The following is a 46,229-nucleotide window of genomic DNA, read 5'->3' as shown; positions in this document are numbered from 1 at the left end:
TTCCAGAGCCGCTGCCGCAATCCGGGTCGAATGCATGGACAGGCGGTAATGCCCCTGATCGTCGATTTCGATCCAGCCTGCTTCCACCAGGGTCAGGAGCCTCTGGTATGCAGTCGCCCGCTGCAGGTTCAGCTCGCGGGCCACATCGACGAGGCGCATGCCCTTCGATTTTTCAGCAAGAAGATCAAGCACCGCCAAGGTCTTGATAACGGTCGACAAAGGTCGAACGCCGCCCTCTTCTTTTTGTATTCTATTTGTATACTTTGTATCCATAAAAAATATCATGCCGCCCAAGTTTGATCTATGTCAAACTCGAATTCTGCGATTTGACCGCTCTGCCAGGCAGATCGAATGGCAAGCCGTTTGTTTTCAACGACTTACGACTGAAAATTTTTTGGATATTTTTTTGAGCGATTTTTCAAAGGCCGCCTCGGCTCAACTTCAAGATCCATGCCATTGAAAACAACAACCGGGCAGAGCGCAGCCGCTCAAAAACCTCTGCACGACAGGCGGTAACGATAAATTTTTCTATATTTTTATTCTTTTTCAGACACTTAATAATTACAGAAAACCACTCCACCTAAGACAGCCTATCAAATCCGATGCGGACAGATCCCCTCCACCGGACATATGGAAGAGATATCCCCACCATCAAATTGCTCATTATTATTGACACGTGAAACCCATTGGAACAGGCTTGCGTCCGAGTTCATTTCGAGCCTCAAGCTCAATTGCATAATCTGAAGGCAGCCAAGAACATGATGAAAAATGGTGCAGACAGCCTGGCAGGCGCTCTTGCAGACGCCGGTGTGGATACCTGTTTCGCCAACCCGGGAACCACGGAGATGCATCTGCTTTCCGCCTTCGGTCGGGAGGAACGGATCAAATCCCACCTCTGCCTGTTCGAAGGCGTTGCGACCGGTGCGGCAGACGGCTATGCACGAATGCGCGGCAAACCCGCCGCCACGCTGCTTCACCTCGGCCCGGGCCTGGCCAACGGCCTGGCAAATCTGCACAACGCCAAGAAAGCCGCCACGCCGGTGATCAATATCGTCGGCGAACATGCGACCTACCACATGCAATTCAACGCACCGCTGACGGCAGACATCGAAGGTCTGGCCGCACCGGTGAGCGACTGGGTCGGAACGCCGCAGACCGCCGCCGATATCCCTCGGTTGACGTCCGAAATGCTTGCCGCAATTTCCGGGCCTTCGGCGCGGGTGGCGACGCTGGTCGTTCCCAATGACGTTGCCTGGGATCCTGCCGGTGACACCTCTGCGACCGTTCGTCCCGAACCGCTCGAAACCTACGATGCATCGCAACTCTCAGCCGCGGTCGACGCCCTGAAAAAGGGCCCGCAGACGACCCTCCTGATCGGCAATGCCTGCATTACGTCCCGGGCCGCCAAACTGGCCGACGCCATCAGCCGGGCGACCGGGTGCCGGGTGCTGGCGGAAGCCGCCGTTGCGCGCATGGAACGCGGCGGAGACACGCCGCCCCTGTCGCGCCTCCCCTTCCACGTGGACTTCGCCACCGAGGCCCTCAAGACAGTCGAGACAGCCGTCCTTGTCGGCGCTCGCGAGCCCGTCGCTTTCTTCGCCTATCCGGACCGACCGAGCCGCCTGCTGCCGCCCTCCGCGAAGGCGATCGCCTTCAGTGCTCCACTTTCGGACCTGGAGGAAAGCCTTGCCGCCCTTGCCACGGCGCTCGGCGTCACCCCTTCCGACAGTGTTCCCGTATCGCTGCCGGACTATGACGGTGATGCCGCACTCACCCCAGAAGGCCTCGGCGCGGTCGTGGCCCACACCCTGCCGGAACAGGCGATCGTGGTGGACGAATCCATTACCAACGGCGTGCACCTGTTCCCGTCCTGCGGCCAGAGCGTCGCCCATGACTGGCTCAACAACCGCGGCGGCTCCATCGGCTATTCCCTGCCGGTCGCTGTTGGTGCCGCCGTCGCCTGCCCGGACCGGCGCGTGCTATCCATCACCGGCGATGGCTCCGCCTTCTACACGCTGCAGAGCCTGTGGACGATGGCGCGCTCGAAACTGGACGTCACGGTCGTGATCCTGGCCAACAGGTCGTATAAAATCCTGAACAACGAGATGTCGAAGATCGGCGCCGGCACCCCATCGGAAAGCACGATCCCGCTGATGAGCCTGGCCGACCCAGAACCCGACTGGGTGAAACTCGCCGAAGGACACGGGGTTTCCGCAACAAGAGTTACCGACCTGAAGGGACTGGCCGCGGCTTTGGAAGCCTCCTACGCGCAGACCGGTCCCAAGCTGATCGAAGCCGTCCTGTAAGACCGGCGCATCCGGAAAATCAGACGAATGAGGCAAGGCATCGGGGCTTAGGCTCCGATGCCTTTTCCCTTTTGATCAGGCCGCCTTGCTCAGCTGGCCAATCGAGGCGGTTATCGCCTGCTCCAGAAGGTCCAGCCCTTCCTGCAAATCCGCATCCGGGATGGTGAGCGGCGTCAATAACCGCACGACATTGGCGCGGGTGCCGCAGGACAGAATAATCAGTCCAAGGTCTTCTGCCTTTGCGACAATGTCATTGGCCAGTCCGGGCGCCGCGGCCTTCGATTGCCGGTCTTCCACCAGCTCGAACGCCATCATGGCACCGAAACCGCGAATATCGCCGATGGCTTCGAAACCAGGCCTGTTCGCCAGCGCCGTCAGCCGGGTGCGGATCGCTTCGCCGATGGCGGCGGCGCGAGCGCACAGACCTTCCTCCTCGATGACATCGAGAACCGCGTTCGCCGCGGCGACCGCAAGCGGATTGCCGGCATAGGTTCCGCCGAGACCGCCGGCACCGGGCGCGTCGACGACGTCCGCCTTGCCGACGACAGCGGACAGCGGAAAGCCGCCGGCCAGCCCCTTGGCCAGCGTCACGAGATCCGCCTTCACCCCTGAATGCTCACAGGACAACATCCGGCCGGTTCGTGCAATGCCGCCCTGGATTTCATCGAAGATCAGCACGATCCCGTGCCGATCGGCAATCTCGCGAAGGGCGGCCAGGAAGTCGAACGGCGCGACATTGAAACCGCCCTCCCCCTGGACCGGCTCGACCACAAAGGCCGCCACACGATCGGCGCAGATATCGCTGGCCAGGATCCGCTCCAGACCGGCAAGAGCGTCCTCAGTCGACACGCCCAGGAACGGATTCGGAAAGGGCGCGTGATAGATTTCCGCAGGCATGGCCCCGAAACCGGTCTTATAGGGATGCGCCTTACCGGTCAGCGCCATGCCAAGCAATGTCCGGCCATGGAACGCACCGCTGAAGGCTATGACGCCGGACCGTCCGGTACGGGCGCGGGCCATCTTAATGGCATTCTCGACCGCTTCCACTCCGGTGGTCAAAAGGGCTGCCCGGTTTTCGCCGCCGGTATCGACCAGCCCGTTCAGCCGCTCGCACAGCCGGACATAGGCTTCGAACGGACCGACATGAAAGCAGGTGTGCGTGAACGCTTCCGCCTGCTCCGCGACCGCCGCCATCACCTTCGGATGCCGGTGGCCGGTGTTGTTCACCGCGATCCCCGCCGTGAAGTCGAGATAGCGACGCCCATCGGCATCCCATAGCTCAGAGTTTTGAGCGCGGGCGACGTAAATCCCCTTGCCGGCGACACCCCGGGCAACTGCTGCGGCGCGACGTTGCGCCAATTCTTTATTCTGCGACATGGAAGCCTCCTTGCTGAAAGCAGGAAGACTATCATCGCGCAAAATATCGAGCAATCAATCGCTCAATATTTTTACCAACTACAGATAGGGCGGTGTACAGGCGGAAATCACGACCGTGTTGCCGTCATGGACATTGCGGAAGCGGTGCGGGATACGGCTGTCGAACAGGTAAGACTCTCCCGGCCTCAACACCTTCACCTGATCTCCCACGGTCAACTCCAGGGCTCCCTCAATGACATAGCCTCCTTCATTGGAAAAATGCTCCAGGAAGGTTTCTCCCGTATCTGCGCCGGGTTCATAGACCTCATGCATGATCTGGAGGTTGTGCTTGTGCGCATCGCCGACCTGGCGAAAGGCCATGCGACCGCTGGCATCCGGGGCACCGGACACCGGCAGTTTGGAGGTGAGGTCGATCAGGTCTTCAGGCGCAAAGAACGGACCTTCGGGAGCAGCCCTTTCCTCATCGAAGAAGTCCGCCATACTCAGCCCCATTCCGCTCAATACCTTGCGCAATGTTGCGATTGATGGGCTGGATTTATTCTTTTCGATGATGGAAATCTGCGCATGCGGAACGCCCGCGCGTTCGGCGAGCTGGCGCTGTGACAACCCGGCAGCCTTGCGCATCGCCAGGAGGCGTACACCGATGTCAAATGATTGATCTGGCATTGATATCTATACGTTCCCTCATCCAGGCCGCCAAGTCATCGGCCAATCCGCAATCGCAACCTCATGTAGCGAGTATTTTGGTAAATATATTTTGCAAACACAATCATCGGGGCGATGGATAAATGCGTTGGCAATAGTTGCAGGGATAGCTTCTGCAATTGGCCAAACTTTTCTTCAGTCTTCTGGCTCCGGCTTCTGACTCCGGGGATTGGTCTCTCTTCCCCTGGTGGACCCATTGCGCATCCCCTTCGCACCCACGCGGTTTTTCTAGGACTTCCAATCCTGGCAACCTTGTCGTCGGGGTTCTGCGCTTTGGAGTGCCCTCCGACAGTTCAGTCCGCCCATCCCGCGCGGTCGCTCATCGACGTTCCTGAATGTGGGCAATGGCGAAAAACCAACCCCTGACGAACGTAAAGAATGGTTGGAAGTGTAAGCCTGATGAGCTGGAGCGCGCCACCTTGCACTCTTGTCTCAAGCACTGGGACCATCAGATTGGTCCACCGGGTTACCAGGCTAAAGCGTCACAAGTCGGGAAGCATGATCGAACCGATCGCCGAGCTGGTGGTCGATCATTACCAAGCGCTTTGCATAATGCGACCCAGCATATTCCCAGGTCATTCCAATGCCGCCATGAAGCTGAATGGCTTCCTCCGACACCTGTATTGCAGCGCGACCGATCAGGTTCTTAGCCATCGCTACATGACGTGCTTGGTCAGGCGTGCCATAGCTTGCCACCGCGCGAATGGTAATGGAACGAGCCTGCTCCAGCGCGCTGACCATATCGACCACACGATGCTGCAAGGCTTGGAATTGCGACAACTTGTGCCCGAACTGTTGACGCTGACCAAGATAATCGACCGTCATTGCGATCAATCGCTCCATCGCTCCAACGGCTTCTGCGCAAAGCGCGATACATCCCAGGTCCAAGACATCCGCGATCACTTCACCCATATCCGTTCCAAGGCATTCGGCCGACAGATTTTCCATCTGCAGCTCAGAAATTCCTTCGCCGTCGACCATTGATGACTCTACCATTTCGGGCTTCGAACACATGAACAAGCCGAGTCCCTCGTCCGTGTTCGCAGCGATAAGTACGCATTCGGCTGACGGACCGCCATAGATGGCTGTCTTGGTGCCCGTCAGCTGCCAGCTGCCATTGCGAAGCTCGGCGCGGGCAGAAAGCCGGTCGAGGTCTGTGCTCATTTCAGGCTCTACCAAGGCTAATGCAACGCGCGTCTCACCCGAGAGGGTACGTTCCACCAGGTCCACCCGACCGGAGGCAGCCAGAAGACGAAGCCCCATCAAATTACCCAAAAGCGGCTCCGGGCAGAGTGCCAGCCCCACCTCCTCGAAGACGGTCGAAATATCCTGGGCTGTACCGCCGAACCCGCCTTGCTTCTCGGTCAGAAACGCTCCAAGAATTCCAAGCTCTGACAGCTTGGTCCAGATATTGGGTGCATGATAGGGTAACTCATAAGCCGTTTCATTGCGGATCTCGATATCGAGGTGATCGGCAAAGAAACGCCGAAGTGTATCTGCAAGCATTTGGAGATCTGAAGACAGTTCGAAATTCATGTGTTACCTGCCAAATACGTCTTTGGCGACAATGTTGCGCTGGATTTCATTGGAGCCGCCGTAGATTGATAGCTTGCGATGATTGAAATAGACGGGCGCGGCGCGGGCCATCTCGGGCGGCAACGGCAGTTCGTTTTCACTCATGTCGTCGGCGTTAAAGGCCGCTCTCGGCCCAAGTGCCTGACGGTAGAGTGCTTGGAGTCGTTGGCGGATCTCAGTGCCCTTAATTTTGAGTAGCGAGCTTTCGATACCGCCTGCGGCTCCGTCCTTTGCGCGCGACAACATACGCAGGTTGGAGACGCGCAGGGCCTCCAGATCAGCATCAATTTCGGCGGCCTGAAGTGCGAAGAACGGATGCTGCGCCAACAAGATACCGTCCCTGACCGTTTCCTGCGCAAGCGCCTTGTAGCGTTGCATGTCACGCGTCGAAAAGCCGATCCCGGCAATATTAGTGCGTTCGTGAGTCAGCAGGTACTTTGCTATAGTCCAACCTCTGTTTTCCTCACCCACAAGATTTGCAACCGGCACCTTAACGTCAGTAAAGAAAACCTCGTTAACCTCGTGACCGCCTTCGATAAGCTTGATCGGCCGCATTTCCACGCCCGGCGTATCGAGATCAACTAGCAGAAAGCTGATACCTTCCTGCGGTTTATCTGTTTGCGCCGATCGGACCAGGCAGAAAATCTTGTTGGCATATTGGCCGAGAGTGGTCCAGGTCTTCTGACCGTTGATGACATATTGATCGCCGTCTCGAACCGCCCGGGTTTTGATGCTGGCAAGATCCGAACCCGCACCGGGTTCCGAAAACCCCTGGCACCACCAGTCTCTCCCGTCGAGTATACGGGGTAGCAACTCGGCTTTCTGCTCCACAGAGCCGAATTTGATTAACACTGGCCCCATCATAGCCAAGCCAAAAGGAACCAAGCGCGGCGCGGAAGCCAAGGCGCATTCTTCGGCAAAAATATGGCGCTCTACAACGGTCCAGCCGGGTCCGCCAAACTCTTTCGGCCATGTCGCTGCCAACCATCCACGTTCATTCAGGATCGCATTCCAGCCTAAATAATCTTGTCGCGATAAAGCTTCTCCGTAGTCCACTTTGCGCGCAAGATCCTTCGGCAATTGCTTTGACAAAAACGCGCGAACCTCGTTGCGAAAGCCCTCTTCCTCGGGCGTGAAATTCAGATCCATCGAATAAGCTTCCATTCAAATCGTCAAAGCTTCTACCGCTACCACAGAGCTCCCTACCAAGCGGTGAGAACTTCAGGGAGCGAAGGTCTGCAACTGCCAGTGTTAGACCTGCGTGACATGCGAGCTTGTCACCATCGTCCAATACTGCCTTTTCATTCATGTCATGCGTTCAATCACCTCGGTAACACTCAGCTCGCCACCGATGCACATCAACCGGCACGCATAAATCCCGACGTTCCGGTCATTTTGACGTATCGCTGTCAGGATTTATCTGAGAGGTCTTCGAACAGATCCTTGTTCAGGCAGTAATCCGGGATCTCACCTTTCTGGGTATCTCCTTGAAGGAGCACGCGACAAGCGCAAGTTTCGGTGCAGTCCGCGCATTTCAGGATTGCTGCGCGCAGGGTTTCCGGGTGAAGGTCTCCAGAAGCTACCCTGGCTCCGACATCAGCTCCGGCACGCTTTGCCATACGCGATGAAAGATCAGCATGATCGTCGAGTTTCTTGAACATCGGAATGCTCCTTTGCTGTGTCACGTGTTCGCTTCGAGGAACCGTAATCTCCCACTCGCCTTGGCAAGCCCGACCACGAGGCAAAGTACTGCGCAGGTGAACAGCGCGGCCGCCACTGGCATGTGGTAAAGGGTCGGCGACCAGCCATGCACGCCCATGGTTCGGCCGCGGGAGGCCAAGTGCAGCCCCTCCTGGAACACCAGTTTTGCCAGCAGGCCAAGAACAGGCGCGGCAAGCAACAGCCAGACGGCCTCAAGGCGCGCCTTGTTGCGATCAGCAAGCTTGTAGGTGCCGATCTCGACCACGAGGTGTTTGCCCGTGACGAAGGCAGCCGGGATGGCGCAGCAGGTCAGAACGATCTGTGCGAACGTCATGTAGTCGGAAACGCCTGGAACATAGAACAACCCTGCATTTCGAAAAACAACATCGACCGCTACGATCATGCCCAGGAAGAACAGCGCAGCACTGGCAAGGGCAATCAACAATTCGGCGAGGACCTTGAAAAATCGGATCATTGCAGTCTCCTCAGTTGAACAGCAGGCCTGGAAGCCAGAGCGTCAGAACCGGTAGCGATATCAAAAGCGCTACGCGTACAACATCGGCGGCAATAAAGGGCATCACGCCTGTGAAGGCCTGGCCAAGTCGGATTTCCGGATTCATCGCGTTTATGACGAAGACGTTGATACCGAAAGGCGGCGTCATCAGGCCGATCTCGACCACCATGACCATGACGATGCCAAACCAGATCAGGTCATATCCAAGATCCTGGACGATCGGATACAGAAACGGCGTCATGATGAGGACGATCGCGATGGAATCCATGAAACAGCCCAGGATCACGAGCAGGCCGATAAGCATCAGCAACACCACAAAGGGCGGCGCATCAAGGCCTGTAAAAAAAACAACAATGGCCTCGGGCAGACGGGAAGCCTCCATAAAGTACTGGAAGAACTCGATCCCGATCAGCATGAGGAAAATCATCGCACTGACGTACGCGGAATCGCGCAACGCCACGAACAACTCCTTCCACCCGAGTGTTCTACTGAAGGCGGCGATCGCTCCCACAGCTACTGCGCCCACGCCCGCACCTTCAGTCGGTGAAAAGAACCCTCCGAATATTCCGCCCATGATGATGACGAAGGCCAGGCCGATCCCGGAGACAGCCCGGAGCGCGGCCCATTTTTCGACCCGGCCCGACCGGGCCTGTGCGGGACCGTCTCCCGGGCGGAGGCGGACCCAGATGAAAATCGCCGCGCAGTAGAGCGAGATCGCGATCAGGCCGGGAACGATTCCGGCTGCGAACAGGCGCCCGACTGATGTTTCGGTCAGGTAGGCATAGATGATCATCAAAAGTGAAGGCGGGATCAGGATCCCCAGCGTTCCGCCAGCACCGACAGAACCGGCGGCCAGTTGCGGCGAGTAACCGTAGCGCAACATTTCAGGTACCGATATGCGCGTTACCGTGGTGACGGTGGCAAGCGAAGAACCGCAGATCGCGCCAAAACCGCCACTGGCAAGGATGGTGCCTGCCGCCAGACCACCCGGATAATGCCCTATGAAGGCGTTGGCCGCGCGGTAAAGCGCCTTCGCCATACCTGTCTGCACCGCGAGATTGCCCATAAGCAGAAACAGCGGCAACACCGACAGCGTACTGCTTGTCAGAACGTGGACAGGCGAACTAGCGCCAATAAATTCCACCGTACGCCATCCATGCATCGCCCAGGTCCCACCCAGGCCAACAAAGATGAGCGCGAGACCAATGGGGGCGCGCAGCATGATAAGCAACAACAAAGCGCCAATGCCCAGGAGGCCAATGACTTCGGTGGACACAATCGGATCTCCTCGCCTGTCCGCATATTTCAGGTAGCATCGACAGCCGAATGGCTGCCGATGTCCGGTAGCTTAGCCGCCGACCTTGCCCAACTCTTCGACAATCCGATCACGGACTTTGAAAGCCGGCAGACCGTCATCAGCGAGCCTTTGCAGATAGGTGTCGATCACAGGCTTGACCTTTTCAGCCATGGCCGCCCGGGTCTCGGCGTCAACCGTGATCGCCTTGTTGCCTGCGTCTGTCCACTTCGCCTTCGCCTTTTTATCGGTGGCCGTGAAACAGCCGGCGACCTTCATCGAGGCGGGGGTGCCGGAATGCCGGTCGATGATCGCCTTCACATCGTCAGGCAGCCCGTCATAAGTATCCCGGTTCATCACCGTGAAGCCGACGGCGCCGCCAAAATTGACTTCGTAGTGCACCTTGGCGACTTCACCTACCTTGAACGCGGTCGCCGTGGTCCAGGTCGCCAGCGTGCCGTCGATCACTCCCTTTTGCAGGTTTTCGTAGGTCTGAGGCGCGGGAAAGGATGCCACCTGGGCCCCGAGTGCCGAGAGCGCGGCAAGCTGTACTTCACCAGCGGTCCGGACGCGCAAGCCATCGAGATTTGTCAGATCCGGCACTTCGGAACGCATATGGAACTGGTAGGGCGAGGTGAGCCAGAGGTTGATGACTTTCACATCGCCGAGTTCATCCTGCAGAAATTCCGGCAGAACCACATCGTTGAGCACCTGGGTCGCCTTTTCATGGTTATTCATCATGAAGGGAATGGCGATAATTTCCGAAAGCGGGTGCACTCCTTCGTTATAGGTCAGCATGCCGAAGGAAATGTCGGTGATGCCGCGCGACGCCATATCGTATTGGGCGTCCGCAGATCCAAAGCCGGAACCGCCGAAATATCGCTCCACCTTCACCTTGGTGCCTTCATTGGCCTCCAGTTCCTCCACGAGCGGCATCATCGAGCAGGCGAAAATCGGATTCCGCTCGCTCACGAACGCGCTAAACTTGATCGTGACATCCTCGGCCAGGGCCGGAGTCGTCAGTAGTGCCGCCAGGCTGGCAGCCAGTAGTTTCGTCTTGATGGTCATGTGTCTTGTCCTCCCTGTCACATGAGTCATGGCGCTGGGTTTGCGCGGAAATTTCATGAAAATCGGTGTTCCGACAGCCAGGTAGCGATCGCCTGGCCGGCGAGAATTTGTCCGTTGGGCCTGTCGGGATTGATTGGGCGGCCGTGATGATTGCCGTGGATGCGATGACGCGCCTTGTTTTGCGAAGCGATGGCGTTGAAGATCCGGTTTGCCTCGGATGGAAAAACGCTGTTGTCGCCCGTGTACTCGATCATCAGCACCGGCTGAGTGATTGCAGGCGCACAGCGTTCCATTCCCGCGTTGGAGTGGAATGCGGACCAGTTCGAAAGCCAGCTCTCCGGCGTGCACACGCGAGCAAAGCCGACACTGCCATAGTTGGAAGCTGTCTGATTGGCACCCCAAAGCGTTCCGTAGGCGCGGTCTGAAGGCTCCAGTGACAGGTCAAAACAACGCGGATCCGCGTCCGTGCGCCAGACCTCGAAGATTGGCGTCCAGGCGGCAAGGATCGACGCGTCACGGTCACCCGTGGCCCTGGCGCGTTTTCGTGCTTCCGCTTTGCGCGCGAGGCTTTCCAGCGCGAAGGCGTCGATCCGCCTGATCCGGTCAGCTTGTGCTGCCCGATACTTTTCCAGAAACACCGCAGTGTAGCTGGCACTTTCTGGCGGCAATGCATAACCGTTTTCCGGAGCGAAGGCCGAAAGACTTTCATCGGATTGCAGGGGATCCTTCTCGTCGACAACCGAAGGATCTATACAATTCAGCAGCAATTGCCCCTGCCCCAGGTGAGCAGAGACCAAAATCACCCCATCCGGTGGCGGCATGTCCGCTGTATCCAGCCCGATCGGACGTCCACCCGGCGATTTTCGAAGTCGCGCCTCGGGCGCAAGGGCCGATTGTTCGCAGTAGAAGGCCGCCAGCGGACCGCCACCGGAGGTGCCTTGAAGAACTGTCTTTTCGAAGCCCTTCTTGCGCAAAAACACCTGCCCGGCGGCCATATCCAGTAGGGCTTTTTCATGTTCCAGGCGGATATCATTGCCGGGCGAACGCGCACCCTGGATCCATACCGCGACGCCAGCCTCAAGAAGGTCCGGAACGAGATACTGGGTCACATTCATCTCGCGCGGATGCATCAGGCAGACGACTGTCCGCTCTCCGCCTCGTTCGAAAAGATAGCCGGTCACCGGTGCCTTGTCGGCGGTCGTCAAGGCATGCGCCGTCATCCGAACGTCAGCGGGTAACCGGTCGGAATTCCACTTGGTCCCGCGCAGTCCTGCGGTTGTTGTTGCCGTTCTCGGTTTCACTGCGGTGTCTGTCATCGCATCACCTGTTTCAGGAGATCGGGGATCGAGCCGGCGGCGTCCTGATAATTTTCCAGAACTGCTCTCACACTCCCGGGGATCGGTATCGAAGCCTTGCGGTCATCCGCCCTGACATAGATCGCGGAAAGCCTGCCCATGAAGACCGGAGTACCGTCATCGCAACGGCGCGCATCGATCAGAAGATCCGTGGTGCGTTTTCCGATCCGGCCGACGTGCAGTTCCATCACGAAAGCGTCCTCGGGCCAGAGCGGCCCCATGAAGACCAGTTCCATTGCCTTGCCGGGTGTGCCGTAGTCCTGGTCCACGGTCGGCCGGCCGATCGGAGCGTTCATGACATGGGTGCGGAAGAGATGCGCAGCGGACAGCATGTACAGCGGGAACTGTCCGGCAAAGACCACACCCGCCGGGTCGCATTCCGACCACCGGGTGCGCCGTTCCACCCTGAAGGGTACGAGCGACACAATGGCTTCCGTCGGGATTGGCAGGGCGTCGGTCATCCGGCCTCCACATACCGCCGGGCCGGGCGCTGCGCGACGTACCGCTCATAAAAGTCCGGCGCATAGGACTTCAAACGATCGTCATCAACCCGTCCGGTTCTCGTCAGGAAGCCGTGTACAAAGTCGTCCAGACCGGACTGCATATGCGCACGCATGTCCTCGTACCACTCGAAGCTCTTGACGGTTGCCGACGTGAACAGGTCCCGCGTCTTCCTGCGGGTGTCGACATAGGCAGCCAGAGTGGCCGGTATATCCTGTTTTTGATCCACGAAGGCCTCAAACAACGCGAGGGCGTCATCCATGGCCAGACGCGTTCCGGAGCCGATGGAGTAATGCGCAACCCGCAAGGCGTCGCCGATCAGCACCGCCCGGTCATGGGACCAGTCATCGACTGTGGTTGCGTTAAACTGCCGCCAGACCGACTTGTTTTCCCGCAGTTCCTCACCTTCGAGTTCGGTTTCGAAGATGCGCTCCATCAAGGCTTTGCGCTCGGCGTCGGACATCTGGTCCAGACCGGCGTCTTCCCAGGTACGGGCATCGCACTCGGCGACGAACGTGCTCTTGTTTTCGGTGTAGGCATAATAATGAGCGACGAACACGCCGCCCTCGGCATGACGGAACGCAAGCGCATTCGGCGTCAGGGCCTTGTCAACGCCATACCAGGCAAAACGATTGCCCAGTACACGGGATTTCGTGCCGAAGTACGGATCCCAGAACTCACGGACGATGGAGTTGGCCCCGTCGGATCCGACAACCAGATCGTAGGCAGCCAGGTCTGCTTCGCTTCCGATGCGGTTTTCATGGCTGACGTGCAGACCGACATCCCGGCAAAGGGTTTCCAGAACTTCCAGCAATTGCAGGCGCTCGATGGCCCCTCCCGAATGGGCATAACGGACGAGAATACGCTCATCGTCGATGCTGATGCCCTGAACATGATTGAACACCATGCGCTCGGCGAGCCGGTCATGCACCTCGGCATCGGCCTGCCGAAGCCGGTCACGCGCAGGGCCTGCCAGTGTAACCCCGAAGCCGTAGGTGGCATTTTCCGGGTTCTGCTCGAAGATATCGATTTCGATGGAAGGATCATGGCGGCGCACCAGGCGGGCAAAGAAAAGACCAGCAGGTCCGCCTCCGACGATAGCAATCTTCATGCCGGTTCTCCCTGCAGCTCGCGGGTTGAATGTCCAGCATCGGGATCGAGATTCAGCGTACGCAGCATCGCCCGTGCGGTGCATTCAGCGGTGGAGGTAACCGGCATGCCGAGCTTCTTTCGTGCCTCTTCTAGCGTCTCCAGGGACGGCATCTGCACGCAAGCCGAGAGCACAACCGCATCGGCACCATCTGTCTTCAGTTCGTCCAGTCCGGAGAGCAGCCGTTCGCCGGGTATCCGGCCGACTTCCTGGTTGTCGGTCACACTGAAATTGCGATAATCGCGGACCTCAATGCCTTCGTGCTCCATGTATTCGACCACGATCCGGGCAAGCCCGTCGGCATAGGGCATCAGGAGAGAGACGGACTTGTGCCCTGCCCGCTTCAGTTCCGCGCACAGTGCCCCTGCTGAAGTCACCACCGGGAACGCCTTGCCTTCCCGGGCCGCGATCGTTGCAAGTGTCTCCTCGGACTTGCGGTGATAGCCCTTGCCCATCGCCATGATCGCAACGAGACAGGCATAACCGGCCACGTCGATCGGCGCGTCGGACAGTTCTGCTGCGCAGCGTTGACTGTCACAATCCATCGCCGCCAATTCCTCTTGCGTAACGTGCTTCATGCGCATTCGCGAGGAATGAAACGTGAAACGGACATCCTCCCGTCCAGCCGCATAAGCGTTCAGGAATGCAGGCACTTCCGTTTCCATCGTGGTGTTCGAACTCGGGACGATCTGCCCGATCCTGTATAGGCGTCTGGTCATGGAGATTCCTTCCCGTCAGAGCGGTTTATTCGTCCCGATGATGGTGACTGTCTCGCGTCCCCATTCGGTGATCTCGCCGTCCAGACCGCCGGTGAACATCCCGTACCAGAGTGCGGGCTTCATCTGCATTTCCGTGCGATTGAAGGTCATCGGCCCGGAACACTGGATCATCCAGTATCCCTTGCGCGCTTCGGTCACGCTGTATTCAGGGCGCTTCCGTGCGGCCTCGACCACAGGCCGGAATTCGGGCACGTCGACGACATAAAGACGGGGCATCACTCTGCCTCCAGATAGGCGTCGACAAGCGCGGCCTTGCGGCGCCAAACCGTGTCGATGTCAGTCATCTTTTCGCCTGCCGCACGGGCGGCATCTTCCAGTTCGATAGCGGCGCGCAGGGTCAGTTCGGCGTCCCGGGCGTCGATCTCTTCGACATCACGAAGGCGTAGGGTTATCTCCAGCGGATACCCGTTCGGATCGCGAAAATAGATCGACTCAAGGCCTTCGTGACGGGTGTAGGGCGAAACGGTCATGCCGCGCCCTTCCAGGGTTTCCTTCCACTGCTCAAGCTCTTCGCGGCTTTCGACACCCCAGGCCGTATGGGTGGCCGAGTAGAAGTGGCTGTCTTCGGGCAGGTATCTCTCGGGGCGGTCCGCGCCGATGTAATAGAAGAAGGCAATAGTCGCGCCGTCTCCCGCATCGAAGAAGAAATGCAGGAAGTCCGGGTGACCCGGGTGCCCCCAGCCGCGGGCACTGATCGTATGGATTAGAGGCAAACCCAGAACGTCGCGATAGAAAGTCACCGTTTCCCGCAGCTTCCAGGTTGGTCGGGCGCTGTGATCCACGCCGTGAAGCTTCAGTTGAATGCCGTCATCGGCTTGCGTTTTCAGACTGGTGACGTCCACATCGCGGGTGCGATACGCGCGCTTGGTCGTATAGGCCGTATCCTGGCGCGCTTCCGAATGGAGGGTTTCCACGGTCATAATCGGTCTCCTTGGGTGGAAAATCGAATGAGAATTCAGGCGGTTGCTTTTTCCGGAAGCGGCGCTGGCGCAAGGCCCGCCGCCAATTCCCGCAACAAAGGTTTGGACAATTTCCCGGATGAGGTTTGAGGGAATGCGTCAACGGCTTCGATCCGCTCGGGCCACTTGAATTTGGCCACTCCCGCCGCCTCCAGGAAGGTCCCGGCCTCCTTGACGGATGGCGCGTCCTGGCCCTCGACCGGAATGACAAAGGCACAGGCCTTCTCGCCATAATCCGGGTCCGGCATCGGCACGATTGCGATGGCGCCAATGGAGGGATGGCGGATCAGGTACTGCTCGATCTCCAGGCAGTTGATCTTCTCGCCGCCTCGACTGACCACATCCTTGACCCGCCCCTCGAACTTGAGGAAAACCGTGCCATCGATTTCATGCAGACTCATTAGGTCGCCTGACCTAACGTACCCATCGCTGGTAAAGGCTTCCGCGTTGCGCTCCGGCGCGTCGAAATACCCCCTGGTCGAACACGGCCCCTTGAAGCAGAACTCACCCTGCTGACCGAACGGCAGAATTTCTTCCGTCACAGGATCGATCACCCGGAAGTCGTCGAGGGCGCTCACTGGGCGGCCGACCATCTTGCGCCAGACGACGTCCGGATCACCGGGTTTGCCGTAGCAGATGATACCTTCTGTCATACCGTAGAGCGGCAAGGTCACGGCGCCGGTCAATTCGGCAATACGTGGTGCGTTCCCTGCGGTGGACAAGCGGGCGCCCTTGAAGTGTTCGCCTACCAGAACGCCCTCGTTGTGCATCTTTACGAGCAGCGGCAGCGGGATCGCCATCCAGTTCGGCCGGCAGGCTTCGATCGTGCGGGCGAAGGCCCCAGGATCCATCTCCGCACTGCAGACGACGCATCCGCCCGACCACAGGACCGAGCCCCAGTAGCAGACGATCGGTGCGTTGTGCATCATCGGCGCCGGTGAGAAAGCAACCGTCGTTTCGTCGATCCCGTGAAAGGCCGCCGTCGCGCGGATCTGGTAGAGATATTCGTTATGAAAGCGCGGGATGATCTTGGGCGTGCCGCTCGTGCCTCCAGACAACTGGAACACCGCAACCTGGGCAGGGTCGCGTGGCACACGGCTAAGGATATCCAGCGCTTCGTCTCGTGAAAGACAATCTGTCAGATCCGCCAGCGTTTTTACATGACCATCCCCGTCGCCTTCACCGGTGGCGAATATGGTCAGCGCCATATCCGGCAATTCTTCCCGGACTTCCCGCGACAGGGCGACGAAATCGAACTTCTTGGCATCGCCGTGGACAATATGGGCGCGAGCGCTCGAATGTGCGGCCAGGAAGCCGATGTCCGCTTTGCGGTGGGCGGCCAGGGTGCAGACCGGGATCAATCCCGCCTTCAGGCAGGCCAGGAAGAGGATCACAAGCTCCGGACCGTTCAGAAGCTGAAAAATCACTCGATCGTTCGGCTTCAGACCAGAGCGAAGAAGGCCAGCACCGATCAGATCGGTGCGCAGATCGAGTTCGGCGAAGGTCAGGCTCGAAGAGCGGTCGCGTAAAGCCGGGCAATCCGGAAACCGTCGGCCAATGCACGAAAGGCCTCAGCCATGGTTTCATCCGTAAAGATTCCCAGCCGGTCATATTCGTTCACATCTTCTCTGGACGGGTAAACCACGCCGGCAATCGGCTCTTTCACGAGACTCACGCCTTCCTCCCTTGACTCGGTTCGCACTGTTGAGCATCATTTATCTGCACATTCGTCAAAAAATCAACACCTTCATCAAATTTTTTGCAAAGCCGTCAAATTCGTCATAGCCGAGACGGAGATTTTCCGTTAATTTAAAGATAGATAGGGAGGAGCTGTCGAGATGCCCGTTACTGACACATCCGTCAAATCACTCGAAAATATTGAACAGAATGACTCGTCGAAGGACGGTCGCAAGGCCCTCGTCGAAAAGCAGCTGATGGAACAGGCATGCATCATTTTCGCGAAAAAAGGCTACTCGGGAACCACACTCTCTGACATAGCGGAAGCGGTCGGTCTTACGCGCGCGGCGGTCTACTATTACTTCCGCAACAAGGAGGCGCTGCTCGAAGCAATCATGCTTGATCTCACCAGCGCTCCCATGCGCGAGATCGAAGCCTGGCGGAATGATGCCCCATCTGACTGTTCCGAACGCCTGCGAAGCTTCATCATCTTGCGCATACATGGCATTTTAAGCCGGCAGATTCAGATGCGGATGATCGAAGTAACGGAAGCTGTTCTGCCGCCCGAGCTGAAAGAACGTCACACCGAGGCCAAGCGTCGGATTCTGGATGAATACCGCACAATTCTGCGAGACGGCATGCAATCGGGCGTGTTCCGTGCCCAGGATGACAGGGTCGCAGCTTTCGGCATCATCGGCATCGTCAACTGGACAACGACCTGGTTCGCTCCAGCACGCAGCCCGTCAGTTGACCAGATCGCAGAGCAACTGGCCGACATGGCAGTGCGATCGGTGGCCGTGTCTGCAGATCGCCAACAGGACTTTACGAACCCGGAAGCCGCGCTCAAGTGCTTGCGCGAAGACCTCGATCAGCTGGAACATGCGTTGAAGTCGCAGCGCATGTAGAACCGGCATTTTCATTCACAACAAAAACGCATACAAAACAAACATACAAAATGAATTCTTATTAATTTCTATACTATTGATTATATTGAAATATTTGAACTTCGCAGAGAGTTCAAATCTCTCCGGCAGCACCATTTTCAAGCTAGACATATCAATAACTTGTTGGTTTCGAAGGACAATTTCTTCGCGCTGTTCCATTACGCCATCGCATTGGAAGGTTGGACTAGATGTCCGGACACCCTGTGTAATGCGCCCCTCCGGGCAGGCCTAGCAGAAGGCGAATGGAACCGTCTCCCTGAAAGCGTATTTCCCGGCGCAAATCCTTTGGTTTTTGACTGGCATCAAATACCCGGCGGCGTTTCTCCGCTATCGATGGAAACATCATAAATTGGGCTTCGGCCGATGACCCCGTTTCCAGGAAGTTCGACCATGTCAGAGACCGTCCAGACAGATTGCTGCTCCGCTGCAGCCGATACGAAAAAGCCGCTGGCGACCATCGAACAGACGATCGAGCGCGCGATCGGATTGTGCGCCCCGGTCGAGGGCACCGAGGTCGTATCGCTAGCGCAGGCGGTCGGGCGGACAGCCGCCTTTGACGTGATCTCCTATCTCGAACTGCCGCTTCGCGATCATTCCGCGGTCGACGGCTACGCGCTTGGCGGAACCGGTACCGGGCCTTTCCGGATTGTCGGCAGGACGACTGCGGGCGAGACCGCCGCGAAGCGGCTGTCGTCGGGACAGGCATTGCGGATCATGACCGGAGCACCGGTTCCGCCTGACACCGAAGCGGTCGTGATGCAGGAGCATGCGACGGTTTCCGGCGATCAGGTGACCGCCGACTTCGCCGTTCCCGCCGGCGATAACATACGCTGCCGGGGCGAGGACGTCTCCTCCATGGACACGCTGGTCAGGGCGGGCGCGCGGATCGACCCGCGGCATGTCGCGATCCTGGCGGCCAGCGGCTACCAGGGGCTGGAGGTTCGCCGGAAGCTCCGCGTCGCCCTGCTTTCGACCGGCAACGAATTGCGCGATCCCGGCGTCGGCATGGGACCGGGCAGCATCTTCGACACCAACCGTCCGATGCTGCAGGCACTCCTTGCCGAGGAACAGATCGACATCACCGACCTGGGTATCAAGCCGGACAAGCGCGACGTCATTTCCGCCTGCCTGGCCGAGGCAGCCGAGCATCACGACCTGATCATCACCTCCGGCGGCGTATCCGTCGGTGAAGAGGACCACATCAAGCCCGCAATCCTGGATGCCGGCGGCCGGATCGAGAGTTGGAGCATGTCGATCAAGCCGGGCAAGCCGATTACCCTGGGCCGGCTCGGCAATGCGGCTTATCTCGGGCTACCGGGTAATCCCCTGGCCTGTTTCGTCGACTTCCTGCTGGTGGGGCGGCCGATGATCGAGACCCTGGAAGGACGACTTGCGTTCATGCCCTCGCCGCAGAATGCAATCGCTGCCTTTTCCTGGGAGCGTCGCGCCGGACGGCGAGAATTCTTTCCCGCTACTGTGGTCGATATGTCCGACGAAGGTTTGCCGGTCATCGAAAAGATCGGCCGCGCCGGATCCGCCCGTCTGATGCCGCTGATCGAAGCCGACGGTCTTGGCGTCGTCGAAAGCGAGATCAATTCGGTTGAGCCGGGGACACGGCTGAAGTTCTTCCCGTTCCGAACCCAAATGATGCTCTAAATTCGGCGCCTCCGGCCGCACGAAACCTGCTTCGGCAGGTTTCTTCATCGTGATCAGACGCCGTTTTTCTTCAATCCCTACTTTTTCGGGCGGTAGGCTTTCAGAACGTCCGGATCCGTCTCGATATAGCCGGCGCCGATCAGGTCGAGGCCGTAGGGGATGGCTGGGAAGACGGCGTTGAGGCAGACCTCGATGCTGTTGGGCGAACCGGGCAGATTGACGATCAGGGTCCTGCCGCGCACGCCGGCCGTCTGCCGGGACAAAATGGCGGTCGGCACATAGTTCAGGCTGATCTGGCGCATCAACTCGCCAAAGCCCGGCAATTCCTTTTCCATCACAGCCTTCATCGCTTCCGGCGTCAGGTCGCGAGGCGAAGGTCCGGTGCCGCCGGTCGTCAGCACCAGGTCGACACACTCCCGGTCGCACAGGTCGATGAGGGCGTCGCGAACGGATTCCATGCCGTCTGGGATGACCTTGATCTCGATTCCGATCGGCGTGGTGACTGTCTTCTTCAGCCATGCCTCCACCGCCGGACCGCCGAGGTCGGTATATTCGCCTCGGCTGGCGCGGTCGGAAATGGTCAGGACAACAGCGCGAAACATTCATCAGCCTCCAAGCACGGACATGGTTCGGGCAATCCCCTTGCCGTCAGTCGCGCCGATATGAAAATCATGACAGGCCGGTTTGGTCCAGACCGCGGAGCGGATAAGACCGGCGACTTCGATATTGCTTTCCGAGCGGCGCAAAGCATCCCTTGAGGTCGACGCTGCCTTCGTGGCCCATGCAGGTGTAAAGCCGACCGGTACAGCTCAGCCGCAGCCGATTGCAGTCGGCGCAGAAGTTGCAGCTCATCGGCGCGATGAAGCCGAGGCGGCCAGCGGTCTCGGCAACCCGGACATAGGATGCCGGGCCGCCGGTGCTGTCCGCGACCGGAGTGAGCGTCCAGCGCCGCGCGAGATCGGCTTTAAGGTCATCGAGGGACAGGAAGCTGGCAGCACGGGTCTCCTTGGCGCCGCCGAGCGGCATCTCCTCGATGACGGTCAGGTCCATGCCGCCGGAATGGGCAAAGCGGATCAGCTCGTCGAGTTCGGTTTCAAAAACACCTTTCTGGGCTACGGCGTTGATCTTGACCTTCAGCCCGGCATCGCGGGCCGCATCTATGCCGGCCAGGACCCGATCAATCCGTCCCCAGCGGGTGATCTTGCGGTAGCGGTCGGGGTTCAGAGTGTCGAGCGAGACGTTGACCCGCCTCACGCCGAGATCTGCCAACTGCCTGGCATAGCGTTCCAGCAGCGTGCCGTTGGTCGTGAGCGCGATTTCATCCAGTTCACCGGCCTGAAGATGCCGCGACAGGCCTTCGATCAGGCTCAGGATATTCTTCCGGACCAGCGGCTCGCCGCCGGTGAGGCGGATCTTGCGGACACCGTGATCGATGAAGACGGTCGCGAGGCGATAAAGCTCCTCGAGCGACAGCACATCCCTGCGCGGTAGGAAGGTCATGTGCTCCGACATGCAGTAGGTACAGCGCAGGTCACAGCGGTCGGTCACCGACAGGCGCAGATAGGTTGCGTTCCGACCGTGGCGGTCGGGTATGCCAGTCGGGCTCTGTTTCAGCTCAGTCATTGCCGTTGCATGCCTCTGCCGCAAATCCCGCGCCGGCTTCCCCGCAGCTGCAGCCGCTCCTGCGACAGTCCAGGTCGCGCAGCAGACCGTCGTTCAATCCGTAGACCCAGCCATGGATGCTGAGTTTCTTGCCCCGTTTCCAGGCCGACTGGATGATCGGCGTCCGGGCCAGGCCGGCCACTTGCGCCTCGATGCTCAGTTCGCACAGACGATTGAGCCGGGTCTCGGTATCGTGGATGGTTTCCAATTCGCTGCTTCGATCATCGGCGACATCGCGGATCGGCTGCAGCCAGTGATCGATGATCCCGTGGCGATGGCCGTCCATGGCCGCGCGGACACCGCCGCAGCCGTAGTGGCCGCAAACGATGATGTGGCCTACGCCGAGCGATTCCACCGCGAATTCCAGCACCGACAGGAGATTGAGATCGCCCCGGTGAACGAGATTGGCAACGTTGCGATGGACGAAGACCTCGCCCGGTTCCAGCCCGGTAATGACGTTGGCCGGAACCCGGCTGTCGGAACAGCCGATCCAGAGGTATTCCGGCCTTTGCAGGGCCGACAGGCGCTTGAAGTAGTCCGGGTCCTCCAGGAGTTTCCCGGTTGCCCAGCGGCGATTGTGTTGAAGAAGATCAGTGAGCATTTTCCGGTTCCGGATAGGGTGCACCATGGCGGGCCGCCATGCGGAGCCCGAGGTTGCGCAGGTCCTCAGGCGAAAGCCGTACCCGTGCCAGAGGCAGGATGATGGCATTTTCGGCGGTCAGATGCCGCCGCTCGTTTTTTGAAAACCGCATCAGAAGATTACGGGTTTCGAGGTTGCAGGCCGGGAAGGGTCCGCGGCCGCCGAACGCTTGCAGAATGGTTTCGGCGTCGAAGGCGTCGAGGGCATGGTCATGACTGAGCTCGGACAGAACGTCCCCGATCCGGTCTTCCGGCCTGGCCCGACGGCGTAGAAGCGGAAACAGGTCCTCTTCCTCGTCGCGGACATGCAATCCGAAATCGCCCCGCAGGAAGGCCGTGATCGCCGTTACGGTTTCGGCGTCGGGCGGAGCGTGTTCGGCCAGATCATCGAGAAGGCTGCACAAGGTCCGCTGGCGGAAATGTTCCGCGAAGAAATAGTCGAGAGGTTCGGCAAACAAAGCGGGCGGTGGAGGATGGTTCAGAGCCTCCAATGCCAGCCGTCTTTTTTCCTGTGACCGCTCCATCTCCTCCCCTCCTATTGCACCAGGGGACCTTCCGTCTGTTCGAATGACACACCGGATATCGTCGCGTTCGAGGCGAGAATTCCGATGTACTGGGACACGGCTCTGGACCAGCTTGCCGCCTCCAGCCAGGCCGAGATGCGCTCATGAACATGGTCGAAGGGCAGGTCCTTGCCCGGGATTGCCCGATCGAGCGCGATGACGTGAAACCCGAAGCGGGTTGCGACCGGCGCTTTGGAGATTTCGCCTTCCGCCATCTCCTCCAGTGCTGCTTCGAATTCCGCGACGGTTTCGCCGCGGCTCACCTGACCGAGACGCCCGCCCTCCCCGCTCGACATGCAGGCGGAGTATTCCGCCGCCGCATTGGCAAAGCCGGACGGATCCGCGTTCAGGGCTTCACACAGTCCCTGCGCGGTCTTTCGCGCCGCATCGCGGGCGCCGCGGTCGTCTTCATGGGCGGCCAGCAGAATGTGGCGGACCTCGTAAAGCGGAGCACTGCGGAACTTCGCGCGATTGTGCTCGAAGAACCGTCGGCATTCTTCCTCCGACGCAGACGGCGCCGGGACTTCGCGCTCCATCAGCACGCGGATGCGCGCGTCGTCCGGGGTTTCCGTACGGCCGTCTTCCTCATCCAGATCGACATCACCGATCTGCAGGCGCCGCGCCTCCTGTATCAGGAGTTCGCGGATCACAAGCGCGCGGGCGGCGGCCTGAACGGCTTCGCCGGGATTTGCGGCCGGGTGGTTTTGCGCTTCGGCGAGAATGTCCGCCTCCGCAATGGTCACGCCGTTGACACTGGCCTCGTCGAAAACCGGGCGGGCCTTCGGCGGAATCCTGGTATCGGGCTCGATGTAGCCGTCGTAGCTGCGCTGCGGCCCACCCGGTGCTTCCGGGTGGGTTTTCAGCGTCGGGTTCTGATAGATCGTCGCCATCATCCTACTCCGCGGGCAGGCGAACGGTTGAAGGCCGGCGTTCCTTGGCCCGGACGATCTGGTAGCCCGGCCGCCAGATATAGCGGACCGGTACACTCAGCATGTGCACCAGACGGGTGAAGGGGAACAGGAGCAGGATCGTCAACCCCAGGACCAGATGCAGCTTGAAGATGATCGAGGCTTCGGCGACGAAGGCGGACGCATTGGCCTTGAAGGTGAAAATCCCCTGGGCCCAGCTCATGAACTTGACCATCTCATGGCCGTCCAGATGCTGCAGCGACACCGGGATCGTCAGCAGGCCGAGCGCAAGCTGGATCCAGAGCAGAATGATGATCAGCGTATCGGACGTGCTCGATGCCGCGCGCACCCTCGGATCGTAGAGCCTGCGGTGAACCAGAAGCGTGGCGCCGACGATCGCCATGATGCCGGCAACGCCGCCGGCAATGATGGCGAGGAGCTGTTTCGCCCCATGGCTGATGCCCAGCGCATCGAAGATGGCTATCGGCGTCAGCAGGCCGATCAGGTGACCGAAGAAGATCACCAGCACGCCCACGTGGAACAGCACTGAGCCCCAGATGAGCTGCTTGCGGCGAAGCAATTGGCTGGAACCGGACCGCCAGGTGTAAGGCTCGCGGTCGTAACGGACGATCGAGCCCAGGGCCAGGACCGCCAATGCGATATAGGGATAGATCCCGAACAGGAACGTGTTGAGGTAACCGGACATGGCCTTTCCTCCTAATGCGTTGCTTGGGCTGACGGGGCCGACGGATCGGCCGGCTTGCGGGCAGCCGCCCGGATCTGCCTCTGCAGACGGTCCGGACCGCAACTGTTTTCTCCGGCATTGCCGCCGAAGGTGACGACCTCTTCTTCCCAGATCTTGTCCAGGGCTTCGAGATCGGTCGGATCGTCTTCCGGAATGCCGAGCAAGCTCCTGACCAGGGACCGGTCAGGCTTTCCCAGAGCCAGGGACTCCAGCACCGCAAAGACGTTGCAATAGATTGACTTGCGCTTCTTCAACCGCTCCTTGAGCGCGGTCAGAATATGCGCGGTCTGGCCGATGAGTTCCGCGGCCTCTTCCTGTGGCAGCAGGGAAAGGTATTCAAGGAACATTGGCAGATAGTCCGGCAATTCCTTGGTATCGACCTCGAACCCGTTGGCTTCGTAGGTCGCCATCAGGTCGACCATGGCCTGGCCGCGGTCACGGCTCTCGCCGTGCACATGTTCGAAGAGATGCAGAGACAGGGTCCGTGTCCGGTCGAACAGGAGCACGTAGCGCTCCTGAACATCGTAGAGATCGTCTGCGGCAATGTCCTTGATGACTGCCGTAAGCAGGCCCCGGCGGCGGTCGCCGAGAGCCTTTTCGTCCTCCAGGGCTGCAATGAGGTCTCCGGACGCTGCCTGAAGTTCCTCCGTCGGATAGGTCAGAAGGAGGGAGATGACCTTGAGCGTCTTGTTCATCAGACCTGCTCCTTGAAGATGTCGGCCGGTGTCTGGACGGTCTTCGTCCTCTTGGCGCCGAACAGATCCTGAGAGGACGTGCCGCCGGAGCAGCCGTTGCCGAAGGAGAAGCCGCAGGACCCGCGGACGTCATAGGCATCCTCCGAGATCTCGCGATGCGAGGTCGGGATGACGAAGCGATCCTCGTAATTGGCGATCGCCATCACGTGGTACATGTCCTCGATCATCTGGCCGGTCATGCCGACCTTCTCGGCAACCACCTCGTCGATGACGCCGTCGACGGTCTTGGCCCGCATGTAGGCGCGCATGGCGAGCATGCGTTCCAGGGCGTGGACGACCGGCTCTTCTTTGCCCGCGGTCAGCAGGTTGGCGAGATAGCGCACCGGAATGCGCAGGGAGCGCACGTCCGGCATATTCCCCTCCATGCCGATCTTGCCGGCTTCGGCCGCCGACTGGAGCGGCGACAGCGGCGGGATGTACCAGACCATCGGCAGCGTCCGGTATTCCGGATGCAACGGGAAGGCGACCTTCCACTCCATGGCCATCTTGTAGACCGGGGAGTGTTTGGCGGATTCCAGCCATGCTTCGGGAACGCCGTCCTTGCGGGCCTGTTCGATCACCTTCGGATCGTTCGGATCCAGGAAGATCTTGAGCTGTTCCTCGTAGAGATCCTTCTCGTCATAGGCCGATGCGGCTTCCTCGATCCGGTCCGCGTCATAGAGAACGACGCCCAGATAGCGGATACGGCCGACGCAGGTTTCCGAACACACGGTCGGCTGACCGGCCTCGATGCGCGGATAGCAGAACACGCACTTCTCGGACTTTCCGCTGGACCAGTTGTAGTAGATCTTCTTGTACGGGCAGCCGGAGACGCACATGCGCCAGCCACGGCATTTTTCCTGGTCGATCAGGACGATGCCGTCGTCCTCACGCTTGTAGATCGCACCCGACGGGCAGGAGGCGACACAGGCCGGGTTGAGGCAGTGTTCGCACAACCGCGGCAGATACATCATGAAGGTATTTTCGAACTGGCCGTAAATTTCCTTCTCGACCCCTTCGAAGTTGACATCCTTCGACCGCTTGGAGAATTCGCCGCCCAGGATTTCTTCCCAGTTCGGACCCCATTCGATCTTTTCGATCCGCTCGCCGGAGATCACAGACCGCGGACGCGCGGTCGGCATGGTCTGGCTTTCCCTGGCGGTCTGCAGATGGCTGTAGTCGAAATCGAACGGTTCGTAATAGTCGTCGATTTCCGGCAGATCCGGGTTGGCGAAGATGTTGGCAAGGATGCGCCACTTGGCGCCGGCCTTGGGCTGGATCTTGCCGTTCTTCTTACGGACCCAGCCGCCGTTCCACTTGTTCTGGTTTTCCCATTCCTTGGGATAGCCGATGCCGGGCTTGGTCTCGACGTTGTTGAACCAGGCGTATTCAACGCCCTCGCGGTTCGTCCAGACGTTCTTGCAGGTTACGGAACAGGTGTGACACCCGATGCACTTATCGAGGTTCAGCACCATGCCGATTTGAGCACGGATTTTCATTCTGCCGCCTCCTTGTACGGGCCTTCCATCCAGTCGACCTTTTCGAGCTTGCGCACGACCACGAATTCATCGCGGTTGGAGCCGACTGTGCCGTAGTAGTTGAAGCCGTAGGACTGCTGGGCGTAGCCGCCGATCATGTGGGTCGGCTTGGTGATCGCCCGGGTGACGGAGTTATGGATCCCGCCACGCTGTCCGGTGATCTGCGAACCCGGCGTGTTCACGATCTTCTCCTGCGCGTGATACATGAAGATCGTGCCTTCCTTCATGCGCTGGGAGACGACCGCGCGTGCCGTGATCGCACCGTTGGCGTTGTAGACCTCGACCCAGTCGTTATCGACAAGACCGGCCTTGGCAGCGTCCACTTCGGAGATCCAGACCACCGGCCCGCCTCTGTTCAGCGTCAGCATCAGGAGGTTGTCGGTGTAGGTCGAATGGATGCCCCACTTCTGGTGCGGCGTGATGAAGTTCAGCACCACGTGCGGCTTGCCGTCGGACTTGGCTTCGATCGCCGGATTGACCGACTTGGTGTCGATCGGCGGCCGGTACACGCAGAAGGCCTCGCCGAAGGCCCGCATCCACAGGTGATCCTGATAGAGCTGCTGACGGCCGGTCAGCGTGCGCCACGGGATCAGTTCGTGGACGTTGGTGTAGCAGGCGTTGTAGCAGACCTTCTCAGATTCCAGACCCGACCAGGTTGGTGAGGAGATGATCTTGCGCGGCTGCGAGACAATGTCCCGGAAGCGGATCTTCTCGTCTTCCTTGGGGATGGCGAGATGAGTGTGATCGCGGCCGGTGTTCTTGGACAGAGCCTCCCAGGCCTTGACCGCCACTTCCCCATTTGTTTCCGGCGCGAGCGTCAGAATGACCTCGGTCGCGTCGATGTCGCTGTCGATCTTCGGACGGCCCTTGGTCGGACCTTCCTCCGTGACAACGCCATTGAGCTTGCCGAGAAGCTCGACCTCGTGCTCGGTGTTCCAGGAAATCCCCTTGCCGCCGTTGCCGAGCTTGTCCATGAGCGGACCAAGCGCGGTGAACCGCTTGTAGAGGTTCGGGTAGTCGCGCTCGACCACGGCAACCGTCGGCATGGTCTTGCCGGGAACCGGATCGGTTTCCCCCTTCTTCCAGTCCTGGACATCGAACGGCTGGGCCAGTTCGCCCGGCGTGTCGTGCAGGATCGGCACCATGACCACATCCTTCTCGACGCCCAGGACTTCCGGAGCCACTTCGGAGAACTTCTTCGCAATGCCCTTGAAGATATCCCAGTCGCTCCGCGCTTCCCATGCCGGATCCGCGGCAGTTGTCAGCGGATGAATGAAGGGATGCATGTCGGAGGTGTTGAGGTCGTTCTTCTCGTACCAGGTGGCCGTGGGCAGAACGATGTCGGAGTAGACGCAGGTGGTCGACATGCGGAAGTCCAGCGTGACCAGCAGGTCCAGCTTTCCTTCCGGTGCCTCGTCGTGCCACTTCACTTCCTTTGATTCCGCAAGGCCTTCGGCCCCGAGATCCTTGCCCATGACGCCGTGAGAGGTGCCAAGCAGGTGCTTGAGGAAATATTCGTGGCCCTTGCCCGATGAGCCGAGCAGGTTGGAGCGCCATACGAACAGGTTGCGCGGCCAGTTGTGCTCATCGTCCGGGTCCTCACAGGACATCTGCAGGGAACCGGATTTCAGGGCATCGGCAACATAGTCCTTGGGTTCGATGCCCGCCGCTGCGGCCGCCTTGGCGACGTCCAGCGGATTGGTCTTGAGCTGCGGCGCCGACGGCAACCAGCCCATGCGCTCGGCACGGATGTTGTAGTCGATCAGCGCACCGTCCCAGGCACCATCGGGTGCCGTCGGCGACAGGATTTCGTCCACCTTCAGGGTCTCGTAGCGCCACTGGTCCGTGTGCGCATAGAAGAAGGAGGTAGAGTTCATGTGCCGCGGCGGACGGCTCCAGTCGAGACCGAAGGCGAGCGGCAGCCAGCCCGTTTGCGGGCGTAGCTTCTCCTGGCCGACGTAATGGCTCCAGCCACCGCCTGACTGGCCGATACAACCGCACATGATCAGGAGATTCATGATCCCCCGGTAGTTCATGTCCATGTGGTACCAGTGGTTGATACCGGCCCCCAGGATGACCATGGAGCGCCCATTCGTCTTTTCCGCATTGGAAGCGAACTCGCGGGCGACCGTGATGATGTGATCCTTCGGCACGCCGGTGATCTTTTCCGCCCAAGCCGGGGTGTAAGGCAGGTTTTCGTCATAGGACGAAGCCGAGTTCGGATCCTTCAGGCCACGGTCGAGACCGTAATTCGCCGCGAACAGGTCGAAGACGGTTGCGACAAAGGCCTCGCCGTCCTTGAACTTGACCTTCTTCGCCGGGACGGAGCGTACCAGCACGCTTTCGTGATCCGTGCCTTCGAAATAGTCGTGCTCGCGGTTGCCGAAATAGGGGAAGGCGACCGGTGCGATCTCGTCGTGATCCTCTTCAAGAATGAGGCTCATCTTCAGATCGACGTCCTTGCCCTTGCCGTCCTTGGCTTCCAGGTTCCACTTGCCCTGCTCGCCCCAGCGGAAGCCGATGGAACCCGACGGCACCACGACTTCGCCTGTCGCGGAATCGACCGCAACCGTCTTCCATTCCGGATTGTTCTTCTCGCCGAGGGTGCGGGCGAACTCGGACGCACGGACGAGACGATCCGGCACCAGATGGCCGTTTTTGGCGACCAGCCGGACCAGCATCGGCATGTCGGTGTAGCGCTTGCAGTAGTCCTCGAAATACGCAGCCTGACGGTCGAGATGGAACTCGCGCAGGATGACATGGCCCATGGCCATGGCGAGCGCCGCATCGGTCCCCTGTTTCGGGTGCAACCAGAGGTCCGAGAACTTTGCCGCTTCCGAATAGTCGGGCGAGACCACGACCGACTTGGTGCCCTTGTAACGGACTTCCGTGTAGAAATGCGCGTCGGGTGTCCGGGTCTGCGGCACGTTGGAGCCCCACAGCATCAGGAAGCCGGAGTTGTACCAGTCGGCCGATTCCGGCACGTCCGTCTGCTCGCCCCAGGTCATGGGGGACGCCGGCGGCAGGTCGCAGTACCAGTCGTAGAAGGACATGCAGGTGCCGCCGAGCAACGACAGATAACGGGAACCGGCGGCGTAGGAGACCATGGACATGGCCGGGATCGGCGAGAAGCCGATCACCCGGTCCGGACCCCACTTCTTTGCCGTGTAGGCATTGGCCGCAGCAATGATCTCGTTGACTTCGTCCCAGTTTGCCCGGACGAAACCGCCGAGGCCGCGCACCTTGATATATTCGGCGCGTTTCTTGGGATCCTCCTGGATCGCGGTCCAGGCGCCAATCGGCGTCTTAACCGCCCGCTCCTTGCGCCACAGCTTCAGGAGCCGCGAGCGGATCAGCGGATATTTCACCCGGTTGGCCGAATACATGTACCAGGAGTAGCTGGCACCGCGCGAACAGCCGCGCGGCTCATGGTTCGGCAGATCGGGCCGTGTGCGCGGATAGTCGGTCTGCTGGGTTTCCCAGGTCACGATCCCGCCCTTGACGTAGATCTTCCAGGAACACGAGCCGGTGCAGTTTGCGCCGTGCGTCGAGCGGACGATCTTGTCGTGTTGCCAGCGCTTGCGATACGCGTCTTCCCAAGACCGGCTTTCGTTTGTCGTGACACCATGACCTTCAGAGAAGGTACCGGTGGTCTTCTTCGCCAGGAAATTCAGGCGATCCAGAAGATGTGACATGATGGAATTCTCCTCTCCTTTTTACGCGTCGGTTCAGCAGGGAACCGGCGCGCCTTTGCGGGAGTAGTAGGCCCAGGTGATCACCACGCAGACCGCGTAGAAGATACCGAAGCACCACAGGGCTGCTTCAGGGCCACCGGTCAGCCCGATCGAGGTGCCGTAGGCCTTCGGGATGAAGAAGGCGCCGTAGGCCGCGATTGCCGAGGTGAAGGCGATGATCGCAGCACTCTCACGCTCGGACTGCTTCAGCAGGACATCGCCCTGCAGCTGCGGCATCAGACGGGGCACTTCCTGACGCATGATCGACGGGATCATCTGGAAGGTGGAGGCATTGCCGACACCGGTCAGGAAGAACAGGGCCATGAAGCATGCAAAGAAGCCCCAGAATGCGCCCGGCTGTTCCTTGATACCGAGGAAGAAGAGCACACCGCCAACCGCAATGATCATGCCCAGGAAGGTCCAGAAGGTCACACGGCCGCCACCGAACTTGTCGGAGATCCACCCGGTTGCCGCCCGGCTCAGCGCGCCGACGAGCGGGCCAAGGAAGGCGTAGGACAGTGCATCGACGTCAGGGAACTGGGTTTTCATCAGCAACGGGAAGCCGGCGGAATAGCCAATGAAGCTACCGAAGGTGCCGGTATAGAGGATGCACATGATCCAGTTGTGCTTGCGGCTGAAGATGATCGACTGTTCCTTGAAGCTCGCCTGGGCCGAAGCGATGTCGTTCATGCCGAACCAGGCAGCAATCGCGCTGACGGCGATGAACGGCACCCAGATGAACCCGGCGTTCTGGATCCAGAGCTTGGAACCGTCGGCAAGGGACTGCGGCTCGCCACCGATCGCGCCGAAGACGCCCGCGGTGATGACCAGCGGCACGACGAACTGCATCACCGAAACGCCGAGGTTACCGAGGCCCGCGTTGAGCGCGAGGGCATTGCCCTTGGTCTTCTTCGGGTAGAAGTAGGCGATGTTGGCCATCGACGAGGCGAAGTTGCCGCCGCCGAAACCGCACATCAGCGCCAGGATCAGGAAGGTTGTGTAGGTCGTGTTCGGATCCTGGACCGCAAAGCCGATGCCGATCGCCGGCAACAGCAGGGACGCGGAGGACAAGGCGGTCCATTTTCGGCCGCCGAAGATCGGGATCATGAACGAGTAGAAGATACGCAAGGTTGCGCCGGACAGGCCTGGCAGCGCTGCCAGCCAGAAGCGCTCGCCGACCGAGAAGTCGAAGCCGATTGCCGGCATCTTGGCGACAACGACCGACCACACCATCCAGACCGAGAAGGCCAGGAGCAGGTTCGGGATGGAGATCCAGAGGTTGCGCGTCGCAATCGCGCTGCCCTGCGATTCCCAGAAAGCCGGATCTTCCGGACGCCAGTCGGTCAGCACCCGACCGGTATTTGCTTGAGCTGCGGTATTCGATGCCATGGGACTCTCCCTTCAGGCAGTTTTGAATTTGGTCAGGAGGCTGGCGGAACCGGGTGGTTCCGCCACGCCCGGATTACGCGGGGGTATTCGCCCTGCCGTTCTTTTTCTCGACCGCGACGGAGGCTTCCTCGAGAGCGGCGATTGCCTTGGCGGCGCGTGCCTTGAGGATGTCGATATTGGCGGCGGCGAAGTTTTCCCGTTCCTCGTCTTCCTGCTCCGGGCTGAACCGGACGAAGAAGGCGAAGACTGAAGCAATCGTCACGACGACACCGAGGATCAGGAAGGCCTGGGACCAGTCGACCGCGCCCTTGAACAGGAAGCCTGCTGCGACCGCGCCCGCATTTCCGCCTGCACCGACCACGCCGGCAACGGCGCCAAGGGCCTTCTTGTTGATGAAGGGTACGACTGAGTAGGTGGCGCCTTCCGCCATCTGCGTGAACAGCGAGAAGACGATCAGGGACGGTACCGCCAGGAACAGCACGTGCATCTGCGAGAAGATCATCAGCGCGATGCCTTCGCAGAAGATGCAGATGAACAGCCAGAAGGCACGCCCCTTGAGACCCCACAGCGCACCGTAGTTGTCGCCGAAGATACCGCCGAGTGTACGGGCGAAGATGTTCATCAGGCCGAAGGAGGCTGCAACGAGACCGGCGGTCACCAGGTTCAGGTCGAAGTAGTCGGCGAAGTAGAGTGCCGCCACGTTGTTGACCGTCAGTTCGATGCCGAAGCAGGCACCGTAGATGACGAACAGCATCCATACTCGGCTGTCACGCAACGCTTGAAAGTAAGCGCCGGTGACATGTTTCTTTTCCGGCATCATGCCCTTGGCGCGCAGGTCGGCGAAATTGCCGTCAGGCGCATCCTGGGTCCAGAAATAATAGGCGATACCGGTCACGAAGATCAGGGCGCCGACAACCACCATCGACAACCGCCAGCCGGCCGCTTCGCTGAAGCCGAAGCCGATCACGAAGAAGGAGAAGATCAGCGGCATGGCGAACTGGGTGACGCCGCCGCCGAGGTTGCCCCAGCCTGCGGAAGTCGCATTGGCCTGGCCGACCACGTTCGGGGCGAACATGACCGACGTGTGATACTGGGTGATCACGAAGGACGCACCGATCGCACCAATCATCAGACGGAAGAGGAGGAAAGTCTCGAAGCTGTGCGACAGGCCGATCCCCATCACCGGCAGAGCGCCGAGCGTGAGGAGCCCGGTATAGGTCAACCGCGGGCCGATCCGGTCGCAAAGCCAGCCGATCAGAAGCCGGGCAAATATGGTCACCGCCACCGACGCAATGATCGTCCAGCCGATCTGATCCTTGGTCAGGGCGAGTTCCTCACGCACGACCTTCATAAGCGGTGCAATGCCGAACCATGCAAAAAAGCACAGAAAGAAGGCAAACCACGTCATGTGGAATGTCCTGATCTGCACCATGGTCACTTTGAAGAAATTTCCCCAAAGACTTGTAGCCTTGTTCTGAAGCTCCATTGAACTGCCCCATAAAGTCACGGCTTTGCACTTTTGCCGCCGTCTAACTGTGAACGCTCCATTGCCGGATGCATCGGAGCGGGTCGTATCGCGCTGGGAGAGGGAGCGCGGGAACATGCGTTCGTATCCGCGAGGCGTCAGGTGTCATGACCTGAGACGTTCGTTGGCACCGGAAGCGAACGTTGCGTCCTGCACCCCCTCCTCCCATCTGAAGGCCGGTTTTTCAGGCCGGCAATCGATGAAACGAGGGTCAGTGTCAGGAAGCGAGGGATTTTGGAGTTGATCTTTATCAAACCGCAGGGGCGGGAGCGTTGAAACAAGACTTCTGGAAAAAACCGTCAAGTTCCCTTAGAAATATATTGGATTTTCATTTGCTAATGACAATTGCGGACGCGACGTTTATCGGTGTTAGAATTGACATTTATCAAGTGCGAGCGACTCGGTGCGGGCTGAAAATATCCAGGAAGTACGGTCTCTGGCGCTGTTCCGGAGCATGAGCGACGAGGCTTTCCAGAACCTCGTCCAGGCTGCCTATTTACAGACCTTTCCCGCGCAGCTCGACCTGATCCGGGAGGGCGACCCCGCAGACTTTCTCTATGTCGTGCTTGAAGGCTGTGTCGAACTCTATGCCCAGGCCAACATGCGCACCGCGACCATGGCGCTCATCCGGCCTGTCAGTACTTTCATCCTGGCCGCTGTTTTGAAGGATGCGGTCTACCTCATGTCCGCACGCACCTGCGACAAGTCAAAGCTGTTGCTGATCCCGGCGGAAAACGTGCGGCAGGCCTTCGAGACAGATGCCGATTTTGCCCGGGCGATCATCCGCGAACTCGCCAACTGTTATCGCGGCATCGTCAAGGACCACAAGGATCTGAAGCTCCGCTCCGCCGTCGAGCGGCTCGCCAACCGGTTGCTCCGGTATCATGCGGATCAAGGTGGAAACGGTTCGCTCGAGTTACCCTACGACAAGCGACGGCTGGCGTCGGTCCTGGGGATGACACCTGAAAATCTCTCCCGCGCCTTCAACACGCTCAAGCCCTATGGCGTCGAAGTCGACGGCAGCACGATCCACCTGAGCGATCTCAAATCCCTCACGGTCCTCGCCAAACCCAATCCGCTGATCGACGACCGAACCACCTGACCGGGCAGTTTTCTTCAAACACGTCATCCATTCCGCGAGCCGGCCCTGATCCGCAGGTGCCGGGTTTATCGGGTCAAGCACAGCGGTACGCGGCAAGCTCAAGAGGCACGCTCCATTCAGCCTGGCACCGGCCGCAAGACCAGCTCGGCCATCCTGCACTCGTCTCAAGGCGCGAAAAGAACCGGTTAGCCTATCGGCTTGCGCGAATGAGGCGATCAGCGACGGATGGGAGGGTATCTTCAGTTACGTTCGCCCGGCACGACCGGAACAAGCTTCCGACACCGATCAGCACCGGGTCCCTGACATCCAGCGTCGACACGCCGGCCGCAAGATCCTCAAGCCGTCCCGCCCAGCGCCGTTCGTTCTGACGGGAGACGCCGGAAACCGCCACAACGGGCAAATCGGCCGAAGCGCCCTCCCCCATCAGCCGCGCACTGATCTGTCCGGCCATACGCGCGCCCATATAGAAGACCGTCGTCGTCGCCGGATCGGTCAGCCCGGACCAGTTCACGGTCTCAGGCAAGTCCCCTTTGCGCGAATGCCCGGTGACGAACCGCACCGACTGGGCGTGATCGCGGTGGGTCAGGGAAATGCCGAATTCGGCTGCCATGGCCGAGGCGGCGGTGATGCCCGGCACGACCGACACCGGAATACCTTCGGTTTTCAGGCGCTCGATTTCCTCACCGGCCCGACCGAAGATCATCGGGTCTCCGGACTTCAGACGAACGACATTCTTTCCCTGTTTGGCAAGTGCCACCATCATGTCGTTGATGTCTTCCTGGCGGCAGCTCTTGCGGCCGCCCCGCTTGCCGACCAGCATGCGCCTGGCTTCACGACGGGCAAGTTCCAGAACCTCATCGGCGACAAGGTCATCGAACAGGATGACATCCGCGCCCTGCAATGCGCGCACGGCCTTCAACGTCAGGAACTCCGCACAGCCCGGCCCCGCGCCGACAAGGGTCACCCGGCCCTGGCTTGCCGGCTGGGCGAGGCCTGTTTCGTCGATCAGGTCCGCAATTCCGCCGTCGGCTTCCGGAGCAGACCTTTCGGAAAAGGCCAATTCCGTGAAGGCCTCCCAAAACCGCCGACGCTGTGGCCCGGGGGACAGGCGTTCCATGACAGCGGCCCGCACCCGTCCCGCCAACTTCGCCCAGTCGGCAAGACCGGACGGCAGCAACGTTTCGATCCGGCGGCGGATCGCTTGCCCCAGGATGGGAGCAGCACCGTTGGTCGAGATGCCGATGACAACGGGCGAACGGTTGACGATGGAGCCGAACTGGAAGTCGCAATAAGGCGGGTTATCGATGACATTGACCGGAACACCGGCTGCCTTGGCAGCATCGTAAAAGGTCCTGGCCTCTTCATCTGTTTCCGCATCGGCGATGGCCAGCGTCATCCCGGCAAAGCTGCAGGCATCCCATCGCGATGAATGGTGGACCAGGGAACCGCTGACGCTTCCAGCGTGCAGGAGCCTTGCCATCGCCGGCTCCAAAGTGTCGGCATAGACATGAACCTCCGCACCTGCCGCGGCAAGAAGCTCGGCTTTCCATGCGGCCGCATCCGTACCGCCGGCAACAAGCACCTTTTGGCCTTTGAGCTGGAAGAAGACCGGCAGGCAGGCGAGTTCCCCCATTCGGGCCGGCTGGCGAGAGGATTTCACCTCAACCGGCTTTCGCGATGTCGTCATCATCCGCCCCTTTCGCTGCAAGGTCATTCAAGAGGGAGTTGATTTCAGAGCGGCAGGAGCCGCAGTTGGTCCCGGCCTGCAGGGTTTCGCCGATCGCGGCAACACTGGTTGCCCCGTTCTTCGCGGCTTCGAGGATCTGGTTGACCCCGACCTGGAAACAGGAACAGACAATGGCGCCGCAGTCCGGTCGGTCCGCGGAGGGACGTCCCGCCAGGATACGGTACCGGTCGGCAGCGTTGGCAGGCTTGCTGCCCAGCAGGTTACAGGCCCACTGGCGGGACACTTCGACCGGGGATGACGCGAAGAAGAAAGCCGCGACCAGTTGATCGTTTTTCCAGAGGGCATACCGGGCGGCCCCGCCGCGCTCGTCGACGTAGGTCAACAGGTCGGTATCATCGTCCTCCACACCCAGGCAAAGCGAGCGGGCCAGGTCTTCGAAAACAACTGATTGAAGACCCGCCAATTCGAGCCGCCAACCGCCGTCGGCCTGAGCGAGCGCCCAGTAATCCGTGCCAATAGCACCCGGCCTGTCCTTTAAGATGGCAAAGCCATACCAGGCACAGTCGACCTTGCTGACGGCAGCCGGCGTGAACTTCGATCCCGGCTGCCCGGAGAACGGGTCGGTTTCCGGCGCCACGACCGCATCCACGCGCGCATTGGAAGCAAATTGATCGGTCCAATGCATCGGTACGAAGACAGAGCCCTTGCCGGCCTTTTCGCTGATCAAGGCGCGGACGACGATCTTGCCGTGCGGGCTTGCGACTTCGACCAGCTCGGCATCGCGAACACCGATCGCCGAGGCATCTTCCGGGTGCAGCTCGGCATAAGGCTCTGCGATGTGGGCAAACAGGCGCGGGGTTTTGCCGGTCCGGGTCATTGTGTGCCACTGGTCGCGGATCCGCCCGGTGTTCAGAACGAAGGGAAATCTGCGCGCCAGCTTGCGCGGTTGGGTGTACTCCACCGCGATGAAATTCGCCTTGCGGTCTTCGGTGTAGAAGCCGCCGCCGGCGAAGAAGCGCTTGTCACGGGCCGTTTCACCGGCAGGGCGCGGCCATTGAACGGGCTCGAGCCTGTCATAGGCTTCCGCATCTATCCCTGCGAAGGCGCCGATATCGAAATCGCGCGAGCCGTTGTTTTCATAAGCCGACAATCCGGCATATTCGGAAAAGATCCCATGCGGACCCGAATAGTCGAAGGCATCCGCAAAACCCATGCGCTTTGCGACCTCGCCGATGATCCACCAGTCCGGCTTTACCTCGCCGGGAAACGGCAGGAAACCGGCTTGCCGGGAGATGCGGCGTTCGGAATTGGTGACCGTGCCATCCTTTTCCCCCCACGCAGCAGCAGGAAGAAGCACATCGGCATAGACGGACGTGTCGGTTTGTTTCGTAACGTCCGAGACGACCACGAAGGGACAGAACTTCAGAGCCAGAGCCACTTCGTCCGCATCAGGCAGGCTGTCGACCGGATTGGTGGCCATGATCCAGATCGCCTTGATCCGTCCATCGCGCACGGCCTTGAACATGTCGACGGCTTTCAGCCCGGCGCGTTCCACCATGACCGGGCTGTTCCAGAACGTCTGCACCAGATGCCGATGATCCGGATTTTCGATATTCATGTGGCAGGCCAGCATGTTGGCGAGACCGCCGACTTCGCGGCCTCCCATCGCGTTGGGCTGACCGGTCACGGAAAATGGCCCCACGCCCGGGCGGCCGATCCGTCCGGTCACCAGATGGGTATTGATGATCGCATTGACCTTGTCCGTGCCGGAAACCGACTGGTTGACGCCCTGGCTATAGACCGTGACCGTCTTCTCGGTCCGTGCCACCATTGCATAGAAGGTCGCGATATCCTGACGGGACAGGCCGGTGATCGAGGCAATCTTCGAAATATCGCAGGGCCCGGCACTTTTCAGCGCCTCGTGATACCCCTTGGTGTGGCGCTCGATATAGGCGTTGTCGACAGCCTTGGATTCCTGAAGGAAGGCGAGCAGGCCGTTGAACAGCGCGACATCCGTGTCCGGAGACAGGGCCAAATGGAGATCGGCCAGTTCGCAGGTCGCCGTGCGGCGCGGATCGATCACGACGATCCGCATCGCCGGATTTTTCGCCTTGGCTGCCTCGATCCGCTGGAACAGGACGGGATGGCACCAGGACAGGTTGGACCCGACCAGAACGACCAGGTCAGCCTGTTCAAGATCCTCATAGGCACCCGGCACCGTGTCCGAACCAAAGGCACGCCGATGGCCCGCGACGGAAGAGGCCATGCAAAGCCGTGAATTGGTGTCGATGTTGGCCGAGCCGATGTAGCCCTTCATCAGCTTGTTGGCGACATAATAGTCTTCCGTCAGGATCTGGCCGGAAACGTAGAAGGCCACACTGTCCGGACCATGTTCGGCAATCGTCGCGGAGAATTTTTCCGCCACCAGATCAAGTGCTTCGTTCCAGGAGGCCCGTTCGCCGTCGACTTCGGGAAAAAGCAGGCGGTCGTCGAGGGACAGGGTTTCCCGAAGTGCCGCTCCCTTGGAGCACAGCCGACCGTAATTCGCCGGGTGATTTCGATCGCCCTTGATCGTGATCGTGCCATCGGCCTTTTTCGTCGCAATGACGCCGCAGCCAACGCCGCAATAAGGGCATGTTGTCTTGGTGGCCTTAGGATCCTCGGCGGTCATTTGTCCGTTCCTGTCTTCCCGACTGCATTGAGCGTTTTGTTATGGTGATGAGGCCCGGGGGGTCAGGAGTTGGGGGAGAGCTGGCTGGCCAGCCGGTCCGCAGCAAGAAGCACCTTGCCATTCTCGACCTTGGCCGCAGTCACCGGAACGGACCCCTCATCCGCGCCCTGCGCGAGGCCCGTAGCCAGATCAAACACCCAGTTATGCAGCGGGCATGTGATCGAGTTGCCGTGGACGATCCCCTGACTGAGGGGGCCGCCCTTGTGCGGGCAGCGGTCATCGAGCGCAAAGACCTGATCGTCCGAGGTGCGGAAAACCGCGATACAGCCGGCGGGGGTCTTAACAACGCGCGCGCCCTGGCGGGGGGATGTCCGTCAGGACGCCGATCTCGATCCAGTTCCGGGTTGCCGCGTTCATTCTGCAGCCTCCATGGTCAAGGTCGCCATGGGCTTGAACTCGTGCTTGTCCTTGCCGGACACGCGTTCCGACCACGGGTCGACCTGTGCGAATTTCTGGGAGAAGACGAAGCGGTCGTAACAGGCCTTGCGCTTGTCCGCATCGTCCATGATCTGGCGGCGGACCTCGTCGTAGCCGATGCGCTTCGCCCACTTGTAGATCCGCTCCAGGTAATGGCCCTGCTCGCGGTACATCTGGATCAGGGCGGTGATGTACTCGACGGCCTCGTCCTCGGTCTTCACCTGGCCGAGAACCTCCGTCCCCTTGATGTCGAGACCGGCAGCGCCCGCAAAATGGATTTCGAAGCCGCTGTCGACACAGATCACGCCGACGTCCTTGCAGGTCGCCTCGGCACAATTGCGAGGGCAACCAGAAACGGCGAGCTTGACCTTTGCCGGCGTCCAGGACCCCCAGAGGAATTTCTCCAGCCGGACGCCCAGGCCGGTGGAATCCTGCGTTCCGAACCGGCACCAGTCGGAGCCGACGCAGGTTTTCACCGTGCGCAGTCCCTTGGCGTAGGCATGACCCGACACGAAGCCGGCCTTGCCGAGATCAGCCCAGACGGCGGGCAGATCCTCTTTCTTGATGCCCAGCATGTCGATGCGCTGGCCACCGGTGCATTTCACGGCCGGGATGTTGTACTTGTCGACCACGTCGGCGATGGCGCGCAGTTCCGTGGAGGAGGTCATGCCGCCCCACATGCGAGGAACGACCGAATAGGTGCCGTCCTTCTGGATATTCGCGTGGACGCGTTCGTTAATGAACCGGGACTGGTAGTCGTCGGCATACTCATCCGGCCAGTCGCTGACGAGATAGTAGTTCAACGCCGGCCGGCACTTGGCACAGCCGCCGGACGATGTCCATTCCAACGCCTGCATGACGTCGGGAATGGTCTTCAGTTCCTTGGCCTTGATCAGGCGCCGGACTTCATTGTGACCCAGATGGGTGCAGCCGCACATGGGGCTGACCGCGGCCGGATTATAAGCATCGCCAAGCGTTGCCAGCATCAGGTTCTCGACAAGCCCGGTGCACGTCCCGCAGGAAGCCGATGCCTTGGTATGGGCGCGCACGTCATCGAGCGTTGTCAGGCCCTTTTCCCGGATCGCGCCGACAATCTTGCCCTTGCATACGCCGTTGCAGCCGCAGATTTCCGCATCATCCGGCAAGGCTGCAACGGCCGCCGTAGGGTCCAGGGGTTCGCCCCCCTGATACGCCTGGCCGAAGATGAGGGTATCGCGCATGTCGGAGACGTCCGTCCCCTTCTTCTTCAGATCGTTGAACCACGCGCCATCGGCGGTCTCTCCGTAGAGCACCGTTCCGATGATCTTGTTGTCCTGCAGAACCACGCGCTTGTAGATGCCTGCGGCCGCATCGCGCAGAACGATTTCCTCGCGGTCCTCGCCTTCGCCGAAATCACCCAGCGAGAACAGGTCGATGCCGGTGACCTTGAGCTTCGTCGGCGTGTCGGCGTGGACGAAAGAGGCCGCCCCCTCGCCGGCCAGATGCTTCGCCGCGACCCGCGCCATCTCATAAAGAGGTGCGACAAGGCCGTAGACCTGACCGTCAACCTCTGCGCATTCGCCCAGAGAATAGATATCGGGATCACTGGTCTGCATGCCGTCACCGACGACAATGCCCCGGTTGACCTCCAGCCCTGCTTCCTTGGCGAGCCAGGCATTCGGCCGGATGCCCACAGCCATGACCACGAGTGTCGCCGGAATGACTGTGCCGTCCTCAAGCTCGACACCCTCGACTTTGGTGTCCCCGAGGATCGCCCTGGTGTTGGCCTTGGTGACCACCGCAATGCCGCGGGCTTCCAGAGCCTTCTCCAACAGGTGCCCGGCGGACGGATCAAGCTGGCGTTCCATCAGGGTCGGCATCAGGTGCAGAACGGTAACGTCCATCCCGCGCGCCTGGAGACCGGCAGCGGCTTCGAGCCCGAGCAATCCGCCGCCGATGACCACTGCCTTCTCCTGGCTTTGTGCGGCCAGCAGCATGGCGTCAACATCGTCCAGATCGCGATAGCTCAAGACACCCTGAAGGTCCTTGCCCGGCACTGGAATGATGAATGGAACGGACCCGGTCGCGATCACCAGCTTGTCGTAGGAAGCGACCTCGCCGTGATCGGAGGTGACCGTCTTGGCTTCGCGGTCGATCTCGACGATCTTGTGCCCCTTGTAGAGCATGATGCCGTGCTCGATGTACCAGCCGTCACCGTGGATAACGATTTCCTCGTAGGTCTTCTCGCCGGACAATACCGGCGACAGCATGATCCGATCGTAATTGACCCGCGGCTCGGCATTGAAAATGGTAATGTCGTAGGCATCGGGTGCGGCTTCCAGCAGATGCTCGAGCATCCGTCCGGGCGCCATGCCGTTGCCGATGATGACAAGTTTCTGTTTGGTCATTTCGGTTATCCTGCTGCTGAAGCCGGGCCCGGATAGGCCGCTTCGATCATGACGGCGGAAAGAGCGCCATAGGCGGCAATCCAGGCCTGTTTCGTATTTTCGGTGAAGGCGTCACCGAGCCCCTTCTCCAGGGTCCAGACCAGCGCTTCGCCGACCGGCCGGTAATCTTCGGCCTTCACGCCGTAGTCGACGTGGCGGATGGCCAGTTCGCGGGCCGCCGGCAGAACGGCTTCAAGGTTCTTCAGGCCGTTGACCACCACGCCAAGCGTGGTCATCAACTTTCGGCCTTGTTCTTTCAGGTCGCTTTTGAAAAGAGGCCGGACTTCCGGTGCGATTTCGAACAGGTGCCCGTAAAAAAGCGCTGCCGCGTCCTCGGCGATCGGGGCGACCTTCGAAAACGAGGATTGAACGAGCTGGATCTGATCTGGCGTCATCGCTTCGTCTCCGCTTGGCTATTCGGCTGCTTCGACCGCGGCCTTTTGCCGGGCCTGCCTCGCAGCGCGTTTTTGCTGGATGGACTGGAGTTGCTCAGGGCTCGGATCGGCCCCGCCCTCATAAGCTTCGAGGAAGTCGAGCAGTTCCTCGCGATAGGCGTAGTAATCCGGGTGGGCAAGCAGCGCCTTGCGTGAGCGCGGACGCGGCAGGTCCACATCCATGATGTTGCCGATCTTCGCGTTCGGACCGTTGGACATCATGACCACCCGATCAGCGAGCAGGATCGCCTCGTCCACGTCATGTGTGACGCAGACGGCCGTGACCTGGGTGCGCTTCCAGACGTCCATCAGAACGTCCTGCAGTTCCCAGCGGGTCAGGCTGTCGAGCATGCCGAACGGCTCATCGAGCAGGAGCAGTTTAGGAGAAAGCGCAAAGGCGCGGGCAATGCCCACTCGCTGTTTCATGCCGTTGGACATGTCCGCTGCCGGCTTGTGCAGGGCGTCACCGAGCCCGACCTTCGACAGGTAGTACTCGATGATGTCGTTCTTCTCGGATTTCGACGCATCGGGGTAGACCTTGTCGACACCGAGCTCGACGTTCTCGTAAGCCGTCAACCAGGGCATCAGGGATGGCGCCTGGAAGACCACGGCGCGATCCGGCCCGGCCTGGGTCACATGGGTCCCGTCGAGAACGATCGCACCTTCCGTGATCGGATTGAGGCCGGCCACCATGGACAGGACCGTGGACTTGCCGCAGCCGGAATGGCCGATCAGGGTGACGAACTCGCCCTTTTTCATTTTCAGGTCGAAACCGTCGACGACCGTGAGCGGTCCCTTCGGTGTCGGATAGACCTTCTTCAGCTGGCTGAAGTCCAGATAACGGTCTTCGATCGTTGACTCAGCGGCACGCTCATAGGCTTCGGGAAGCTTGTCTTCTTTTTTCGAAGCCTTTTGCGTGATCGGCAGGATGTTCGGCAGTACGATATCCCGCTCAAGATCCGCACCGCGCTCGGCGCCGACTTCCATCAGATACTCGGTCACTTCGGCCCGAAGCTTGATGAAATCGTCGTCGTGGTTGAGCTCGCCCCGATCGCGCGGCCTTGCGAAAGGCACCTTGAATTCCGGACCCAGGGTTGCCTTTGTGCCAGGCTTCAGCGGAATGATCCGGTCGGCCAGCAGGATCGCTTCGTCAACGTCATTGGTGATCAGGAAAATGGTTTTCTTTTCCTGCTCGCAAATGGCGGCGAACTCGTCCTGCAGCTTGGACCGGGTCAGCGCGTCGAGTGCCGACAGCGGCTCATCGAGCAGGAGAAGTTCCGGCTGCATCGCCAGTGCCCGGGCGACTGCAACCCGCTGCCGCATGCCGCCGGACAATTCCGCCGGCTTGCGGTCCCGGGCGTGTGCCAGGCCGACCATCTCGATATATTTGTCGGCGATGGCCTTGCGCTCGGCTGCAGGCTTCTTCTTGAAGACCGCATCGACGGCGAGACCGACATTGCCGGCGACCGCAAGCCACGGCATCAGCGAGTAGGACTGGAACACCACGCCGCGCTCGGGGCTCGGACCGTCGATTTCCCTCCCCTTGAAAACGATGCCGCCCGTATCCGGTTCGATCAGGCCGGCCAGCAGGGAAATCAGCGTCGTCTTGCCGGTCCCGGAAAAGCCGACGATGGCGATGAACTCGCCTTCGTCCACCTTCAGGTTGATGTCCTCCAGGACGTCGGTGCGGCTCGCGCCTTCGCCGTAGGACTTGGAGATGTTGGAGATTTCGAGAAACGACATCTGCCTCTCCCTACCGGTTCGCCGAGAACGTGAAGGCACGCTGCAGGGCGTACATCAGCCGGTCGAGCGCGAAACCGATGATGCCGATGGTGAAAACGGCGACCATGATCTTGGCGAGCGACTGGGAAGACCCGTTCTGGAATTCATCCCAGACGAACTTTCCAAGGCCAGGGTTCTGGGCGAGCATTTCAGCCGCGATCAGCACCATCCAGCCCACACCGAGCGAGAGGCGCAGACCGGTGAAGATCAACGGCAGTGAAGACGGCAGCACCAGCTTGGTGACGGTCTTCATGGTCGGCAGTTGCAGAACCCGGCCGACATTCATCAGGTCCTTGTCGACCGAGGCTACGCCGAGCGCGGTGTTGATCAAGGTCGGCCACATGGAACACAGCGTCACGGTGACGGCCGAAATCAGCAGGGACTTGGACAGCCAATCCACCGGATCGACATAGAGTGCCGAAACGATCATGGTCACGATCGGCAGCCACGCGAGCGGCGACACCGGCTTGAAGATCTGGATCAGCGGATTGATTGCGCCGTTGAAGCTGCGCGACAGACCGGAGGCGATCCCGAGAGGAACCGCGATGATGGTCGCGATCAGAAAACCGAGACCGACGGTTTTCAGCGAGGTCCCGATCTGGTCGATATAGGTCGGCTTGCCGGTGTAGCTGCGCCATTTGATCTTGTCGGACTTGCCCGCCGCTTCCAGCTTGGCGTTGCGTTCGTCCTGACGCTCATAAAAAGCGGCTGCTTTCTCGCGCTCGCGGACGTGGTCCTTCCACAAATTGACAGTCTGCGTCCAGACCTGGGCAGGTCCGGGAACGGCGCCGAGAGAGGTCTGGATCTGCGGCGCAAGCACGCCCCAAAGAACCAGGAAAGCGGCAATGCCGATCAGCGGGATCAGCAGAACACGCTTCAACTCCGTCATCTGTTCCTTGACGCTGTCTCCCGCCGCGATTTTCAGGATCGGCACGAGCCAGGAAAATCCGAGGGCGTCCAACCAGCCCGAAGCCCGGTTGATCCGCATGAAGATGCGTTCGCGACGTTCGATGCGGCCGGCTTCCCGGTGGAAGCTGTATTGGCATTGGCCATGATGATGGTCCTTAGTCTTGAAACCAAATCGGGTATCGGGAGGGGCGGCGGACTGTGAGGATTGCCCGCCACCCCTGCTGCCGGAGGCCTTAGCCGCCGACCACCTGGTTGCCATCCACGACCTGCTTGCCTTTCAGGCCGATCGGCAAGCTGTCGATGTAGGCGTTGGGCGTACGGCCGTCGTAGGGAATGCCGTCGATGATGTCGGCTGCCGGGGTCGGCTCGCGGTACCCGTCGCTTTCCCAGGGGAAGTCCGCTTCGTCGACGAGACCTTCCTCGACCAGCATCTTCGCGGCCTGCAGATAGATCCCCGGCAGATAGACGGATTTTGCGACTTCGTCGTACCAGCTGTCCGGCTTGTATTCGCCGATCTGGCCCCAGCGGCGCATCTGGGTCAGGTACCAGACCGCATCCGAGTAGTAGGGATAGGTCGCGAAATAGCGGTAGAAGACGTTGAAGTCGGGAACGTCACGCTTGTCGCCCTTCTCGTATTCGAAGGTTCCGGTCATGGAGTTGGCGATGACTTCCTTGTCCGCGCCGACATATTCGGAACGCGACAGGATCTCGACCGCTTCCATGCGGTTGGCGTTGTCGTTTTCATCCAGCCATTTGGCTGCCCGGATCAGCGCCTTGGTGATGGCGAGCGTGGTGTTCGGATATTCCTCGGTAAATTCCTTGGTAAGACCGAAGACCTTTTCCGGGTTGTTCTTCCAGATCTCGTAGTCGGTGATCACCGGAACACCGATCCCCTTGAACACCGCCTGCTGGTTCCACGGTTCGCCGACGCAGTAGCCGTAGATCGTGCCGGCCTCGAGCGTTGCCGGCATCTGCGGCGGCGGCGTCACCGACAGCAGCGCATCGGCCTTGATCTGACCGGAAATGTCGGTCTTGGAATAAAAGCCCGGGTTGATGTCGCCTGAGGCGAGCCAGTAGCGCAGCTCGTAGTTATGGGTGGAGACCGGGAACACCATCCCCATGTTGAAGGACTTGCCTTCGGACTTGAACTTGTCGACTACCGGCTTCAGGGCGGTTGCCTTGATCGGATGGACCGGCTTACCGTCCGCACCCATTTCCAGGTGCGGCTTCATCATCTCGAAGACTTCGTTGGAAACGGTGATGCCGTTGCCGTTGAGGTCCATGGAAAACGGCGTCACGATGTGCGCCTTGGTACCGAAGCCGATGGTGGCCGCCAGCGGCTGACCGGCCAGCATATGCGCCCCGTCCAGTTCGCCGGTGATCACCCTGTCCAGCAGGACTTTCCAGTTCGCCTGCGGTTCCAGGGTCACATAAAGGCCCTCGTCTTCGAAGTAGCCCTTCTCATAGGCAATGGCGAGCGGCGCCATATCGGTCAGCTTGATAAAGCCGAATTTCAGCTCGTCCTTTTCTACGTCGAGCATGTCGGCTTGAGCCGCGCCCGACACCCCGGTCAGGCTCGCTGCGACCAGCACGCCCAGTGCGGCGGCGCGGCGGGTCATCTTCAATGTCTGCTGTTTCCTGGTCACTTGCTGATCCCTCTGTCTGGCAAGCACCCTTCTCAGGGCCGTTTTGAAAAACAAAAAAAGCCGCCGACGGACCTACATGCGGGAGGTGCATGATCGG

General features: G+C 60.1%; 37 protein-coding genes and 3 pseudogenes. 4 read left to right on the top strand and 36 right to left on the bottom strand.

Annotated elements, in window-relative coordinates; all coding sequences use genetic code 11:
* Positions 1–273, bottom strand: a 273-nt coding sequence (locus ABIN98_RS08125; protein WP_346909022.1) for a helix-turn-helix domain-containing protein, incomplete at its 3' end; no start/stop codon positions are given.
* Between the two features lie 485 nt (positions 274–758).
* On the opposite strand from ABIN98_RS08125, the gene ABIN98_RS08120 reads away from it, so the two are divergent.
* Positions 759–2,306, top strand: a complete 1,548-nt coding sequence (locus ABIN98_RS08120) for an acetolactate synthase large subunit (protein WP_346909020.1) — start codon at positions 759–761, stop codon at positions 2,304–2,306.
* A gap of 75 nt (positions 2,307–2,381) precedes the next feature.
* On the opposite strand, the gene gabT is transcribed toward ABIN98_RS08120, so the two are convergent.
* The 16 genes from gabT to ABIN98_RS08040 all read right to left on the bottom strand — a co-directional run bounded on the left by gabT (position 2,382) and on the right by ABIN98_RS08040 (position 16,959).
* Positions 2,382–3,683, bottom strand: coding sequence for a 4-aminobutyrate--2-oxoglutarate transaminase (gene gabT, locus ABIN98_RS08115; RefSeq protein ID WP_346909018.1), 1,302 nt, complete (start codon positions 3,681–3,683; stop codon positions 2,382–2,384).
* A gap of 78 nt (positions 3,684–3,761) precedes the next feature.
* The gene (locus ABIN98_RS08110) at positions 3,762–4,349 is read right to left on the bottom strand and encodes a cupin domain-containing protein (protein ID WP_346909016.1); all 588 of its coding nucleotides are present in this window, start codon (positions 4,347–4,349) and stop codon (positions 3,762–3,764) included.
* Between the two features lie 513 nt (positions 4,350–4,862).
* Entirely contained in the window at positions 4,863–5,924 is a 1,062-nt protein-coding gene (locus ABIN98_RS08105; protein WP_346909014.1) for an acyl-CoA dehydrogenase family protein, read from the bottom strand.
* Between the two features lie 3 nt (positions 5,925–5,927).
* A complete protein-coding gene (locus ABIN98_RS08100) occupies positions 5,928–7,112 on the bottom strand; it encodes an acyl-CoA dehydrogenase family protein (protein ID WP_346909012.1) in 1,185 nt (394 codons plus the stop codon).
* Between the two features lie 260 nt (positions 7,113–7,372).
* Entirely contained in the window at positions 7,373–7,624 is a 252-nt protein-coding gene (locus ABIN98_RS08095; RefSeq protein ID WP_346909010.1) for a DUF6455 family protein, read from the bottom strand.
* Between the two features lie 20 nt (positions 7,625–7,644).
* On the bottom strand, positions 7,645–8,139 hold the full coding sequence (locus ABIN98_RS08090) for a TRAP transporter small permease subunit (RefSeq protein ID WP_346909009.1): 495 nt from the start codon (positions 8,137–8,139) through the stop codon (positions 7,645–7,647).
* A 10-nt stretch (positions 8,140–8,149) separates the two neighbouring features.
* A complete protein-coding gene (locus ABIN98_RS08085) occupies positions 8,150–9,454 on the bottom strand; it encodes a TRAP transporter large permease (protein WP_346909007.1) in 1,305 nt (434 codons plus the stop codon).
* 72 nt (positions 9,455–9,526) lie between these two features.
* Positions 9,527–10,540: a TRAP transporter substrate-binding protein gene (locus tag ABIN98_RS08080; protein ID WP_346909005.1), complete on the bottom strand. Its 1,014-nt coding sequence runs from the start codon at positions 10,538–10,540 to the stop codon at positions 9,527–9,529.
* 53 nt (positions 10,541–10,593) lie between these two features.
* A complete protein-coding gene (locus ABIN98_RS08075; protein ID WP_346909003.1) occupies positions 10,594–11,856 on the bottom strand; it encodes a hypothetical protein in 1,263 nt (420 codons plus the stop codon).
* Positions 11,853–12,356, bottom strand: a complete 504-nt coding sequence (locus ABIN98_RS08070; RefSeq protein ID WP_346909001.1) for a hypothetical protein — start codon at positions 12,354–12,356, stop codon at positions 11,853–11,855. Before ABIN98_RS08070 ends, ABIN98_RS08075 begins: the two co-directional genes overlap by 4 nt.
* Positions 12,353–13,507, bottom strand: coding sequence for an FAD-dependent monooxygenase (locus ABIN98_RS08065; protein WP_346908999.1), 1,155 nt, complete (start codon positions 13,505–13,507; stop codon positions 12,353–12,355). Before ABIN98_RS08065 ends, ABIN98_RS08070 begins: the two co-directional genes overlap by 4 nt.
* Positions 13,504–14,265: an Asp/Glu racemase gene (locus ABIN98_RS08060; protein WP_346908997.1), complete on the bottom strand. Its 762-nt coding sequence runs from the start codon at positions 14,263–14,265 to the stop codon at positions 13,504–13,506. The genes ABIN98_RS08065 and ABIN98_RS08060 overlap by 4 nt, the downstream gene beginning before the upstream one ends.
* Positions 14,266–14,280: 15 nt before the next feature.
* Positions 14,281–14,541 (bottom strand): hypothetical protein, encoded by a 261-nt coding sequence (locus tag ABIN98_RS08055; protein WP_346908995.1) that lies wholly within the window; start codon positions 14,539–14,541, stop codon positions 14,281–14,283.
* Complete coding sequence (locus tag ABIN98_RS08050) at positions 14,541–15,245, bottom strand: VOC family protein (protein WP_346908993.1); 705 nt, start codon at positions 15,243–15,245, stop codon at positions 14,541–14,543. Before ABIN98_RS08050 ends, ABIN98_RS08055 begins: the two co-directional genes overlap by 1 nt.
* Positions 15,246–15,280: 35 nt before the next feature.
* Positions 15,281–16,792 carry an AMP-binding protein gene (locus ABIN98_RS08045; protein WP_346909028.1) on the bottom strand — a complete coding sequence of 504 codons (1,512 nt, stop codon included), beginning with the start codon at positions 16,790–16,792 and terminating at the stop codon, positions 15,281–15,283.
* Complete coding sequence (locus ABIN98_RS08040; protein WP_346908991.1) at positions 16,789–16,959, bottom strand: hypothetical protein; 171 nt, start codon at positions 16,957–16,959, stop codon at positions 16,789–16,791. Before ABIN98_RS08040 ends, ABIN98_RS08045 begins: the two co-directional genes overlap by 4 nt.
* A 163-nt stretch (positions 16,960–17,122) precedes the next feature.
* Here ABIN98_RS08040 and ABIN98_RS08035 point away from each other — a divergent pair, with 163 nt between their 5' ends.
* A complete protein-coding gene (locus ABIN98_RS08035; RefSeq protein WP_346908990.1) occupies positions 17,123–17,866 on the top strand; it encodes a TetR/AcrR family transcriptional regulator in 744 nt (247 codons plus the stop codon).
* A gap of 429 nt (positions 17,867–18,295) precedes the next feature.
* The gene (glp, locus tag ABIN98_RS08030) at positions 18,296–19,561 is read left to right on the top strand and encodes a gephyrin-like molybdotransferase Glp (protein ID WP_346908988.1); all 1,266 of its coding nucleotides are present in this window, start codon (positions 18,296–18,298) and stop codon (positions 19,559–19,561) included.
* 77 nt (positions 19,562–19,638) lie between these two features.
* Here the strand turns inward: glp and mog are convergent, their stop codons facing one another.
* The 11 genes and pseudogenes from mog to ABIN98_RS07975 all read right to left on the bottom strand — a co-directional run bounded on the left by mog (position 19,639) and on the right by ABIN98_RS07975 (position 32,881).
* Positions 19,639–20,163: a molybdopterin adenylyltransferase gene (gene mog, locus ABIN98_RS08025; protein WP_346908986.1), complete on the bottom strand. Its 525-nt coding sequence runs from the start codon at positions 20,161–20,163 to the stop codon at positions 19,639–19,641.
* Positions 20,164–20,166: 3 nt separating this feature from the next.
* A pseudogene (moaA, locus tag ABIN98_RS08020) lies at positions 20,167–21,184 on the bottom strand (GTP 3',8-cyclase MoaA).
* On the bottom strand, positions 21,177–21,824 hold the full coding sequence (can, locus tag ABIN98_RS08015; protein ID WP_394701464.1) for a carbonate dehydratase: 648 nt from the start codon (positions 21,822–21,824) through the stop codon (positions 21,177–21,179). Before can ends, moaA begins: the two are co-directional and overlap by 8 nt.
* Positions 21,814–22,386, bottom strand: a complete 573-nt coding sequence (locus ABIN98_RS08010; protein WP_346908982.1) for a hemerythrin domain-containing protein — start codon at positions 22,384–22,386, stop codon at positions 21,814–21,816. The genes can and ABIN98_RS08010 overlap by 11 nt, the downstream gene beginning before the upstream one ends.
* Positions 22,387–22,397: 11 nt before the next feature.
* Positions 22,398–23,216 (bottom strand): peptidylprolyl isomerase, encoded by an 819-nt coding sequence (locus ABIN98_RS08005; RefSeq protein ID WP_346909026.1) that lies wholly within the window; start codon positions 23,214–23,216, stop codon positions 22,398–22,400.
* A gap of 103 nt (positions 23,217–23,319) precedes the next feature.
* A complete protein-coding gene (narI, locus tag ABIN98_RS08000) occupies positions 23,320–24,039 on the bottom strand; it encodes a respiratory nitrate reductase subunit gamma (protein WP_346908980.1) in 720 nt (239 codons plus the stop codon).
* 11 nt (positions 24,040–24,050) lie between these two features.
* Positions 24,051–24,773, bottom strand: a complete 723-nt coding sequence (narJ, locus tag ABIN98_RS07995) for a nitrate reductase molybdenum cofactor assembly chaperone (RefSeq protein ID WP_346908978.1) — start codon at positions 24,771–24,773, stop codon at positions 24,051–24,053.
* The gene (gene narH / locus ABIN98_RS07990; protein WP_346908976.1) at positions 24,773–26,311 is read right to left on the bottom strand and encodes a nitrate reductase subunit beta; all 1,539 of its coding nucleotides are present in this window, start codon (positions 26,309–26,311) and stop codon (positions 24,773–24,775) included. Before narH ends, narJ begins: the two co-directional genes overlap by 1 nt.
* Entirely contained in the window at positions 26,308–30,045 is a 3,738-nt protein-coding gene (locus ABIN98_RS07985) for a nitrate reductase subunit alpha (RefSeq protein ID WP_346908974.1), read from the bottom strand. The genes narH and ABIN98_RS07985 overlap by 4 nt, the downstream gene beginning before the upstream one ends.
* 33 nt (positions 30,046–30,078) lie before the next feature.
* Positions 30,079–31,449: pseudogene (locus ABIN98_RS07980) on the bottom strand (NarK family nitrate/nitrite MFS transporter); the annotation flags it as partial.
* A gap of 97 nt (positions 31,450–31,546) precedes the next feature.
* Entirely contained in the window at positions 31,547–32,881 is a 1,335-nt protein-coding gene (locus ABIN98_RS07975; RefSeq protein WP_346908972.1) for an MFS transporter, read from the bottom strand.
* A gap of 520 nt (positions 32,882–33,401) precedes the next feature.
* On the opposite strand from ABIN98_RS07975, the gene ABIN98_RS07970 reads away from it, so the two are divergent.
* Positions 33,402–34,100: a cyclic nucleotide-binding domain-containing protein gene (locus ABIN98_RS07970; protein ID WP_346908970.1), complete on the top strand. Its 699-nt coding sequence runs from the start codon at positions 33,402–33,404 to the stop codon at positions 34,098–34,100.
* Positions 34,101–34,290: 190 nt separating this feature from the next.
* Here the strand turns inward: ABIN98_RS07970 and cysG are convergent, their stop codons facing one another.
* The 8 genes and pseudogenes from cysG to ABIN98_RS07930 form a co-directional block, all read right to left on the bottom strand.
* Positions 34,291–35,790 carry a siroheme synthase CysG gene (cysG, locus tag ABIN98_RS07965; RefSeq protein ID WP_346908968.1) on the bottom strand — a complete coding sequence of 500 codons (1,500 nt, stop codon included), beginning with the start codon at positions 35,788–35,790 and terminating at the stop codon, positions 34,291–34,293.
* Positions 35,762–38,458, bottom strand: coding sequence for a molybdopterin-dependent oxidoreductase (locus ABIN98_RS07960; RefSeq protein WP_346908967.1), 2,697 nt, complete (start codon positions 38,456–38,458; stop codon positions 35,762–35,764). The genes cysG and ABIN98_RS07960 overlap by 29 nt, the downstream gene beginning before the upstream one ends.
* 62 nt (positions 38,459–38,520) lie before the next feature.
* Positions 38,521–38,875: pseudogene (gene nirD, locus ABIN98_RS07955) on the bottom strand (nitrite reductase small subunit NirD).
* Positions 38,872–41,322 carry a nitrite reductase large subunit NirB gene (gene nirB / locus ABIN98_RS07950; protein WP_346908965.1) on the bottom strand — a complete coding sequence of 817 codons (2,451 nt, stop codon included), beginning with the start codon at positions 41,320–41,322 and terminating at the stop codon, positions 38,872–38,874. Before nirB ends, nirD begins: the two are co-directional and overlap by 4 nt.
* A gap of 5 nt (positions 41,323–41,327) precedes the next feature.
* Entirely contained in the window at positions 41,328–41,756 is a 429-nt protein-coding gene (locus ABIN98_RS07945; protein ID WP_346908963.1) for a globin family protein, read from the bottom strand.
* 18 nt (positions 41,757–41,774) lie between these two features.
* A complete protein-coding gene (locus tag ABIN98_RS07940) occupies positions 41,775–43,538 on the bottom strand; it encodes a nitrate ABC transporter ATP-binding protein (RefSeq protein WP_346908961.1) in 1,764 nt (587 codons plus the stop codon).
* A 10-nt stretch (positions 43,539–43,548) separates the two neighbouring features.
* Entirely contained in the window at positions 43,549–44,745 is a 1,197-nt protein-coding gene (locus ABIN98_RS07935; RefSeq protein WP_346908959.1) for an ABC transporter permease, read from the bottom strand.
* Complete coding sequence (locus tag ABIN98_RS07930; protein WP_346909024.1) at positions 44,720–46,105, bottom strand: CmpA/NrtA family ABC transporter substrate-binding protein; 1,386 nt, start codon at positions 46,103–46,105, stop codon at positions 44,720–44,722. The genes ABIN98_RS07935 and ABIN98_RS07930 overlap by 26 nt, the downstream gene beginning before the upstream one ends.
* Positions 46,106–46,229 lie beyond the last annotated feature (124 nt).

The sequence above is a fragment of the uncultured Roseibium sp. genome, assembly GCF_963675095.2.
Classification (GTDB): domain Bacteria; phylum Pseudomonadota; class Alphaproteobacteria; order Rhizobiales; family Stappiaceae; genus Roseibium.
The sequence above is the reverse complement of the archived record's forward strand: the minus strand, read 5'-3'. Positions and strand labels throughout refer to the sequence as shown.

Bases quoted from the DNA above. Each gene is read 5' to 3' on its own strand.
- ABIN98_RS07945 (WP_346908963.1), bottom strand. From the start codon at position 41,756: ATGACGCCAGATCAGATCCAGCTCGTTCAATCCTCGTTTTCGAAGGTC.
- cysG (WP_346908968.1), bottom strand. From the start codon at position 35,790: ATGATGACGACATCGCGAAAGCCGGTTGAGGTGAAATCCTCTCGCCAG.
- glp (WP_346908988.1), top strand. From the start codon at position 18,296: ATGTCAGAGACCGTCCAGACAGATTGCTGCTCCGCTGCAGCCGATACG.
- ABIN98_RS08120 (WP_346909020.1), top strand. From the start codon at position 759: ATGATGAAAAATGGTGCAGACAGCCTGGCAGGCGCTCTTGCAGACGCC.
- ABIN98_RS08110 (WP_346909016.1), bottom strand. From the start codon at position 4,349: ATGCCAGATCAATCATTTGACATCGGTGTACGCCTCCTGGCGATGCGC.
- narI (WP_346908980.1), bottom strand. From the start codon at position 24,039: ATGTCCGGTTACCTCAACACGTTCCTGTTCGGGATCTATCCCTATATC.
- narH (WP_346908976.1), bottom strand. From the start codon at position 26,311: ATGAAAATCCGTGCTCAAATCGGCATGGTGCTGAACCTCGATAAGTGC.
- narJ (WP_346908978.1), bottom strand. From the start codon at position 24,773: ATGAACAAGACGCTCAAGGTCATCTCCCTCCTTCTGACCTATCCGACG.
- nirB (WP_346908965.1), bottom strand. From the start codon at position 41,322: ATGACCAAACAGAAACTTGTCATCATCGGCAACGGCATGGCGCCCGGA.
- ABIN98_RS08060 (WP_346908997.1), bottom strand. From the start codon at position 14,265: ATGACCAGACGCCTATACAGGATCGGGCAGATCGTCCCGAGTTCGAAC.
- ABIN98_RS07940 (WP_346908961.1), bottom strand. From the start codon at position 43,538: ATGTCGTTTCTCGAAATCTCCAACATCTCCAAGTCCTACGGCGAAGGC.
- ABIN98_RS08065 (WP_346908999.1), bottom strand. From the start codon at position 13,507: ATGAAGATTGCTATCGTCGGAGGCGGACCTGCTGGTCTTTTCTTTGCC.
- ABIN98_RS08075 (WP_346909003.1), bottom strand. From the start codon at position 11,856: ATGACAGACACCGCAGTGAAACCGAGAACGGCAACAACAACCGCAGGA.
- ABIN98_RS08095 (WP_346909010.1), bottom strand. From the start codon at position 7,624: ATGTTCAAGAAACTCGACGATCATGCTGATCTTTCATCGCGTATGGCA.
- ABIN98_RS08090 (WP_346909009.1), bottom strand. From the start codon at position 8,139: ATGATCCGATTTTTCAAGGTCCTCGCCGAATTGTTGATTGCCCTTGCC.
- ABIN98_RS08070 (WP_346909001.1), bottom strand. From the start codon at position 12,356: ATGACCGACGCCCTGCCAATCCCGACGGAAGCCATTGTGTCGCTCGTA.
- ABIN98_RS08105 (WP_346909014.1), bottom strand. From the start codon at position 5,924: ATGAATTTCGAACTGTCTTCAGATCTCCAAATGCTTGCAGATACACTT.
- ABIN98_RS07975 (WP_346908972.1), bottom strand. From the start codon at position 32,881: ATGACGTGGTTTGCCTTCTTTCTGTGCTTTTTTGCATGGTTCGGCATT.
- gabT (WP_346909018.1), bottom strand. From the start codon at position 3,683: ATGTCGCAGAATAAAGAATTGGCGCAACGTCGCGCCGCAGCAGTTGCC.
- ABIN98_RS07935 (WP_346908959.1), bottom strand. From the start codon at position 44,745: ATGGCAACCAGGTGGTCGGCGGCTAAGGCCTCCGGCAGCAGGGGTGGC.
- ABIN98_RS08055 (WP_346908995.1), bottom strand. From the start codon at position 14,541: ATGCCCCGTCTTTATGTCGTCGACGTGCCCGAATTCCGGCCTGTGGTC.
- ABIN98_RS07930 (WP_346909024.1), bottom strand. From the start codon at position 46,105: ATGACCCGCCGCGCCGCCGCACTGGGCGTGCTGGTCGCAGCGAGCCTG.
- ABIN98_RS07985 (WP_346908974.1), bottom strand. From the start codon at position 30,045: ATGTCACATCTTCTGGATCGCCTGAATTTCCTGGCGAAGAAGACCACC.
- ABIN98_RS08050 (WP_346908993.1), bottom strand. From the start codon at position 15,245: ATGACCGTGGAAACCCTCCATTCGGAAGCGCGCCAGGATACGGCCTAT.
- mog (WP_346908986.1), bottom strand. From the start codon at position 20,163: ATGTTTCGCGCTGTTGTCCTGACCATTTCCGACCGCGCCAGCCGAGGC.
- can (WP_394701464.1), bottom strand. From the start codon at position 21,824: ATGCTCACTGATCTTCTTCAACACAATCGCCGCTGGGCAACCGGGAAA.
- ABIN98_RS08100 (WP_346909012.1), bottom strand. From the start codon at position 7,112: ATGGATCTGAATTTCACGCCCGAGGAAGAGGGCTTTCGCAACGAGGTT.
- ABIN98_RS08080 (WP_346909005.1), bottom strand. From the start codon at position 10,540: ATGACCATCAAGACGAAACTACTGGCTGCCAGCCTGGCGGCACTACTG.
- ABIN98_RS08035 (WP_346908990.1), top strand. From the start codon at position 17,123: ATGCCCGTTACTGACACATCCGTCAAATCACTCGAAAATATTGAACAG.
- ABIN98_RS08010 (WP_346908982.1), bottom strand. From the start codon at position 22,386: ATGGAGCGGTCACAGGAAAAAAGACGGCTGGCATTGGAGGCTCTGAAC.
- ABIN98_RS07960 (WP_346908967.1), bottom strand. From the start codon at position 38,458: ATGACCGCCGAGGATCCTAAGGCCACCAAGACAACATGCCCTTATTGC.